Origin of the sequence: Agrobacterium pusense (genome assembly GCF_900102105.1) — a bacterium.
In the GTDB taxonomy this organism is placed as follows: Bacteria; Pseudomonadota; Alphaproteobacteria; order Rhizobiales; family Rhizobiaceae; genus Agrobacterium; species Agrobacterium pusense.
In genome coordinates this window covers 288,358-345,584 of sequence record NZ_FNBB01000004.1, presented here as the reverse complement: position 1 = coordinate 345,584, position 57,227 = coordinate 288,358, and the positions used below count along the sequence as shown (strand labels likewise).

49 protein-coding genes and 1 riboswitch (2 of these 50 only partly in view) are annotated in these 57,227 nt (G+C 60.3%); of the genes, 35 read left to right on the top strand and 14 right to left on the bottom strand.

Translation table 11 applies throughout. The features are described 5' to 3' along the window. A protein-coding gene (locus tag BLU28_RS13410) for a GDSL-type esterase/lipase family protein (RefSeq protein ID WP_077986448.1) crosses the window boundary here: on the bottom strand, positions 1-490 show its 5' portion. 137 nt of this gene lie to the left of the window's left edge; 490 of the gene's 627 nt are visible here — the first part of the coding sequence; it begins with the start codon at positions 488-490; its stop codon lies off the left edge, out of view. A 55-nt stretch (positions 491-545) separates the two neighbouring features. Continuing rightward, positions 546-1,457: a 2-dehydro-3-deoxygalactonokinase gene (locus BLU28_RS13405; protein WP_037090988.1), complete on the bottom strand. Its 912-nt coding sequence runs from the start codon at positions 1,455-1,457 to the stop codon at positions 546-548. A gap of 116 nt (positions 1,458-1,573) precedes the next feature. On the opposite strand from BLU28_RS13405, the gene BLU28_RS13400 reads away from it, so the two are divergent. The 9 genes from BLU28_RS13400 to BLU28_RS13360 all read left to right on the top strand — a co-directional run bounded on the left by BLU28_RS13400 (position 1,574) and on the right by BLU28_RS13360 (position 11,281). Further along, positions 1,574-2,482 (top strand): dihydrodipicolinate synthase family protein, encoded by a 909-nt coding sequence (locus BLU28_RS13400; protein WP_004438166.1) that lies wholly within the window; start codon positions 1,574-1,576, stop codon positions 2,480-2,482. After that, complete coding sequence (locus BLU28_RS13395) at positions 2,479-3,645, top strand: mandelate racemase/muconate lactonizing enzyme family protein (RefSeq protein WP_077986447.1); 1,167 nt, start codon at positions 2,479-2,481, stop codon at positions 3,643-3,645. The genes BLU28_RS13400 and BLU28_RS13395 overlap by 4 nt, the downstream gene beginning before the upstream one ends. Before the next feature lie 24 nt (positions 3,646-3,669). Then, complete coding sequence (locus tag BLU28_RS13390) at positions 3,670-4,941, top strand: ABC transporter substrate-binding protein (RefSeq protein ID WP_077986446.1); 1,272 nt, start codon at positions 3,670-3,672, stop codon at positions 4,939-4,941. 66 nt (positions 4,942-5,007) lie between these two features. Next, entirely contained in the window at positions 5,008-5,934 is a 927-nt protein-coding gene (locus tag BLU28_RS13385) for a carbohydrate ABC transporter permease (RefSeq protein WP_006698684.1), read from the top strand. A gap of 10 nt (positions 5,935-5,944) precedes the next feature. Further along, positions 5,945-6,775 (top strand): carbohydrate ABC transporter permease, encoded by an 831-nt coding sequence (locus tag BLU28_RS13380; protein ID WP_004438176.1) that lies wholly within the window; start codon positions 5,945-5,947, stop codon positions 6,773-6,775. A gap of 2 nt (positions 6,776-6,777) precedes the next feature. Then, positions 6,778-7,860: an ABC transporter ATP-binding protein gene (locus tag BLU28_RS13375; protein WP_022563544.1), complete on the top strand. Its 1,083-nt coding sequence runs from the start codon at positions 6,778-6,780 to the stop codon at positions 7,858-7,860. Then, positions 7,857-8,837 carry an NAD-dependent epimerase/dehydratase family protein gene (locus BLU28_RS13370; RefSeq protein ID WP_022563545.1) on the top strand — a complete coding sequence of 327 codons (981 nt, stop codon included), beginning with the start codon at positions 7,857-7,859 and terminating at the stop codon, positions 8,835-8,837. The genes BLU28_RS13375 and BLU28_RS13370 overlap by 4 nt, the downstream gene beginning before the upstream one ends. Next, a complete protein-coding gene (locus tag BLU28_RS13365; RefSeq protein ID WP_172965675.1) occupies positions 8,765-10,516 on the top strand; it encodes an SMP-30/gluconolactonase/LRE family protein in 1,752 nt (583 codons plus the stop codon). The genes BLU28_RS13370 and BLU28_RS13365 overlap by 73 nt, the downstream gene beginning before the upstream one ends. Positions 10,517-10,519: 3 nt before the next feature. Continuing rightward, positions 10,520-11,281 carry an SDR family NAD(P)-dependent oxidoreductase gene (locus BLU28_RS13360; RefSeq protein WP_004438185.1) on the top strand — a complete coding sequence of 254 codons (762 nt, stop codon included), beginning with the start codon at positions 10,520-10,522 and terminating at the stop codon, positions 11,279-11,281. Positions 11,282-11,374: 93 nt separating this feature from the next. On the opposite strand, the gene BLU28_RS13355 is transcribed toward BLU28_RS13360, so the two are convergent. Further along, positions 11,375-12,601, bottom strand: coding sequence for an MFS transporter (locus BLU28_RS13355; protein WP_077986445.1), 1,227 nt, complete (start codon positions 12,599-12,601; stop codon positions 11,375-11,377). 120 nt (positions 12,602-12,721) lie between these two features. Here BLU28_RS13355 and BLU28_RS13350 point away from each other — a divergent pair, with 120 nt between their 5' ends. Further along, positions 12,722-13,315, top strand: a complete 594-nt coding sequence (locus BLU28_RS13350; protein WP_004438189.1) for a TetR/AcrR family transcriptional regulator — start codon at positions 12,722-12,724, stop codon at positions 13,313-13,315. 39 nt (positions 13,316-13,354) lie between these two features. Here BLU28_RS13350 and BLU28_RS13345 read toward each other — a convergent pair whose 3' ends face one another. After that, positions 13,355-15,463: a sensor histidine kinase gene (locus tag BLU28_RS13345; RefSeq protein WP_077986443.1), complete on the bottom strand. Its 2,109-nt coding sequence runs from the start codon at positions 15,461-15,463 to the stop codon at positions 13,355-13,357. Next, the gene (locus tag BLU28_RS13340) at positions 15,460-16,200 is read right to left on the bottom strand and encodes a response regulator transcription factor (RefSeq protein WP_004438193.1); all 741 of its coding nucleotides are present in this window, start codon (positions 16,198-16,200) and stop codon (positions 15,460-15,462) included. The genes BLU28_RS13345 and BLU28_RS13340 overlap by 4 nt, the downstream gene beginning before the upstream one ends. A gap of 239 nt (positions 16,201-16,439) precedes the next feature. On the opposite strand from BLU28_RS13340, the gene BLU28_RS13335 reads away from it, so the two are divergent. The 12 genes from BLU28_RS13335 (at position 16,440) to BLU28_RS13280 (ending at position 31,360) form a co-directional block, all read left to right on the top strand. Then, complete coding sequence (locus BLU28_RS13335; RefSeq protein WP_168247122.1) at positions 16,440-17,438, top strand: ABC transporter substrate-binding protein; 999 nt, start codon at positions 16,440-16,442, stop codon at positions 17,436-17,438. Between the two features lie 114 nt (positions 17,439-17,552). After that, a complete protein-coding gene (locus BLU28_RS13330; protein WP_003503939.1) occupies positions 17,553-18,578 on the top strand; it encodes an ABC transporter substrate-binding protein in 1,026 nt (341 codons plus the stop codon). An 85-nt stretch (positions 18,579-18,663) separates the two neighbouring features. After that, entirely contained in the window at positions 18,664-20,895 is a 2,232-nt protein-coding gene (locus BLU28_RS13325; protein ID WP_077986442.1) for an ABC transporter permease, read from the top strand. Continuing rightward, positions 20,892-21,953, top strand: coding sequence for an ABC transporter ATP-binding protein (locus BLU28_RS13320; RefSeq protein WP_077986441.1), 1,062 nt, complete (start codon positions 20,892-20,894; stop codon positions 21,951-21,953). The genes BLU28_RS13325 and BLU28_RS13320 overlap by 4 nt, the downstream gene beginning before the upstream one ends. Positions 21,954-22,259: 306 nt before the next feature. Continuing rightward, the gene (locus tag BLU28_RS13315) at positions 22,260-23,297 is read left to right on the top strand and encodes an NAD(P)-dependent alcohol dehydrogenase (protein ID WP_004438202.1); all 1,038 of its coding nucleotides are present in this window, start codon (positions 22,260-22,262) and stop codon (positions 23,295-23,297) included. A 374-nt stretch (positions 23,298-23,671) separates the two neighbouring features. Beyond that, positions 23,672-24,556, top strand: a complete 885-nt coding sequence (locus BLU28_RS13310; RefSeq protein ID WP_004438205.1) for an AraC family transcriptional regulator — start codon at positions 23,672-23,674, stop codon at positions 24,554-24,556. A 97-nt stretch (positions 24,557-24,653) separates the two neighbouring features. Next, complete coding sequence (locus BLU28_RS13305; protein WP_004438208.1) at positions 24,654-25,565, top strand: ABC transporter substrate-binding protein; 912 nt, start codon at positions 24,654-24,656, stop codon at positions 25,563-25,565. A 71-nt stretch (positions 25,566-25,636) separates the two neighbouring features. After that, the gene (locus BLU28_RS13300; RefSeq protein WP_006698672.1) at positions 25,637-27,139 is read left to right on the top strand and encodes a sugar ABC transporter ATP-binding protein; all 1,503 of its coding nucleotides are present in this window, start codon (positions 25,637-25,639) and stop codon (positions 27,137-27,139) included. Then, positions 27,129-28,106 carry an ABC transporter permease gene (locus tag BLU28_RS13295; RefSeq protein ID WP_077986440.1) on the top strand — a complete coding sequence of 326 codons (978 nt, stop codon included), beginning with the start codon at positions 27,129-27,131 and terminating at the stop codon, positions 28,104-28,106. Before BLU28_RS13300 ends, BLU28_RS13295 begins: the two co-directional genes overlap by 11 nt. Before the next feature lie 39 nt (positions 28,107-28,145). Next, positions 28,146-28,877, top strand: coding sequence for an SDR family oxidoreductase (locus BLU28_RS13290; protein WP_004438213.1), 732 nt, complete (start codon positions 28,146-28,148; stop codon positions 28,875-28,877). A gap of 88 nt (positions 28,878-28,965) precedes the next feature. Beyond that, positions 28,966-30,576 (top strand): FGGY-family carbohydrate kinase, encoded by a 1,611-nt coding sequence (locus tag BLU28_RS13285; protein WP_077986439.1) that lies wholly within the window; start codon positions 28,966-28,968, stop codon positions 30,574-30,576. A gap of 58 nt (positions 30,577-30,634) precedes the next feature. Further along, positions 30,635-31,360: an SDR family oxidoreductase gene (locus BLU28_RS13280; protein ID WP_077986499.1), complete on the top strand. Its 726-nt coding sequence runs from the start codon at positions 30,635-30,637 to the stop codon at positions 31,358-31,360. A gap of 104 nt (positions 31,361-31,464) precedes the next feature. On the opposite strand, the gene proP is transcribed toward BLU28_RS13280, so the two are convergent. Both proP and BLU28_RS13270 read right to left on the bottom strand, forming a co-directional pair. Then, positions 31,465-32,985 carry a glycine betaine/L-proline transporter ProP gene (gene proP, locus BLU28_RS13275; protein WP_006698668.1) on the bottom strand — a complete coding sequence of 507 codons (1,521 nt, stop codon included), beginning with the start codon at positions 32,983-32,985 and terminating at the stop codon, positions 31,465-31,467. Between the two features lie 164 nt (positions 32,986-33,149). Then, positions 33,150-33,446 carry a PRC-barrel domain-containing protein gene (locus tag BLU28_RS13270; protein WP_077986438.1) on the bottom strand — a complete coding sequence of 99 codons (297 nt, stop codon included), beginning with the start codon at positions 33,444-33,446 and terminating at the stop codon, positions 33,150-33,152. Positions 33,447-33,678: 232 nt separating this feature from the next. Here BLU28_RS13270 and BLU28_RS13265 point away from each other — a divergent pair, with 232 nt between their 5' ends. The 4 genes from BLU28_RS13265 (at position 33,679) to BLU28_RS13250 (ending at position 38,580) form a co-directional block, all read left to right on the top strand. Continuing rightward, a complete protein-coding gene (locus BLU28_RS13265; protein WP_077986497.1) occupies positions 33,679-34,518 on the top strand; it encodes an inositol monophosphatase family protein in 840 nt (279 codons plus the stop codon). Positions 34,519-34,566: 48 nt separating this feature from the next. After that, on the top strand, positions 34,567-35,175 hold the full coding sequence (locus tag BLU28_RS13260; protein WP_006698666.1) for a dual specificity protein phosphatase family protein: 609 nt from the start codon (positions 34,567-34,569) through the stop codon (positions 35,173-35,175). After that, positions 35,169-36,854 (top strand): metallophosphoesterase family protein, encoded by a 1,686-nt coding sequence (locus BLU28_RS13255; protein WP_077986437.1) that lies wholly within the window; start codon positions 35,169-35,171, stop codon positions 36,852-36,854. Before BLU28_RS13260 ends, BLU28_RS13255 begins: the two co-directional genes overlap by 7 nt. An 82-nt stretch (positions 36,855-36,936) precedes the next feature. Continuing rightward, positions 36,937-38,580 (top strand): Na/Pi cotransporter family protein, encoded by a 1,644-nt coding sequence (locus tag BLU28_RS13250; protein ID WP_077986436.1) that lies wholly within the window; start codon positions 36,937-36,939, stop codon positions 38,578-38,580. Here the strand turns inward: BLU28_RS13250 and BLU28_RS13245 are convergent. Further along, complete coding sequence (locus BLU28_RS13245) at positions 38,577-39,563, bottom strand: LacI family DNA-binding transcriptional regulator (protein WP_044459769.1); 987 nt, start codon at positions 39,561-39,563, stop codon at positions 38,577-38,579. The genes BLU28_RS13250 and BLU28_RS13245 overlap by 4 nt on opposite strands. Positions 39,564-40,067: 504 nt before the next feature. On the opposite strand from BLU28_RS13245, the gene BLU28_RS13240 reads away from it, so the two are divergent. The 7 genes from BLU28_RS13240 (at position 40,068) to BLU28_RS13210 (ending at position 48,198) form a co-directional block, all read left to right on the top strand. After that, positions 40,068-41,921: an ABC transporter permease gene (locus BLU28_RS13240; protein ID WP_077986435.1), complete on the top strand. Its 1,854-nt coding sequence runs from the start codon at positions 40,068-40,070 to the stop codon at positions 41,919-41,921. Next, positions 41,921-43,054: an ABC transporter ATP-binding protein gene (locus BLU28_RS13235; protein WP_064262947.1), complete on the top strand. Its 1,134-nt coding sequence runs from the start codon at positions 41,921-41,923 to the stop codon at positions 43,052-43,054. Before BLU28_RS13240 ends, BLU28_RS13235 begins: the two co-directional genes overlap by 1 nt. 33 nt (positions 43,055-43,087) lie before the next feature. Beyond that, on the top strand, positions 43,088-44,212 hold the full coding sequence (locus tag BLU28_RS13230; protein WP_077986434.1) for an ABC transporter substrate-binding protein: 1,125 nt from the start codon (positions 43,088-43,090) through the stop codon (positions 44,210-44,212). 23 nt (positions 44,213-44,235) lie between these two features. Beyond that, on the top strand, positions 44,236-45,375 hold the full coding sequence (locus BLU28_RS13225) for an ABC transporter substrate-binding protein (RefSeq protein WP_077986496.1): 1,140 nt from the start codon (positions 44,236-44,238) through the stop codon (positions 45,373-45,375). Positions 45,376-45,458: 83 nt separating this feature from the next. Beyond that, on the top strand, positions 45,459-46,547 hold the full coding sequence (locus BLU28_RS13220; RefSeq protein ID WP_175477697.1) for an ABC transporter substrate-binding protein: 1,089 nt from the start codon (positions 45,459-45,461) through the stop codon (positions 46,545-46,547). A 61-nt stretch (positions 46,548-46,608) separates the two neighbouring features. Continuing rightward, positions 46,609-47,523: an inositol monophosphatase family protein gene (locus BLU28_RS13215; protein ID WP_175477695.1), complete on the top strand. Its 915-nt coding sequence runs from the start codon at positions 46,609-46,611 to the stop codon at positions 47,521-47,523. A gap of 48 nt (positions 47,524-47,571) precedes the next feature. Continuing rightward, positions 47,572-48,198, top strand: a complete 627-nt coding sequence (locus BLU28_RS13210; protein WP_022563563.1) for a dual specificity protein phosphatase family protein — start codon at positions 47,572-47,574, stop codon at positions 48,196-48,198. Between the two features lie 115 nt (positions 48,199-48,313). Here BLU28_RS13210 and BLU28_RS13205 read toward each other — a convergent pair whose 3' ends face one another. From BLU28_RS13205 to argE, 6 genes are all read right to left on the bottom strand, one after another. Further along, a complete protein-coding gene (locus tag BLU28_RS13205; protein ID WP_077986495.1) occupies positions 48,314-49,771 on the bottom strand; it encodes an NAD-dependent succinate-semialdehyde dehydrogenase in 1,458 nt (485 codons plus the stop codon). Between the two features lie 15 nt (positions 49,772-49,786). Continuing rightward, a complete protein-coding gene (locus tag BLU28_RS13200) occupies positions 49,787-50,830 on the bottom strand; it encodes a tartrate dehydrogenase (protein ID WP_048902919.1) in 1,044 nt (347 codons plus the stop codon). Between the two features lie 13 nt (positions 50,831-50,843). Further along, positions 50,844-52,307 (bottom strand): aldehyde dehydrogenase family protein, encoded by a 1,464-nt coding sequence (locus BLU28_RS13195; RefSeq protein WP_077986432.1) that lies wholly within the window; start codon positions 52,305-52,307, stop codon positions 50,844-50,846. 192 nt (positions 52,308-52,499) lie between these two features. Next, positions 52,500-52,856 carry a cupin domain-containing protein gene (locus tag BLU28_RS13190; protein ID WP_022563567.1) on the bottom strand — a complete coding sequence of 119 codons (357 nt, stop codon included), beginning with the start codon at positions 52,854-52,856 and terminating at the stop codon, positions 52,500-52,502. 30 nt (positions 52,857-52,886) lie between these two features. Next, the gene (locus BLU28_RS13185) at positions 52,887-53,810 is read right to left on the bottom strand and encodes a 2-hydroxyacid dehydrogenase (RefSeq protein ID WP_022563568.1); all 924 of its coding nucleotides are present in this window, start codon (positions 53,808-53,810) and stop codon (positions 52,887-52,889) included. A gap of 21 nt (positions 53,811-53,831) precedes the next feature. Further along, positions 53,832-54,956 carry an acetylornithine deacetylase gene (gene argE, locus BLU28_RS13180; RefSeq protein WP_022563569.1) on the bottom strand — a complete coding sequence of 375 codons (1,125 nt, stop codon included), beginning with the start codon at positions 54,954-54,956 and terminating at the stop codon, positions 53,832-53,834. Positions 54,957-55,180: 224 nt separating this feature from the next. Here argE and BLU28_RS13175 point away from each other — a divergent pair, with 224 nt between their 5' ends. After that, positions 55,181-56,059 carry a GNAT family N-acetyltransferase gene (locus BLU28_RS13175; protein WP_077986431.1) on the top strand — a complete coding sequence of 293 codons (879 nt, stop codon included), beginning with the start codon at positions 55,181-55,183 and terminating at the stop codon, positions 56,057-56,059. Positions 56,060-56,184: 125 nt separating this feature from the next. Then, positions 56,185-56,418, top strand: a riboswitch (cobalamin riboswitch). A 159-nt stretch (positions 56,419-56,577) separates the two neighbouring features. Beyond that, positions 56,578-57,227, top strand: partial view of an ABC transporter substrate-binding protein gene (locus BLU28_RS13170; RefSeq protein WP_022563572.1) — the 5' portion only. The gene runs 382 nt beyond the window's last position; only the first 650 of its 1,032 coding nucleotides appear in the window; its start codon is at positions 56,578-56,580; the stop codon falls past the right edge of the window.

The window sequence follows — 57,227 nt, the reverse complement described above, 5'->3', positions numbered from 1 at the left end:
CCAGCCAGACGGCGTCGTTGGAGTTTTCGCACCAGTCCTGCGCCATGCGGTTGAAAAGGTCGAATTCGCCACGATAAATCCAGCGCGCGGGGCTGTGCTTGATGGCCAGAACAAAAACCTGCGTCTGCGGCAGCGCCTGCAGGATGCAATGCCTGAGCGCCTGCAGATGTTGCAGCGCCGTGGCCGCCTTTAAGCCATCGCTGGCTATGTCGTTCTCGCCGAAATAGAGCGCCACTCTCCGGGGTCTCAGCGGCAGCAGGAGTTTTTCCATGTAGTGAACGGCCGAGAGGCAGGTGCCGCCGCCAAAGCCGAGATTGACGATGTCGAGCGTGCCCAGATCCTCGACGATGGAGTTCCATATCCGGAAAGATGAGGAGCCATAAAAGGCAATCGGGTCCTCCGGCAGCCCGAGTCGCTGAAGGCGCGTCAGGATGGTGAGGATATCGTTTTCGTGGCGGCTGGTGCCGATGCTGGCCGGGTAATCGTACATGTTGGTCCCTGGTATTGTGAAGGCCGGACACCAGGTGTCCAGCCGGCGTTTCCATTCAGGAAAGCGTCTTCTGCAGAACCGCCAGGGCTCCCTTCGTCAACGCGTCGTCATCGCCCATTGATATTCTGAGGCCGAATTCGCCAGCGGCAATCAGATAGAGATCGTTGAGCCCATCATTGCCCACAATCGCCGCATCGTCTCCCTCTGCGTACCATCCCGCATCGCGGGCCTGCCGAAATTCCTGTCCGATGACCAGCCCACGGACATAAGACCGCAGCTGCTGTGCCGACAGTTTGCCGGCGAGCCCGCCTGTGCGTGCGGAAAACAACAGCGACAGCATGGCTGCGGATTTTTTGGCCTCTTTCAAACCCCACAGGTATGCCTCCGGATCGTCGACCGGCGGCTGTGCGGAACCGCGCGCGATGAAGGAGTGATTGATGAGTAGGTTGAAGATTTCACCGGTCACGAATGTCTGGAAACCATCGATCCGCCCTGCCTTCACCCGTGCCCATTTGCTGTGTGTTCCGGGGATGATGAGGGTGGCGTCTTCCGTAAGGCCGTGGCCGACGATCTGGGTTTCCTCGCCGCGCATGACATCCGGAAACGGCTGGCGGCCGGGGTCATTCAGGCCGGGCAGGAATACAAGGTCGGACCCGTTGGGCAACGTCCTGCGCACCGTGCCGGCGGCAAGTTCCGCCGGTCCCGCCGGGCAGGGCACATAGGCCACCTCGACCCAGCCGTTGCGGCTGGTGATCATGCCGAGCGCGGCCACGGGCAGAGCGCCGTTTTTTGAAAACCAGGGGGCGAGTGCGCTCATGAGGGCAGGCTCATGTTGCCCTTCGGCAAGGCTCGAAATGCCGTCGGCGGTTTCCAGATGTTCAAGTTCCGCCCCGTCGTTACCGACAAGCGCCGCTCGCAATGATGTCGTTCCCCAATCGACGATGATCGATGTCGCCCGTGCTGCCATTTCCCTGAACCTCCTCGTTCATTTCATCTGGGGGCTTGTCATACGGCTCAGGTCTATGTAGTGTCAATTAGTGAATTCAAGGTATCAATATATGATACTTAATTGGGAGGAGTAAGATGGTGGCTGGCCTGAAGGGGATTTTGCCCGTTTTGCCAACGCCTTTTCTGGCGGATGGCGGTATTGACCAAGCGGGTATGGAGCGACTGGTGATCTTCGCGCTCGAAAAAGGCGTGGATGGTGTGGTGTTCCCGGGTTTTGCCAGTGAGGTTGAGACTTTGGATGCTGCAGAGCGTGCGTCGCTGCTGAAGATCGTTGTTGATGCTGTTGCTGGCCGGGTGCCGGTCGTGGCGGGCGCGAGCGCGGCAGACTGGAGAGACGTGGTTGAACATGGCCGCGCCGCATCTGATCTCGGTATTCGCCACCTGATGGTTCAGCCGCCAAAATCGGTCGGGACGGATGCGCCGGCGCTGATCGAGTTTCTGGGTAAGGTTGTCGAGGCGCTGCCCGGGGTTGAAATCATCCTGCAGAACGCGCCTGCGCCGCGCGGGTCTGATCTGTCGCCGGAGGCGATTGTCGAGATCGTCCGGTCTCTGCCGCAGGTCACCTACGTCAAGGAAGAAACGCTGCCGGCCGGTCCCGCCATCAGCCATATCATCGCCCATGCGCCCTCAACATTGAAGGGTATCATCGGCGGCGGCGGCGCCCGTTACATTCTGGATGAATATGCGCGTGGCGCCACCGCTGCCATGCCGGCGCTGGAGATCGTCGAGGAACACGTGGCAATAGATCGCGCTCTCCGCGCAGGCCGTCAGGATGAGGCCCGGAAAATCTATGTCCGCACTCTTCCGCTTCTGGTTCTGCAGGCGGTTTATCGCATGCGGCTGACCAAGTACGTGCTGGCGCGCCGTGGGGTGATCGAGGGTCTCGGTGTCCGCGCGCCCACCCCGGAACTCGACAAGGCGGCGATTGCCGATATCGACGCCAACCTCGTCGAGCTCGGCCTTGTCGCCCCGGAGGCCGCATGAACAGCCCCGTTGCAACAATCGAAGTCTTCACGCTGACCCAGCCACGCAAGGTTCCCTATCTCGGCGCGCTGCGGGAAGGTGAAGTGGTCAACCCCAATGGATACATCGTCAGAAAGGGCAACCGCACGGTCTATCCAACCTTCGACCGCAGCGTGCTTCTGCGAATGACGACGGAAGCCGGCACCGTCGGCTGGGGTGAGACCTATGGCATCGTTGCGCCCGGTGCGGTGGCGGCTCTCATCAACGACCTGCTGGCCGGTTTCGTGATCGGCCGCGATGCATCCGATCCATCGGCGATCTACGACGATCTTTACGATATGATGCGCGTGCGCGGTTATACCGGTGGCTTTTACGTGGATGCGCTTGCTGCAATCGATATCGCCCTCTGGGATATTGCCGGACAGGAAGCCGGAAAATCCATTCGAGACCTGCTGGGTGGCGGCGTGGACAATTTTTCGGCCTATGTTTCCGGCCTGCCGGAGAAGACGCTGAAGGCGCGTGGAGAACTGGCGAAATACTGGCAGGATCGTGGCTTCGACGCCTTTAAATTCGCCACGCCCGTTGCCGATGATGGGCCGGCGGCGGAACTTGCCAATCTCCGGCAGGTGCTCGGCCCGCGGGCGAAGATCGCCGCCGATATGCACTGGAACCAGACACCGGAGCGAGCGCTGGAGCTCATCGCAGAAATGCAGCCATTCGATCCATGGTTCGCCGAGGCGCCCGTCTGGACGGAGGACATTGCCGGGCTGGAAAAGGTTTCGAAGAATACCGACGTGCCGGTCGCGGTGGGCGAGGAATGGCGCACCCATTGGGATATGCGCGCCCGCATCGAACGCTGCCGTATTGCGATCGTGCAGCCGGAAATGGGCCATAAGGGTATCACCAATTTCATCCGTATCGGCGCTCTCGCAGCCGAACACGGCATCGACGTTATACCGCACGCTACCATTGGCGCCGGCATATTCCTTGCCGCCAGCCTGCAGGCATCGTCGACGTTGCCGGCGCTGAAGGGGCACGAATTCCAGCATTCGATCTTCGAGCCGAACCGCCGCCTGCTGGAGGGCGACATGGATTGCCGCGAAGGCAGGTATCACCTGCCGTCGGGTCCGGGACTGGGCGTAAGACCGTCGGAGGCGGCGCTCGCCCTTATTGAACGTATCTGATTTGGTTCTTTGGAGGAGGAAACCATGACCAAAAGAATGAAGAAGCTGGCGCTGGGTACGGCGACCGCCGTTTTGATGACGATGAGCGCCGTTGCCCCTGCCATGGCCGATACCGTCCTGAAATTCATTTCCTGGCAAACGGATGACGCCGGAACGGGTGAATGGTGGCGTTCGGCAATCGCCGCCTTCGAGAAGCAGCATCCCGGCGTGAAGATCGAGTTCACCAAGGCGGAACGCAGCTCCTACGCGGATACGATGACCACGCTTTTCGCTGCCAACCAGCCGCCGCAGATCGTGCATCTCGCATCCTTCGAGTTCCAGATGTTCGCCGACAGCGGCTGGCTGGAGCCGCTCGACCCGTGGCTTAAGAAGGACGGCATCGACATGACCGGCTGGGCCGGTCAGCAGAAATGCGAATGGAACGGTGAGACCGTGTGTATTATGACGAACTACTTCGGCTTCGTCATGGCTTATAACAAGAAGATCCTGGATGAGGCGGGCGTCGCGGTTCCGAAGACCTATGACGAGTTTCTGGCGGCCGCAAAAGCCACCACCAAGGATTTGAACGGTGACGGTATCATCGACCAGTTCGGGACCGGCCACGAGACCAAGGGCGGTCCCGGGCAATATCTGACGGAGATGCTGAACTACATCCTCGACGCCGGCGCCTACTGGACCGACAAGGACGGCAATATCACCATCGATACGCCGCAGATGGTGGAGGGTCTTTCACGCTGGAAAACCGTGATGAAGAGCGGGATCAGCCCGGTCGACATGAGCGCCAGCGACGTGCGCAAGCTTTTTGCCGATGGCAAGATGGCGATGCGTCTCGACGGGCCTTGGCTTTACGGCACCACCGAGAAGGGTTCAGCCAAGGCTGACATCGTTTACGCGGCACCGCCGCTTCATCCGCCGCTGGGTGGATCGTCCAACGTGCTCGCTATGCCGGCCGATATTCCCGACGACCAGAAGGCGCTCGTCTGGGATTTCATCAAGCTGACGATGTCGCCGGAGTTCCAGCGCAGTTATGCCACCCTTGGCGGCAACACCCCGCCAAGCCCCAAGGCCGACGTGTCGGGTGTCGAAAAGACCATCCCGCATTTTCCGGTACTGATCGAGACGATGAAGGCCGCATCCGAGGCGGGTATCGACCGCATTCCGACCGGGCTTGAGCTCTTCTACAATGAATTCAGCAAGATGGTGATGGAAGAAAGCCAGCGGATGATCATTCAGGACCTCGATCCCGCGGAGGTGGCAAAGACCATGCAGGCGAAGGCCGAGGCCATCAAGGGCTGATCCCGTTTTGCCATGGCCCGCCTGGCGGGCCGTGGTTACCATCCGCATCCGGCAGGAGGACCATCCATGACCGCACCCGCTCGGGCCGGGCGCCGCAAGTTCTTTGATCTTGCGCGTCCCAGCCGGCAACATCTCCTCGGCTATATTCTGATCGCACCCGCGGTCCTGATGGTTGCCGCCATCATCGTCTGGCCGCTTGTGCTGGCCATCGACCTGTCTTTCCAGCAGGTCAAGATACCGCGGCTCGGTGGCGCAAGCCGGCCGTTTTCACTCAGCAATTACACCTGGCTTTTCTCATCGCCGGAATTCTGGCTCGCCTGCTGGGTGACGCTGAAGCTGGTTGTCGTCGTCACCGCGGGCAGCGTGGCCGTTGGCCTCAGCACAGCGCTTCTGGCCAATAACCGCTTCAAGGGCCGAACCGTTGCGCGGCTGGGAATGGCGCTGCCCTGGGCAGTGCCGGAAATCATCGCGGTCGTCATCTTCGCGTGGATGTTCGATACGTCCTTCGGGCTGTTCGGATGGCTGGCGATAAAGCTCGGGTTCACCGACCAGATGATCCCGTGGGTGAGCAGTTCGACAGCCGCCTTCTGGGCTGTCGCTATCACCATGGTCTGGAAGGGTTTTCCTTTCGTGTCGATCATGTGCCTCGCTGGTCTGCAATCCATTCCGGCCGATTATTATGCGGCCGCGAAGGTGGATGGCGCGAGCGTCTGGCAGCGTTTCCGCTGGATCACCATGCCGCTTTTGATGCCGGTGCTGGGCGTGACGCTGGTGCTGACGCTTCTGTGGGTGTTCCGCGACTTTTCCATCATCAAGGTTCTGACCGGTGGCGGACCGCTGAGGTCGACCCAGACCCTATCGATCATGACCTATGACCAGGCCTTCCAGTATCACAATTTCGGCCGCGCCGCCGCCGTCGGCGTGCTGACACTGGTGATCTGTATCGTCGCGAGCCTTCTGATGCTCGGCCGGCGTTCGAAATCGATCTATTGAGGAGGCTTTGATGAAACGGACATTTTTACAGAGCCTTGCCCTTTACGCGACTGTCATCTTCACGCTGGTGATGATCCTGTTCCCGGTCTACTGGCTTCTGGTCACGGCGCTCTCCACCACCGATGAACTGTACCGCCTGCCGCCGACCTTCTGGCCGGATGATGCGCAATGGGACATTTTCGCCAGGGTCTGGGCGGCGAAGCCGATCCTGCTATGGCTGTGGAACTCGATGCTTGCGGCCGTCGGCTCGGTGGCGCTGTCGATGCTCGTCTCCGTCAGCGCCGGTTATGCGCTGTCGCGTTATTCCATGCGGGGCGGCGCGACCATGGGTCTCTTTGTGCTGACAGCGAAGATGCTTCCTGCAACGCTGCTCGTCATTCCGCTGTTTTCGATCTTTTCCAGCTTCGGTCTGATCGGTAGCCTCTGGACACTGGTGCTGGCGCATTCGACCATGATCATTCCTTTCGCCACATGGATGCTGAAAGGCTATTTCGACACCATTCCGAAGGAACTGGAGCAGGCCGCGATGGTCGACGGTTGCTCGCCGATCGGTGCAATGGTCCGGGTCGTACTTCCGATCGCCACACCCGGTCTTGCTGCCACGGCACTTTATGCCTTCGTGCTCAGCTGGGCGGATTACGCCTATGCCCGCACCTTCCTCGTCAACTCGCCGGACAACTGGACGGCCAATCTCGGCATCACCACGATGCAGGGCGAATACGTCACCTACTGGAACGACATTTCCGCCGCATCCGTGTTCATCGCGCTGCCGATCATCGCAATCTATCTGTTTCTGGAACGTTATTTGGTCGGCGGACTCACCGCTGGCGCGGAGAAATAAGCATGGCCAATATTTCCATTCGCAATGTCAGCAAGTCCTATGGCGCCCTCAACGTGCTCAGGCCCTTTTCGCTCGAGATCGAAAACGGCGAGTTCGTGGTGCTGGTCGGGCCTTCCGGCTGCGGCAAGTCGACGATGCTGAAAATCCTTGCGGGCCTTGAACCGGCAAGCGAAGGGCAGATCTTCATCGGCGAAAACGAAGTCACGGATCTGGCGCCGGGTGACCGCGACATCGCCATGGTGTTTCAGAATTACGCGCTTTATCCGCACCTGACGGTCCGGCAGAACATCGGCTTCGGCCTGAAGATGCGCGGCACGGACAAGACGGAGATTGATCGCCGGGTGGATGACGCGGCGCGCATTCTTGAGGTAACGCCCTATCTCGATCGCAAGCCAAAGGATCTTTCGGGCGGACAGCGGCAGCGCGTGGCGCTCGGCCGAGCCATCGTGCGTCAGCCGCAGGCCTTTCTGATGGACGAACCGCTGTCCAACCTCGATGCCAAGCTGCGCGTCCACATGCGTGCCGAAATCGGCGCCCTGCACAAGCGTATCGGTGTCACCACCGTTTATGTGACGCATGACCAGGTGGAAGCCATGACCATGGCGGACCGGGTGGTTATCATGCAGGGCGGCATTATCCAGCAGATCGCGGCGCCCGATGAGCTTTTCAACAATCCGGCCAACCTCTTTGTCGCCGGTTTCATCGGATCGCCCGGCATGAATTTCCTCAACGCGGAACTGCGTGACGGCGCACTGACTGTTTTCGGCCAGAAGGTAAACCTGCCGGCGGCATCTGCCAGGCAGGGTAGCGTGATCGTGGGCTTGCGGCCAGAGCATCTCGTTCTGGGCGATGGGCCGGTGACCTTCAGCGTTCGCCCGACGCTGGTGGAAAGTCTGGGATCGGAAAAATACGTCTATTTCGATGCGGAAGGCGCAAGGGTCGCAGATGGCGAGGAGGGCAGGTCCAAGGGGCTGATCGCCCGCGTCTCGCATAGCGGCAACCTTCGGGCTGACGAAGCGCTTCAGCTCGGCTTTGATCCGGCACAGCTTTATCTCTTCGACGCAAAGACCGGAGCACGGCTATGATCCTCGTCACTGGATCGGCAGGCCGTGTGGGTCGTGCTGTCGCCGCTGCCTTGCGCATGGACGCTCGGGCGGTCCGCGGCTTTGACCTTCGTCCGTCGGGTACGGGTGGTGAGGAGGTCGTCGGATCGCTGGAGGACGGGCAGGCGCTGTCCAAAGCCATGGAAGGTGTGAGCGCCGTTCTGCATCTCGGGGCCTTTATGTCATGGGCGCCGGAGGACCGGGACCGCATGTTTGCGGTCAATGTCGAAGGCACGCGCCGTCTTCTGGATGCGGCCGCAGCCGCAGGCGTGCAGCGGTTCGTCTTCGCCTCTTCAGGAGAAGTCTATCCGGAAAACCGCCCCGAATTCCTGCCGGTCACCGAAGATCATCCGCTTCGCCCCAGTTCGCCCTATGGCCTGACCAAGCTTCTGGGCGAGGAACTGGTTCGCTTTCACCAGCGGACTGGCAGCATGGAAACCGTGATCCTGCGCTTTTCTCATACGCAGGATGCGGCTGAGCTGCTGGATGAAGACAGCTTCTTCTCCGGCCCGCGTTTTTTCCTGCGGCCGCGCATTCGACAGCAGCAGAATTTCGGGAACGTTGCGATTGCCGAACTGCTACAGTCCCGGGATATCGGCGAAGCGTCGCATATATTGGCGCGCAATGAAAACGGCCGGCCATACCGCATGCACATAACCGATACACGCGATATGGTGGCGGGGATCCTGCTCGCCCTCGATCACCCTGATGCGGCGGGCTGCATCTTCAATCTCGGCGCGGATGAGCCGTCCGATTTCGCCGAGCTTCTGCCGAAAATGGCCGCGGTGACCAGCCTCCCCATCGTGACTGTCGATTTTCCCGGCGACGGCGTTTATTACCATACGTCCAACGAGCGGATCAAAAACACCCTGGGGTTTGAGGCACAATGGACGATGGACCGGATGCTGGAAGAGGCGGCCGCCGCAAGGCGGCAGCGTCTCGCGAAGGAGACGCGATGAAACCCGAGACCCCGGGCGGCACCGCTGCGCTGGCGAAGGGGTTGACCCTGCTGGACATGGTGGCCGATGCGCCGGAGCCGCCGCGTTTTGCTGAACTGTTGCGCGCCTCCGGCCTGCCCAAGCCGACTTTCGCCCGCATCCTGCGCACCCTCATAGCCTATGGGCTCGTCCGTCAGGATGAGGCGCGTGGAACCTATGTTCTGGGCCAGCGCTTTCTCGAAATGTCCCACAAAGTCTGGGAGAGCTTCGATCTGGTATCGGCCGCGACACCCGAACTCGAGAGGTTGGCTGCCGAACTGGGCGAGACCGTAGCGCTCTGCCGGCTGGACGGCATCATGACGCAATATCTCGCGGAACGTTCTCCAAACGGTCTCTCCGTGCGGGTAGAAGTGGGACGCCGGGTTCCTTTGCATTGTACCGCGCCGGGCAAGGCGCTGCTTGCCTTTCAGGACCCTGCTGTCGGCCGTTCCCTGCTCGATCGGCTGACGCTGGATGCGCAGACGCCGCGGACGATTACCACGCTCGATGCACTTCAGGCCGATCTGACGCTGACGCGGGCGAGGGGTTACTCGATCTCCTATGAGGAGCACCTGCCAGGGGTGAATTCCGTTGCCGCACCCGTCATGGGCCGTGACAATACGCCGATGGGTGTGCTTGTCGCGCTCGGGCCGTCGTCGCGGCTCGATGCGTCCAACATTCATCCTGCCGGGCGTGAACTGATTGCCGCTGCACGCCGGATTACCGGCGCCGCCGGGGCTGTCGCCATCAGCTCGCGGCCACGACCGCGTTCGGCAACAGGACGCCCCAGCGCCGAACTCAGCTGCATTCTTCCCTGGGGGGCGCAGCTTGGGGAAAGCCCGGTCTGGCATGAAGGCGAAAACGCGCTCTACTGGGTGGATATTCTGCACCCCGCCGTCCATCGTTTCGATCCCGCCACCGGCCGTAACGAAACCTGCGAGACAGGTAAGCTGGTCAGTGCCGTCATTCCAGTCTCCGGAGGGCGATTGCTGGTGGCGTCGCAGGATGGCGTCGAATGGCTGGACTTCACTTCGGGCCGGCTGACACCCTTCGTCAGCCCGGAGGCTGGCATTGGCGATAACCGCTTGAACGATGCCAAATGCGGGCCGGACGGTGCCATCTGGGTCGGGTCGATGCGCATCGATGCCTCCAAGCCCACCGGCGCGCTTTATCGGATCAATGCCGATGGGGCATTCGAACGCAAGGAAGGCGGCATCGTCGTCTCCAACGGTCTCGGCTGGAGCCCCGATGGCAGGACCTTCTATTTCGTCGATACGGTGCCCGGCCTTATCCATGCCTATGATTGTGATCCGACGACGGGCGCCCTGTCGCAGCGCCGCGAATTTGCCCGTATTCCCGTGGCCGACGGCCGTCCGGACGGCCTCGCCGTGGATGCGGAAGGCGGGGTGTGGTGTGCGATCTGGGACGGCTGGTGCGTGCGCCGCTATCTTCCGAACGGCAAGCTGGATCAGGTGATCGAGATGCCGGTGCCGCGCCCGTCGAGTGTGGCCTTCGGCGGGCCGGACCTGTCGACGCTCTTCATCACCAGTGCCCGCACGCGCCTGCCGGCATCCACGCTCGCCGACGCCCCGCTGTCTGGTGGCCTGTTCTCCTGCCGCCCCGGAATTGCCGGCGCGCGCATTTCACTGTTCGAAGGATAAATCATGCGTCTTGAAAGCGTCTTTGGTTTGAAAGGCCGCACGGCGCTCGTCACCGGTTCCAGCCGCGGCATAGGGGCAGCCATAGCGGAAGGGCTGGCGGGGGCCGGCGCGCATGTCATCCTGCATGGCGTGAAGCCGGGTGCGACAACCGCCGTGCGGCAACGCATTGCGGACGGCGGTGGCTTGGCCCAAGAGCTGGCGGGTGATCTCTCCGAACCGGGCGCCGGGCGCGATCTTGTCGAGCGCGCTGAGACGGTCGCACCGGTTGATATTCTCGTCATCAACGCGAGCGCCCAGATCAATGCGGTACTGTCGGAGCTGAAGCCCGATGATCTGGCGTTTCAGCTGGCTGTCAATCTCGGGTCGACAGTGGACATGCTGCAGACGATCCTGCCGCGCATGGCGTCGCGAAAATGGGGAAGGGTGGTTTCCATCGGCTCGGTCAACCAGTTGCGGCCGAAGGGCATCGTCACCGCCTATGCCGCCACCAAGGCTGCGCAGCATAATCTGATCCAGAGTCAGGCGCGCGACTATGCGAAGGACAATGTTCTCCTCAACACTCTAGCGCCCGGTCTGGTCGATACGGATCGCAATGCCCATCGCCGGGACGAAGACCCCGAAGGCTGGGCTGAATATGTCCGGACCCTGAACTGGATGGGACGAGCCGGTCAGCCGGAGGAAATGGTGGGCGCCGCCATCTTCCTGTCTTCGCAGGCCTGCAGCTTTATGACTGGCGAGAGTATTTTCCTGACGGGCGGTTACTGACTTCTCCGCATATCCTGCGCGGAGAAGCGTTTTTGAAGCGTCTACTCTTGAGAAGCGGTGCGGTCCGTCCGTTTCAGTGTCCGCCAGCCCGGATCATTCGGCGGGCTGCGCTGCCGGAGACCCACCCGGATGCCTTCGCTCCGCCGAGAGGCTGCGCTGACCAAGCCCAATGATCGTCACCGTTGAAAGGCTTGCGGCGACCGACACCCAGAAGCCATTGTCCGGGCCGAAATTGTCGATCACCCATCCCGAGACGAAAGCGCCCAGTGCCATGCCGATACCGATACCGGTCATGACCCAGGTCACGCCTTCCGTCAGCATCGATTCCGGCACCCGGCGTTCAATCAGGCCGAAAGCGGTGATGAAAATGGGAGAGATTGCCACACCGCTGAGGAACACGGCAAAGGCAAGCAGGGCGACACTGGATGCCGCGACGAGGAGCGGCAGCGCCGTCAGGGCAAGAACGCTGACAGCGATCAGCAATTGCCGGTGCAGCGGCGTTTTCGGGTTGAGCGCACCAAGAAGCAGGCCGACGACGAAGGAGCCAATGGCATAGACGCCGATGACGAGGCTGGCTGCTTCCGGCTGGCCGAGTTCCTTGGTGATGGCGACGGCGCTCACCTCGGCGGTGGCCAAAGTCGAGCCGACGAAGATGAGTGCGACCGTGATGATCTGTACAGGACGCAGCCATATTGCAGAACGCTGCCGACGGCCGCCCTCGACCGGACGCACTTTGGGTTCTGTGGATCGCTGCAGAAGAAAGGCAAATGTTCCGACCGCCAGAAATGCCGTGCTGATCATCATGCCCGCTTCTGGAAAAAGCGAAACCGCAAGCCCGACGGAAAGCGATGCACCCGCAATGTAGACAAGTTCGTCAGCCGCGGATTCGAAGGCAAAGGCCGTATTCAGTTCCGGCCGGTCCCGAAATAGTTCCGTCCAGCGGGCCCGCATCATGGCGGGGATGCTTGGCATGGCGGCGGCGAGGAAAGCGGAAAGAAACAGCGTCCACGCCGGCCATCGCTGATTGGTGGCGATGATCAACGCCGCAAAGGCGAGGACGGATAGAATGGTCGCGGGGATGAGAACGCTGCTTTGGCCCCGGCGGTCCACCAGCCGCGAGATTTGCGGCGCGACGGCGGCATTGGTCAGCGCGAAGGTTGCCGATACGGCGCCTGCCAGCCAATATTCGCCATGCGTTTGCGACAACATGGCCACGATGCCGATCGGCGCCATGGCGATGGGGAGGCGGGCAAAGAAACCTGCAGCTGAAAAGCCTTTGGCGCCTGGAACCCGGAAAATTTCTCTGTATGGATTAGACATCGGATGCACCTTGTTTAGGGAGTATCCACCACACACATACGTGGCGTATGTGAATGAAATAATTGCATACGCGGCGTATGTCAACTAATATACGCGACGTATGTAGATGCTGGAGCAAAAATGCGCAAACCTCGCAGTGAAATGATTGCTGAAACGCGGGCAAAGCTGCTGGCTGCCGGACGCAGGGCGTTTGGCAGTATTGGTTATGCTGAGGCCTCCATGGATGATTTTACCGCCGAGGCAGGGCTGACCCGTGGTGCGCTCTATCATCATTTCGGTGACAAAAAGGGTTTGTTGCTGGCGGTGGTGGCCGAGATCGACGCGGAGATGACAAAAAGGCTTTGCGAGATTTCTTCGAGAGCCTCGACGCGTTGGGAAGGGTTTGTCGAGGAGAATGTCGGCTATGTCCGTATGGCGCTTGAACCGGAAATCCAGAGGATCATGTTTCGCGATGGACCGGCCGTCCTTGGCGATCCATCCCGCTGGCCAAATGCCAATGGCTGTATTTCCGCTGTTTCGCGCAGTCTCGATGCGCTCAAGCAGGAGGGAACGATCGCCGATATCGATTCCGAGGCGTGTGCCCGTTTCATCAATGCGGCAAGCAGCAGCGCAGCCCAGTGGATTGCCAATTCTGACGATCCGGAAACAACGTCGGAACGGGCCGTAAGGAGTTTCCGGACCTTTCTGGATGGATTGCGCATCAGCAAGGGCTGATCCCCGGGCGGCAGCGCCCCGACACCCGATCCTGCAATGTTATCTCGCCTGCCCGGCATGACTCGGGAAAAGCAGCTGTACCCTTGCGCCCTCACCGGGCTTTGAATGGATGTGGGCTTCGCCACCGCTCTGGCGCACGAAACCATAGACCATGGCAAGTCCCAGGCCTGCGCCTCCATGGTCCCCCCGGGTGGTGAAATAGGGTTCGAAGGCCTTGTCCACGGCCTCCGGCGTCATGCCGATGCCCTCGTCCGAGACGGTTATCGCCAGAGTATCCTTCTCGCAGGCCGCCTCGATTGAAATCAGGCCGCCGTCCGGCATGGCGGCCGCGGCGTTGAGGCAGAGATTGAGGATGGATTGCTCGAAGAGGGCGGGGTCGAGCGGGATAGCGGGAAGATCATCATCGAAATCGAGTGCAATACGGCATTTGGGGCCAACCGCGATCTCGAGAATATCGGCCATGCCGCGCAGGAGATTGGCCACGTTAATGCAGCTTGGATGGATGGGCTGCTGGCTTCCGATGGTCAGCATGCTGCTGGCCAGGGAGCGGCCGCGATCAGCTGCCTTGCGAATGCGGGCAATATGCCGGTTCTGGCGGTCATTGAAACCGGCCTCTCGCTCCAGAAGGCCGAGGCTGCCGGTGATGATGCCGATCATGTTGCCCACCTCGTGACTGACCTGGTGGGTCATGCGCATGATGCCGTCCAGCCGCTGGGCCTTGACTGCTTCCGCCTCCTGCCGGTCTAGCGCGGTCACATCGCGGGCAAGCAGCACGATGCCGCCATCCGGCTGGCGCGACATCGATATTTCTATAACCCGCTGGTCGGCAGTTCGATGCCGCACCACGGCGCGCTCCAACAGGTTCCCATGCCCACCATCGAAGGGCAGCAGCGTCGAATCGATTTCGGGAATGGGCTCGACGAACCGGCGGATCGGCAGCTTTCGGGACGAGCCGGAGCGCCCGACAAGTTCGATGATGCGGCGGTTCATGGTGATAGGCCGCCCGGCCGGATCGAACAGCGCTATTCCCTCATTCATGTTGCGGAATGTGGAGCGGATGGTGCGCGCTGCGGCTTCGGCCGTACGCCTGAGGCGAGAGACACGGTCGACGCTGTCGTGGAAGGCGCGAAACGCGTCGAGCAGGCGGATGAGCTCCGTCTCGGGACCCGTATAGGAGGGCGGCCCGACATCCGTTTCCCCCTTGGCGAGGGCATTCATGCCGTTGGAGAGCGTCACGATCCCGCGCGAGACACGCATCACCGACCGGATCGAAAAAATCGCCACGATGAGAACCAACAGCGAGGCAACGGCGACAATGATCAGCAGCCGGTTGAGAGCATCGGAGGTGGAGATAAGATCTTCGTTCAGACTGCGCGCGACCGCGTCGCCCTGCGTTTCGGTCACATGCGAAAGATCGCGCGAGACGGTGTGAAGGCGCGATACCGAGGCGCGGATCGCGAACATCTCCAGAAGGTAACGGCTCTGGGCCTCGAAAACCCGCTCATAGGGCTGAAGCTCGGCAATGGGCAGGCGCTCGCCCGGATAACCCTGCTGACGCGCCGTTGTTTCCGCCACATAGCGGCGGCGCAGTTCGCCAAGTTGAAAAAGACTGTCGGACGCGGACGCGGCCTGTACGATGCCATTCATCCGCCGGCGCAGCTCCGGATCGAGGATACCCTGACCGGTGGCGATTTCGCCGAGCGCGGCTGCCGCCTCCGCCTTGTGGCCCTGCGCGGCATCGGCATCCTTAGCGAGATCGAGTGTCTGCGCTCGGATACGCTGCAGCAGTTCAACGATACGCTCACTCGCAAAGCCGCGTGCTGCCCGCTCGCCGCTGCCCGGCTCTGTCATCTGCAGAAGCAGATCGACCTGCTGGACAACGGAGCGGCTTTCGCTGGAAACGCGATAGGGCGAGGCGGCATTCATCAGGAAAGGTGCACTGGAGACGAGATCGGAGACCTGCCGCGAGACCAGCGAGGCCTTGGCGAGACTGGAGAAGGCCTGCAATCCATAGGCCGCCATTTCATCGCGGGCGCGCTGCAATCCGTAAATCGCGATGGCGGACAGGCTGAAGACGAGGACGCAGGTAAAGACGATCGCAAAGGGCAGGCGAAAGGCGATGGAGGAAAGGAAGGAGCGGCTGATCACGGGTAGGGCTCGCCCTCATCGGTGTGGAGCACGTAACCCTTGCCGCGCCGGGTCTTGATATGGCGCGGCAGATCGGGGTTTATCTCGATCTTGCGCCTCAGCCGCAGCACCAGCACGTCGACGTTTCTGTCGATATAACGGTCGCTCTCCGAACCCAGCCTGTCGAGAATCTGGGAACGGCTGACGGGCTGGTTGGGCGTCTCGGCAAGAATTTCCAGAAGCGCGAATTCGGCGCTCGTCAGTGTCCGGCTGCGGTCCGCGAGGCAGACAGCGCGGCGTGCATCAAGATCGATCGCCCAGTCGCCAAGCCGCAGCGCCGCGCGCCCGTGGTCACGCTCGCTGTCCTTCTCCTGTTTTAGCGAGGGAATTGTCCGGCGCAAGACGGCCTTGATCCGCGCCGTGAGCTCGATTGGTTCGAAGGGTTTGACCACGTAGTCGTCGGCGGCGGTTTCCAGGCCGAGCACCCGGTCGGCGGCACTTCCGGCGGCGGTGACCATGACGATGCCGATGTCGATCTGGCTGCGCAGCCGCTGGGCGAAGGTGCGCCCGGACGTGCCAGGCAGATTGTGATCGACGAGGACGAGCTGCATCCTGTCCTTTGCCAATATCTCGTCGGCCTCCTCTGCGGAGCGCGCACAGGTGGGCAGCCAGCCCTCGGCCTCGACGAGATCCGAGATAAGCTCGGCCATATCCGGATCGTCCTCGACGATCAGAATGCGAACCTTCTGATTAAGCACTGCAACTTCCTCCCGCCACCATCATAGGCATGGTGGCGGCTATCTTCAAAGGCTCGCTGGTTATCTCTCCTGTCATAATTGTAATATCTGTAATCTTGTTCGGCAGTGCGGTGAAAGATTGGTAACCATTCTTCGATTGCGGTGCGGACAGGATGTGACATGCTGTTGATGGAGACTGGAACGGGGAGGTTCCAGGCAGGGAGGCTTAATTGAAAGCATTGACCGCACTTGCGGCGAGCATGGTCCTTTGGCTGTGCGGCGCAGGGCATGGCATGGCCGAACCGAAGTTGAACGTCCTGTGCGGCGTCGATGAGGCCTGGTGCGTGACCATGCAGCGGGCATTCGAAGCCAAGACCGGACTTGAAATTTCGATGGTTCGCAAAAGCACCGGCGAAATTCTCGACCAGATTCGCGCCGAGCGATCCCATCCGACAGTCGACGTGTGGTGGGGCGGCACCGGCGATACACATTTGCAGGCAGGTTCCGAAGACCTGCTGGACGAATATCGGCCCGCCAATCAACAGGATCTGTTGCCCTGGGCGCAGAACTTCAATGCGATGTCCGGGTCGAAATCGGCTGGAATTTATGCTGGCGCGCTTGGTTTTGCCTATAATTCGGAACTGCTTGCCAAAAACAGCTTACCCGCTCCCACCTGCTGGAAGGATTTGGCCAAGGACGTCTATCGCGGCCATATCCTGACCGGCAATCCGAACTATTCCGGCACGGCCTTCACCATGCTCGCCACGCTTGTGCAGCTGTTCGGCGAGGAAGAAGCCTTTGGTTTCATGACGAAGCTGAACCTCAATGTCGTGGGTTATACCAAGGTCGGTTCGGCACCCGTCAAGGCAGCGGCGCGGGGTGAGGTTCTTATCGGGATTTCGTTCATGCATGATGCCGTGACCCAGAAGATCGAGGGTTTCCCGCTGGTCATCGTCGCGCCCTGCGAGGGCACCGGCTACGAGATCGGAGCGGTCAGCATTGTCAAGGGCAACCACAATACGGCGCTTGCGCAGACCTTCGTGGAATTTGCGCTGAGCCCTGAAGGACAGGAAACCGGCGCCACAGCCGGCCAGAACCAGGTGCCGTCCAACGCCCGGGCGACATTGCCGCTGACAGCACCTGATATATCGATGATCAAGATGGTGGATTACGACTTTGCCACCTTCGGCCAGCCGGAAGAGCGAAGTCGATTATTGAGCCGCTTCGACAGCGAGATTCACCCGAGCCAGACCCAGTAGGGCCAAATATCAAAAATCCCGAAAAGACAGCACGCGCGCCACAAGGTGCCGCGACCGGCAGCGCCATGTCTGCACGTGACCCAAAATTCAGACGCAAGCTACAGGAGGATAACCATGCGACTGACGATACTTTCCACTCTGCTTTTTGCCGGTACGGCACTGAGCGCCGTTTCCGCGCAGGCGGCCGGCGAACTGAACCTGATCTGCTCGGCCGATGTCGTCATCTGCGAACAGATGAAGGGCGATTTTGAAAAATCTCATGACATCAAGGTCAATATGGTGCGCCTGTCTTCGGGCGAGACCTATGCCAAGGTGCGCGCGGAAGCCCGCAACCCGAAAACCGATATCTGGTGGGCCGGCACGGGCGACCCGCACATGCAGGCAGCCTCGGAAAACCTGACGCTCGAATACAAGTCGCCGATGCTGGACCAGTTGCAGGACTGGGCGGTCAAGCAGGCGGAGAGCACGGGTTACCGGACTGTCGGCGTTTATGCCGGTGCGCTGGGCTGGGGCTACAACACCGAGATATTCAAGTCCAAGGGTTACAAGGAGCCAAAGTGCTGGGCCGACCTTCTGGCGCCGGAACTCAAAGGCGAAATCCAGATCGCCAATCCGAACTCTTCGGGTACCGCCTATACCGCGCTTGCCTCACTTGTGCAGATCATGGGCGAGGATCAGGCCATCGATTACCTGAAGAAGCTCAACGCCAATATCTCGCAATATACCAAGTCCGGCTCGGCACCGGTCAAGGCGGCCGCGCGCGGCGAGACGGCGCTCGGCATCGTCTTCATGCATGATGCGGTGGCCCAGACTGCGGAAGGTTTCCCGGTCAAGTCAATCGCTCCGTGCGAGGGCACGGGTTACGAGATCGGCTCCATGTCGATCATCAAGGGCGCCCGCAACCTCGACAATGCCAAGACCTGGTACGACTGGGCGCTGAAGCCGGAGGTCCAGTCGCGCATGAAGGACGCCAAGTCCTTCCAGCTGCCGTCCAACAAAACGGCGGAAGTGCCGAAAGAGGCACCGAAGTTCGAGGACATCAAGCTCATCGACTACGACTTCAAGACCTATGGCGATCCTGCCAAGCGCAAGGCGCTGCTGGAACGCTGGGATCGCGAAGTTGGTGCGGTCGCCAACTGATCTGAACTTCGGCGATCGGCATCCCGGCTTTTGAAGCCGGGGTGTCCGCCACTCTTTCATCGGCATGAAACAAGCGAGGTCGGCCATGACACGTGGCAATCGCAGGCTGGACATCGTCCTGGCGTTCGGGGCTTTCGCCCTCATTCTTCTTCCCTGGTATCGCATCGAAGGCGGCTTTTACAGCTTCCGCTGGCTGTCCGGGTTTTTCTCCTCCGTCAGCAATGCACCCGGTGTGTTGCAGATACTGTCTTATGGAAAACCATGGCTGGTCGGCATTGTCATTTTCTTCCTTGCCGCATGCCTTGTCCGGCCGATCCGTGATCCGATGCGCCGGGGCGGTTTGCTTGCATTCATTGGCGCTGCTGGTCTCGTCTTCCTTGCCTTGCAAGGGCTGGCCATCGGCTTTACCGGCTGGACCTGGACAATCAGCGAAAATCTCTTCGGCATGCTCGCCGATGGCCAGCCGTCCATGGGGGCGGGGGCCGTCGTCATGTCGTTCGTCTTCGTGCTTCTTTTTGCCTTCGGGCTTGCCGAACGTGGTGTCATGAAGGGCGATGCCTTTGTCGTCGGCGCCATTTCCGTTCTGGTTTTCCTCGTTACGGTTTTTGTCTTCTATCCGATCGGCAGTATGCTGGTTGCGTCCGTTCAGGATTTCGACGGCTCCTTTAATGCCGATGGATTCATTCGCAATATCAAGGATCCCGGCATATGGAGCCTTGGCTGCGTCGTGGGTGAGGAGCGCTGCGGTGTTGCCTGGCGCACGCTCTTCCTCGCGCTGATGACCGCCTTCGGTTCGACCGTGCTCGGCCTTGGCTTTGCCCTGATCGCCACCCGCACGCGCTTTCCCTTCAAGAAGGGACTGCGGCTCCTGACGGTGCTGCCGATCATAACGCCGCCTTTCGTTATCGGTCTTGCCCTGACGCTGCTCTTCGGCCGCGCCGGCGTCGTCACCGAATGGCTTTCCTATCTCTTCGGCATTGAGCCGGGTCGCTGGCTTTATGGCATGACCGGCATCTGGATCGCGCAGGTTCTTTCGTTCACGCCCATCTCGTTTCTGGTGCTGATCGGTGTAGTCGAAGGGGTAAGCCCCTCCATGGAAGAAGCCTCCCAGACGCTGCGCGCCGACCGCTGGCGCACTTTCTGGCGGGTTTCCCTGCCGCTGATGAAGCCCGGTCTCGCCAATGCCTTTCTCATCGGCTTCATCGAAAGCATGGCGGATTTCGGCAACCCGCTGGTGCTTGGCGGCACACACGGCGTCCTGTCGACGGAAATCTTCTTTGCTGTCGTTGGTTCGCAGAACGATCCGTCGCGCGCCGCGGTCCTGGCGATCATCCTGCTGTGTTTCACGCTTTCGGCCTTCCTTGCCCAACGCTTCTGGCTGGCAGGCAAGAATTTCGCCACGGTGACGGGAAAGGGCGACAGCGGCGCGCATATCGCGCTTCCGCGTGGCCTGTCCATCGGCGTTCATGCCGTTGTCGTGCCGTGGATGGTCTTCACAATCGTCGTTTATGGCATGATCCTTGTGGGCGGTTTCGTGAAGACCTGGGGTCTCGACAATTCCCTCACCTTCGACCATTACCTCCGCGCATTTTCCGTGAGTTTCTCCAACGGCTCCATCGCGTGGACCGGCGTTGCCTGGAACTCGTTCTGGACGACCATGAAGATCGCGCTGATTTCCGCTCCGCTCACCGCCGCAGTCGGTCTCTTGACGGCCTATATCATCGTGCGGCAGAAATTTGCCGGGCGGAACCTGTTTGAATTTGCGCTGATGATGAGCTTTGCCATTCCCGGCACAGTCATAGGCGTCAGCTACATCATGGCCTTCAACCTGCCACCGGTGGAAATGACCGGCTCGGCGCTGATCCTGATCGCCTGCTTTGTGTTCCGCAACATGCCGGTCGGCGTGCGCGGCGGCATTGCGGCGATGAGCCAGCTGGACAAGAGCCTCGACGAGGCCTCGCTGACGCTGCGGGCCAACAGTTTCCGCACCATTCGCAAGGTCATCCTGCCGCTCCTGAGGCCCGCGATCACGGCCGCACTGGTCTATTCCTTCGTGCGCGCCATCACCTCCATCAGCGCCGTCATCTTCCTCGTCAGCGCCGAATACAACATGGCGACGTCCTACATCGTCGGCCTCGTCGAAAACGGCGAATATGGGGTTGCGATTGCCTATTCCTCCATGCTGATCGTGGTGATGATCACCGTCATTGCCGGCTTCCAGTTCCTCGTTGGCGAGCGTCGGCTGCGGCGCGAAAACCGCGTCGCTGGCCTACCATCCGCTTCCCCCGTTCCTCTTGCCCAGGAGAAAACCGCATGATTTCCGTTAAGCCCGGCTCCGTTACCTTCAAGAATGTCCGCAAGACCTTCGGTGCTTTCACCGCCATACCGGACCTGTCGCTCACCATCGAACCAGGCACGCTGGTAACTCTGCTCGGCCCCTCCGGCTGCGGCAAGACGACGACGTTGCGCATGCTGGCGGGCCTCGAACACCCGACGTCCGGCCGCATTCTCATCGGCGATCAGGATGTCACGATGCTGCCAGCCAACGAGCGCGATGTCTCGATGGTCTTCCAGTCGTATGCGCTGTTCCCGCACATGACGGCGCTCGACAATGTTGCCTATGGCCTGCAATCCTCCGGGCTACGCAAGGCGGAAGCGCGGGAAAAGGCGGAAGAGGGGCTGAAGCTTGTCGGCCTTTCCGGCATGGGGCATCGCCTGCCTGCCGAACTTTCCGGTGGGCAGCAGCAGCGTGTCGCGGTTGCCCGTGCTCTGGTGCTGGAGCCGCAGGTGCTGCTGCTGGACGAACCTCTTTCGAACCTCGATGCCCGCCTTCGCCGCCGGGTCCGCACCGAAATCCGTGAATTGCAGCAAAGACTTGGTTTCACTGCGGTTTACGTGACGCATGATCAGGATGAGGCGCTTGCCGTCTCCGACCGCATCATCGTGATGAAGGATGGAGAGATCGCCCAGTCTGGCGCCCCGCGCGAGCTGTATGAGGCTCCAGCCTCCGCCTTCATTGCCGATTTCATGGGTGAGGCGAATGTTGTTGGCTGCGAAGTGATAAGGCTGGATGGACCGGACGCAATGGTCCGCGTTGGGGGCATCGATTATCGGCTTTCCGCAGGCAACGCCAGGCTGGGGCCGGCGAAGCTTGCGGTTCGCCCGGGCTCGATTTCAATCGGTCAGCCCGGCGGGCAGGGGGTTGCCGGGCGGGTGCTGCACTGCGCGTATCTGGGCGGCCACGTGGAATACGAGGTGGAAACCGAGATCGGCACGCTTTTCATCATCGATCATATGGCGGAAACCGGCCTGCCGCCGGCAAGCGACGTCACACTCGGCTTCAGGAACCGCGGGATCGCTTTGATCCAGGCCTGATCCCCAAGCAAGCCAGATGCGGTTCCGGCCCGCTTCTGGCTGTCGACGCGCGGTCAGCACGCGGCATTCCAGATCGCCGCCGTGCCGGGCGAATAGCTCCGGCAGACGAATCAGTCCTCATGTCCGGCGCCGGAAAGGACACGACATCGCGCCAGTGATGAGAAATTGCAGGCTCCTCGATACAGTTTTTCCTGTGTGAAGAAAAACCGGTTGTTCCGGCGGATTTCTGTTTACTTTTGCCGAGGTTGCGCGCCATCACGCTGACTGAATTCGCTGCCAGGCGTATCGTAAACCATGGAGGATGAGATGAAGGCACTGGTGCTGGAAGAAAAAGGGAAGCTCGCGCTCAGGGACTTTGACATTCCCGGTAAACTCGGACCGAAGGATGTGCGTATCCGCACCCACACGGTCGGCATTTGCGGCTCCGACGTCCATTATTATACACATGGCAAAATCGGACATTTCGTCGTCAACGCCCCAATGGTGCTCGGGCACGAAGCCTCTGGAACGGTGATCGAAACCGGCGCCGAGGTAACGCATCTCAAGGCTGGCGACCGTGTTTGCATGGAGCCGGGTATTCCCGACGCAACGTCGCGCGCGTCGAAGCTCGGCATCTACAATGTGGATCCGGCCGTCCGTTTCTGGGCGACGCCCCCTGTGCATGGTTGCCTGACGCCGGAGGTCATTCATCCCGCTGCTTTCACGTACAAGCTGCCGGACAATGTGTCCTTTGCGGAAGGCGCCATGGTGGAGCCCTTTGCCATCGGCATGCAGGCGGCGCTGCGTGCCCGCATCCAGCCGGGCGATGTCGCCGTGGTAACAGGCGCCGGTCCGATCGGCATGATGGTGGCGCTTGCCGCGCTCGCGGGCGGCTGCGCGAAAGTCATCGTCGCCGATCTTGCCCAGCCCAAGCTCGATATCATCGCCTCTTACGATGGCATCGAGACCGTCAATATCCGCGAGCGCAACCTCGCTGAAGCGATCGCTGAGGCGACGGACGGCTGGGGCTGCGATATCGTCTTTGAATGCTCGGGCGCTGCCCCCGCCATTCTTGGCGTTGCCGCCCTCGCACGACCGGGCGGCGCGATCGTGCTCGTCGGTATGCCGGTCGATCCGGTTCCGGTCGATATTGTCGGCCTTCAGGCCAAGGAACTTCGGGTCGAAACGGTTTTCCGCTACGCCAATGTCTATGATCGCGCCGTAGCGCTCATCGCATCCGGCAAGGTCGATCTGAAGCCGCTGATTTCTGCGACCATTCCCTTCGAAGACAGTATTGCCGGTTTCGACCGTGCGGTGGAAGCGCGGGAAACGGACGTCAAACTGCAGATAGTGATGCCGCAATAAGTGCCAGACATTCGCTCGCTGATGCATAAGCGGCGAAAGGTGCGCGGAAAAGTATAAGTAGGGCCTGCCTGTGGTAGGCAGGCCCTACTCCAAAAATTCATCACAGATCGCCTCCTGATGAGAATTGTTTGGGCGCATCACGGCAAATTGAGCAAAAAAAACAGGCTCTCCGCAACGTTGACTGTCAATCACGTTGAGGCACTATTCAATTTCTGGCAAAAAAAAGTCAAAAAAGTATCGGTAATTTCTCCGGCGTGATGTGGATGTTTAGCCGCGGCCCGCCCTATGCTCCTCATCAACGCCTGGGACGAGCCATAAAGAGGAATGGCTTCGCTTCGCAAATGCGGCGGACGTGACTGATGGGAGGAACCATGATGCAGCCCGATCTGGAACTGGTGCACATCCGCAAGGGCGAATCTTTCGCTGCCTGGCGGCATGGCTATCCGTTCCGTACCGTGCGTTGGCATTATCATCCCGAATATGAAATTCATCTGGTCGTCGCGACGTCAGGCACCTTCTATATCGGTGATTTCGTCGGCCGTTTCGGCCCCGGCCAGCTCATCATGACCGGCCCCAATCTCCCCCAGAACTGGATCAGCGAGATCGAGCCGGACGAAATCGTGCCGACGCGTTCCCTCGTGATCCAGTTTCCGGAGAGTTTTATCGAGGATGCCTGCGCCTCCATGTCCGAGATGGAAGTGGTGCGCGGCCTGCTGGATCGCAGCCGTCGCGGTATTCTCTTTGACGACGAGACGAGCGATCGGGTCCGCCCGCTAATTCTTCGACTTATCGAGGCGCAGGGCCTGACGCGGCTGGCACTTTTCTGGGAAATTCTCGATCTCTTGGTCAATGCGCCGACATCCGAGGTGCTGGCAAGCCTCAGCTACGAACTGGATCTGACCGGGATTGGCGACAGCGGCATCAATCGCGCCCTCTCTCATCTGCGCGAGCATCTGACCGAACAGGTGGAGGAAATCGATCTCGCCGACATGGTGGGCCAGAGCCCGAGCGCCTTCTCCCGGGCCTTCAAGCGCCATACCGGCACGACGCTGGTGCGCTATCGCAATCAGTTAAGGATCGATCTTGCCTGCCAGATGTTGCTGGCGGATCAGGATGTGAAGGTGGCCGAGGTCTGCTACGATGTTGGCTTTTCCAATCTTTCCAATTTCAACCGGCATTTCCTGAAACTCAAGGGAATGTCACCGTCGAGGTTCCGAACCATTTTTGCGGCCCAGAAGGCAGCTGTTATGGCGGAGTAAACCAGCGACACATCGCCGATTTTTACCAATTCGGGCAGAGGTCTGTCCGGAAACGGGCACTTGTTGCCCCAACTTTCCTAATGGGAGGAAGAGTGAGATGAAAATGAAATCCAAGTTTCTGATGGCGACAGCCGCAATTGCGATGATGGCCGCTCCGGCGCTGGCGCAGGAAAAGCTGAAGATCGGCATGACCTTCCAGGAGCTGAACAACCCCTATTTCGTGTCGATGCAGGAAGCGCTGAAGGAAGCTGCGGCAAGCATCGGCGCTGACGTTGTCGTGACCGATGCCGGCCACGATGTGGCAAAGCAGATTTCCGACGTTGAAGATATGCTTCAGCAGAAGATCGACATCCTACTTCTCAACCCAACCGATAGCGCCGGCATCGAAGCCGCCGTGCACGCTGCCAAGGCTGCCGGCGCAATCGTCGTTGCGGTTGACGCCAACGCCAATGGCCCGGTCGATACCTTCGTCGGCTCGAAGAACCGTGACGCGGGCTACAAGTCGTGCAAGCATCTCGGTGACGCGCTCGGCGGCAAGGGTGAAGTCGCGATCCTCGACGGTATCCCGGTCGTGCCGATCCTTCAGCGCGTCGAAGGTTGCAAGGCCGCACTCGCCGAATTCCCCGAGATCAAGCTGGTCGATACACAGAACGGCCGTCAGGACCGCTCCGTCGCTCTGGGCGTCGTTGAAAACATGATCCAGTCGCGTCCGAACCTCGCCGGCATCTTCTCGGTGAATGATGGCGGTGCGATGGGCGCTCTGGCTGCTATTCAGGGTTCCGGCAAGGACATCAAGCTGACCTCGGTCGACGGTGCTCCGGAAGCTGTGAAGGCGATTGCCGAGGGTGGTCCTTTCATCGAAACCACCGCGCAGTTCCCGCGTGACCAGGTGCGTGTCGGCCTCGCCATGGCGCTCGCCCAGAAGTGGGGCGCTCGCGTCGTGCCGAAGGAAGTCCCGATCGACGTTATGGTCGTCGACAGCAAGAACGCCGGCGAGTTCAGCTGGTAAGAACTCCTCCCAGGCTCCGTCCCCGCTTTATGCGGGGGCGGGGTTAAATCCCGACCATTGAGGAGGGTGAAATGCTGGAACTGAATGGAATAAGAAAAAGCTTTGGCAAGATCGAAGTCCTGCGCGGCGTCGACCTTGAGGCGCGCGCCGGCGAGGTGCATGCGCTTCTGGGCGAAAACGGCGCCGGCAAATCGACTCTTATGAAGATCCTGAGCGGCATCCTGCAGCCCTCGGAAGGAACGATCCGCATTGACGGCATGGATCGCCGCTTCGCCAATTACGATGAGGCGATTGCCGCCGGTGTCGGCATCGTGTTTCAGGAATTCAGCCTGATCCCTTATCTCAACGCCGTTGAAAACATGTTCCTTGCCCGCGAAATCCGCGGGCCGCTGCGCCTTCTGAACAAGGGCGCGATGCGCAAGCGCGCAGCCGAAATCATGGGCCGGCTCGCCGTGGATGTTCCGCTCGACGTGCCGGTGCACCGCCTTTCCGTCGCCCAGCAGCAATTTGTCGAAATCGCCAAGGCCTTGTCACTGGATGCCCGCATTCTCGTGCTCGACGAGCCGACCGCCACGTTGACGCCTTCCGAGACCGAACATCTGTTCAAGGTCATGCGCGAACTGCGACGTCAGGGTGTCGCGATCATCTTCATTTCGCACCACCTCGAGGAAATATTCGAGATCTGCGACCGCATCACCGTCCTGCGCGATGGAGAACTGATCGGCTCCTGCCTGACCTCCGAAGTCGATAACGATCGCCTGGTGGAGATGATGGTCGGCCGGCGCATCGAGGCCAGCTTCCCGCCCAAGCCGCAACTCGATCCTTCCGCCGCGAAGGTGATCGAAGTCGAGGAGCTGCAACTGAAGAAGGGCGGCCCTGTCTCGCGTTTCGCGCTGCGCAAGGGCGAAATTCTTGGTTTTGCCGGGCTCGTTGGCTCAGGCCGCACGGAAACAGTTCTCGCCATGCTCGGCGCGCATTCCGCGACGCGCCGCAAGATCAAGCTCGATGGTGTGGAGACGCGTTTTTCCGGCCCCGATGATGCGCTGATGCGCGGCATTGGCCTGCTGCCGGAAAGCCGCAAGGAAGAGGGCCTGATCACCAGCTTCTCCATCCTGCAGAATATCTCGCTCAACAATTACGGCAAATACCGCAAGGCGCACTGGTTCCTCGATCTCAAGAAGGAACTGGAGTACACGACAAAGGCCATGGCGCAGGTGCAGGTGAAGGCACAAGGGCCTTACGCCCGCGTCGACACGCTGTCCGGCGGCAACCAGCAGAAGATCGTTATCGCGCGCTGGCTGAACCACGACATGCGCGTGCTGATCTTCGATGAACCGACACGTGGCATCGATGTCGGAGCGAAGGCAGAAATCTATTCGCTGATGCGCGAATTTGCTGCCAGGGGCCATTCGATCATCATGATCTCCTCGGAACTGCCGGAAGTCATCGGCATGTCCGACAGGGTCTGCGTCTTCCGGTCCGGCGGCATCGTTGCCACGGTCGAGGGAGACGACATCAATTCAGAAACAATAATGACAAACGCCACCACCGGGAGAGTTGAACATGTCGCTTGATGCAAACACCGGCGTTGCCGCGAAAACGGGCGGTTTCAGTCTCAGTGCCATGCTGCGCTCGCCGCTCGCCCTGCCGCTGGCGGGTCTGATTGTCGTATCCATCCTGATGGGGCTTGCGAGCGACAATTTCTTCAGCCTCAACAACATCATGAACGTGTTGCGGCAGGTTTCCGTCGTTGGCATTCTGGCCGTCGGCATGACTTTCGTCATTCTGACCGGCGGTATCGACCTGTCGGTCGGCGCTGTCATGGCGCTTATCGGAACGCTTTCCGCTGGCCTGATGGTGAACACCGGCTTCTCGCCTGCAATAGCCCTGCCGGCCGGCCTGTTCATCGGTCTCGGCATCGGCATCTTCAACGGGGCGCTTGTCGCCTGGGGCAAGATGCCCGCCATCATCGTCACGCTCGCCACCATGGGCATGGCCCGTGGCCTTGGCCTTATCTATTCCGGCGGCTACCCCGTCAGCGGTATTCCGAGCTGGATTTCCTGGTTCGGTGTCGGCCGTATCGGTGTGGTTCCCGTCCCAGTCGTCATCATGGTGGTGATCTACGCCATCGCCTGGGTGCTGTTGCAGCGCACCGCTTTCGGCCGCCACGTCTATGCGCTCGGCGGAAACGAGCTGGCAGCCCGTCTTTCGGGCGTGAAGACCCAGCGCGTCAAGCTTGCCGTCTATGGCATCTCGGGCGTCACGGCAGCATTTGCGGCACTGATCCTCACCGGTCGCCTGATGAGCGGTCAGCCCAATGCCGGTGTCGGCTTCGAACTCGATGCCATCGCGGCCGTTGTTCTTGGCGGCACGGCGATTGCAGGCGGCAGGGGCCTCATTCTCGGCACGCTCATCGGCGCGGTGCTGCTCGGCATTCTCAATAACGGCCTCAACCTCATGGGCATCAACCCTTATCTGCAGGATGTCATCAAGGGCGGCATCATCCTGCTGGCCATCTATATCGGACGGGAATGGCGCTAAGCCGGCCCGGAAATATCTTCATAAACGCAGGAGAATTAAATGTCTGAATCGCTGCAAGGCAAGATTGCGGTCATCACCGGCGCCGCATCCGGCATCGGGCTTGCCACCACAGAAGCGCTGTTGGAACAGGGCGCGACCGTGGTCATGGTGGACTGGAACGAGAAGGCCCTGAACGATCTGGTTGCCAAGCTTGGCGACCGCGCCATCCCGCAGGTCACCAATCTGCTCGATGCCGACAGCTGCAACGCGATGATCCCTGAGATCCTCAAGAAGGTCGATCATATCGACATTCTCTATTGCAACGCCGGCACCTATATCGGCGGCGATCTCACCGAAACGACCCCTGAAGCCATCGACAAGATGCTCAATCTCAACGTCAACGCCGTCATGAAGAATGTTCATGCCGTCGTGCCGCACATGTCGGAGCGCAAGACGGGCGACATCATCGTCACCTGCTCGATCGCTGGCCACTTCCCGACCTATTGGGAGCCGGTCTATTCCGGCTCGAAATGGGCGATCACCAGCTTCGTGCAGGGCATGCGCCGCCAGATGATCCCGCACGGCGTGCGCGTTGCCCAGGTCTCCCCCGGCCCTGTCGTTTCCGCACTGCTGGCCGATTGGCCGGAGGAAAACCTCCGAAAGGCCAAGGAATCGGGCAGCCTCATCGATGCGAGCGAAGTGGCCGATGCCGTTGTCTACATGCTGACACGCAAGCGCACCGTCACCATTCGCGATATGCTGGTTTTGCCGACCAACTTCGACCGCGTTTAAAAAGTCCCTGGGCGGCGGAAAGACCGGACACGGTCCCGCCGCTCAACCCTTTCCAGCATCGGATGATCCCCTCCGAGGAGTATCGCAAATGGCTTCCTATCTTGTTGGCGTCGATGTCGGGACCGGCTCGGCGCGGGCCGGTGTTTTCGACGTCTCGGGCAAGCTTCTCGCCACCGCCAAGCGTCCGATCAGCATGCATCGCGAAGATGGCGGCATTGCCGAGCAATCGAGCGCGGAAGTGTGGCAGGCGGTTTGCGACAGCGTCCGGGAGAGCGTCTCACGCGCTGGTATCGATCCTGTCGATGTTGCCGGCATCGGTTTCGATGCCACCTGCTCACTCGTCGTTCGCGGGCCGGACGATGAGACCCTGCCGGTTGGCGCTGCCGATCATCCCGAACGCGATATCATCGTCTGGATGGATCACCGTGCCGTTGAACAGGCAGAGCGCATCAATGCCGGAGAACATGCGGTTCTCAAATATGTCGGTGGCCGCATCTCTCCCGAAATGCAGACGCCGAAGCTTTTGTGGCTTCGGGAAAATCGACCGGATGTCTATGCCCGCGCCGAGCACTTCTTCGATCTTACGGATTTTTTGACATGGAAGGCATCCGGCGCGCTTGATCGCTCTGCCTGCACTGTTACCTGCAAGTGGACCTATCTCGCCCACGAAAACCGCTGGGATTCGGAATATTTCAACAATATTGGCCTTGGCGATCTGGCGGAACAGGGCTTCCGCCGCATCGGTGAAAGCGTCGTCCATCCCGGTACGGCGCTGGGCGCTGGGCTAACCGAAGATGCGGCAAAGGCTATGGGGCTGGTTGCTGGTACCGCCGTTGCGGCGGGCCTCATCGATGCCCATGCCGGTGGTGTCGGTACGGTTGCTGCGGGTGGCGATGCTTCGAAATGCCTTGGTTATGTTTTCGGGACCTCGTCCTGTACCATGACGACCACTGCCGAACCCGCTTTCGTGCCGGGTGTCTGGGGTCCTTATTACTCCGCGATGGTTCCCGGCGCATGGCTGAATGAGGGCGGTCAGTCCGCTGCCGGTGCGGCCATCGATTATCTGGTTCAGCTACATCCGGCAGTCCCCGAAGCGAAAGTGCTTGCCGAGAAGGATGGCAAAGCCTTACCGGTCTGGCTTGCCGACCGCGCCCTCGGCCTCGCCGAATCCGCTTCCGCCGCAGCAAAGCTTGCAGAGGATTTTCATGTGGTGCCGGAATTTCTCGGCAACCGCGCACCCTTCGCCGATCCCCATGCCCGCGCGGTCGTTGCCGGATATGGCATGGAAACCGGCGTGGATTCCCTTGTCGCGCTTTATGTGGCCGGGCTTCTCGGCCTTGGTTACGGGCTTCGTCAGATCATCGAAACGCAGGCCCGCAACGGCGCGCCGGTGGAAACCATCAGCGTCAGCGGCGGTGCGGGTGCCCACCCGCTTGCACGGCAGTTGCTGGCCGATGCGACCGGGCTTCCCGTCGAATTAACCGAATGCGAGGAGCCGGTGCTGCTTGGTTCGGCCATGCTGGGCGCCGTCGCCGCCGGAACCTATCCGGACCTGATGGCGGCGATGCCGGCGATGTCGCGTATTGGCAGCAGTGCAACGCCCGATCCTGGTTTTCAGAGGGTTCACCAAGCACGTTACGACGCGTTTCTGACGCTGCAGAATGCGGCCCGCGCCATTCGTTCCGCTAGCCATTCCTGAGCGCCGTCAAAAAAACTTAGATCATCCGGCCGCATTGGCCGCAAATAACGAGGATTCCATGCAGTTTTGCGGAAAATCCGTCATCATCACCGGCGCAGGCAAAGGCATTGGCCGCGCCTGCGCGCAGCTGATGGCCGCACGTGGTGCGGAGGTCGTGGCGATCAGCCGCACGCAGTCCGATCTCGACAGCCTGAGAAGCGAAATCGGCGGCCGCTCGATCCGTGCCGATCTTGCCGACGTCGCCGCCACCCGCGCCGCCATGGCCGAAGCCGGCACCTGCGATTTCCTGATCAACAGCGCCGGCATCAACGTGCTGGAAAGTGTGCTTGACATGAGCGATGCAGGCTACGAGGCCGTGCTGGGCATCAATCTGCGCGCAGCCATCGTCACCTGCCAGGAATTCGCCCGCGCGCGTGTTGCAAGGGGCGGCGGCGGCGCCATCGTCAACATCACCTCGATTGCGGGGCATCGCGGCTTTCAGGATCACCTGTGTTATGCGGCGTCCAAGGCCGGGCTTGAGGGCGCAACCCGCGTGCTTGCCAAGGAACTTGGCCCGCATGGTATTCGCGTCAATGCCGTCGCGCCCACCATCACGCTCACTGAACTGGCTGCGGAAGCGTGGAACGATCCGGTCAAAAGCCAGCCTATGATGGTGCGTCATCCGCTCAACCGCTTCGCAGAAGCCGAAGAGGTGGCGCAGAGCATCGCGCTGCTGCTTTCCGATGACAGCAAGATGATTTCAGGCGCCGTATTGCCGGTGGACGGCGGCTTCCTCGCCGTTTGAGCGAAACAACAGCTGCTCTCGGCGCAGGCCGATTGAAACCTGAAAAAATCGATGCGCGGGGTGCGATACGCATTGCCCGCGCATTTCATCTATGGCGGATGGAGTTAGTTCAGGTCCGGGTGCCGGCCGACGAGCTGACTGCGTTTCGCCTGCAGAATTTCTTTCTGCTGTTCCAGTTTGAGAAGCTCCTCGTCAATCTCTTCAACGCTTTTTTCGATGTGCAGATATTGCGCGGCGAGAAGCGATTTCGCCTCCTTGCGGCTGGAGGCGTTGGGCGTATCGCCATAGAGAGGCCGGTTCGCCGTCTCTTTCAGGAAGAAAGTGGTGACAATGCCGAAGACAGCGGCGACCATGAGGTAATAGGCCGGCATATAGATGTTGTCGGTCGCTTCCACCAGCCAGGCCGTGGCCGTTGGAGTCAGGCCGGCGACGATGATCGAGATGTTGAACGCGATCGCCAGGGCGCTATAGCGTATGCGCGCCGGGAACAGGGCGGGCAAGGTCGAGGCCATGATTCCGATCAGGCAGTTCAGCGCGACGGCAAGAATAAGCAAGCCGAAGAAAATCTGGACCACCTGCCCGCTGGCGATGAGATGGAAAGCCGGTAGCGAGAGAAAAAAGATCGCCGTGCTGCCGACAGCGAGGAAAGGTTTGCGGCCTATCCGGTCGCTCAAAAGCCCGATGGCCGGCTGGACGAACAGCATACCCACCATGACGGCGATGATGATGAGGACGCCGTGATCCTCGCTGTAATTCAGCGTCTTTGACAGATATGTGGGCATGTAAGTCAGCAGCATGTAGTAGGTGACATTGGTGACGAGAACCATGCCGATGCAGATTGCCAGCGAACGGAGATGTTTGCTGGTGATCTCCGCGATGGGGACCATGGGCCGTTCCTTCAGCGACTGACGGTCCTCCTCTTCAGCGCGGTGAAGGCGTTCGGTGAAAGCCGGCGTCTCCTCCGCGGCGTGCCGAAGATAAAGGCCGATCAGTCCGAGCGGAGCGGCAAGGAAGAACGGAATGCGCCAGCCCCAGTCAAGAAATTTCGCCTCGCCCAGAGCGGTGCTGAGCAGCACTACCAGTCCTGCGCCAAGCACGAAACCGGCAATCGAGCCGAAATCGAGCCAGCTGCCGAGATAACCGCGTTTGCGGTCGGGCGCATATTCCGCCACGAAGATGGCCGCACCGGTATATTCTCCGCCCACGGAAAAGCCCTGAACGAGCTTGCAGAGCAGCAAAAGGATAGGGGCCCAGATGCCGATGGTCGCATAACCCGGAATGAGGCCGATGCAGAAGGTGCTGGCCGCCATGATGATAATGGTGAGAGAGAGGACTTTCTGCCGCCCGAACCTGTCGCCCATCGCCCCGAAGAAAACGCCACCTAGCGGACGAATGAGAAACGGCACCGAAAATGTCGCAAGTGCCGCCACTGTCTGCACGGCGGGGGCAGCCTCCGGAAAGAAGACCTTGCCGACGGCGTAAGCGACAAAGCCGTAAACACCGAAGTCGAACCACTCCATGGCATTTCCGAGTGCGGCTGCCGTCACGGCTTTTTTGACCTTCTCGTCATCGATGACGGTCACGTCGTCAATGCTCAGCGGGCTGGCCTGAATCTGACTGTTCAATTGTTGTCCCCTTGAATGCCTTGCAACCATTTATTGCGCGACGTGAAAATGCGTGACATGCGCATGTGTTCCATTTGCAGGCGGAAGCGGTGCGGGGCGGGGTGTGCCCCAATAAACGAACGCCCGGCAATGGCCGGGCGCTTCTGAAATCTGGTGGGATGCATTCAGTGACGATGCTCGGGCATGTCCTTCAACTGATCCTTCGTCCATGAGGTCACTGCGTGGACATCGCCGTCCTCATCGCGCATGAAGTCAAGGTCGCTGAGCGGAACTGAGACGGGCTTTGCGCCGATGCCGAGAAAGCCGCCGACATCGATGATCGCCGTGCTGCCGGCGCCGACGCCGTGTACGTGGTCAACCTTCCCGACCTTGTGGTCATCGGCGCCATAGACGGTCGCGCCTTCTAGAACCGACGGCGTCAGTTCGGTTTCAACCAGACGTACGTGATTGCTATGATCCATTTTTTCCTCCTGTCGTGGTTTACAGGAACGAAACTCCCGCGGTGCAAAACCGTTCCATTGGCTGTTGGTCGCAGTCATTGCGCTGCCTTGCGAACAGACCTGCAAGCTTCCGGAATGAACATGCCGATACTTTGTCATTCGATAGTCATGTTTGACCGAGAAAACCCTCTTGAAATTAATGAACGCGTGTGCAATATGAACACGCGTTCACTCAAAAGAAATGGTTTTGCGCATGGACTCGATGCCCTATCCGGATACATTGGCAGCTCGCGCTGAACTGTGCCGCAGCGTTATTTTATCCGCCGGCGAACTGGTGCTCAAAGGTTTTCAGGGTGAGGCGACACGAAGCTTCTCCATGAAGGGGCCGCAGGATTTTCTGACTGTGACCGATGCGGCTTCCGAGGCGCATATTCGCGGGGCGATCTCGGCTTGTTTCCCAGACGATAGTTTCTTTGGTGAAGAAGGCGGCGGTGAGATCGGCGATCGGGTGTGGGTCGTCGATCCCGTTGACGGTACCGCGAATTTCGCGCGTGGCATCCCGCATTTCTGCATCTCCATTGCTTATGTCGAGAAGGGGCGAACGGAAATCGGCGCGATCTATAATCCTGCGCTTGACGAGCTTTATTTCGCGCGTCGCGGTGAAGGAGCAATGCGCAACGGGCAGCCGATTCAAACCGCGGAAACGACGCGCTTTGATGCGTCATCGATCGAGATGGGCTGGTCGACCCGGGTCGCGAATTCCACATATCTCGATATCGTCAGGAACCTGCTCGATATGGGCAGCAATGTTCGTCGTGCAGGCTCTGGAGCGCTGGCGCTTGCCTATGTGGCCGACGGTCGTTCCGACGCCTATCTCGAATTACATATGAATTCATGGGATTGTCTTGCAGGCTTGCTACTCGTCAGCGAAGCTGGCGGCGATGTCTGCCCATTTCTGGAGATTGGCAGTCTTCGGGATGGCGGGCCTGTTCTGGCTGCGGCCCGCGGTGTCGCCAGAGGCGTTAGCCAGGCAGCGGATATACCCCTTGCCGAAAGGACGCCGTCGGACCGGCAGCGCGCCGCCTCGGCCTGATTTCAGGCGAACACCTGTTCGGGGTGTTCGCGCATGTGGAGGAATGAAATGGATGGACCCGTTTATGCCCGCCCGGCAATCAGCCTGATTGCGGAAGGGCTCGGTCCGCATAATGCCGCCCTTTACATCGGCGGCAGCGATGGTGCTGGCGACCGGGAGCTTCTGCGCCGGCACGGCATTACGACCGTCGTTAATTGCGCCGTCAATCTTGATATCAATCTCGTGCAGACGATGGCCGAAGAAGGCGACCGGCGGGCTGTGGGTTATGGTGACATCCGCTATTACAAGCTTGGCCTGATCGACGGCGATGGCAGCCCTGACACCATGATGCTGGGCGCTTATTACATACTCGATGGCGCACTTCGCCAGACCATGCCGAAGCGGGAGACTTATCCCTTTGTCGATGGCGGCAATGTGCTTGTCAACTGCCGCAGCGGCCGCAGCCGTTCCGTCTCGCTGGTGGCGCTTTTCCTGCACAAGCAGCAGCCCGACCTTTATCCGACACTCGACGATGCGCTGGCCGTGATCCGCACGAAACGGGAATTGCGGCCTGACGAATGGTTCGAGACGCCGAAACCGATGCTTTATGCCGCCGCCCGCCGTGCTTCCGAATGGATCGACTTGGTTGAGGGCAGAAAGATCGCGCAATCATGCTGACACATATGCTGCCTTCCGTTGCCGTCATTGCCGATGCGCATTTTCATGATACTTCAGCGGATTTCGGGTTTCCCGGCATCGAAATCGAAGGCGAGCGCATCACCATGCGTAGCTGGTCGGAAACGCGTGAATCCACCCGGGTTTTCAACGAGAGCGCGGATGCATTGCATGCGGCGCTGGAAGAGGTGCGCCAGCGTGGCATTCGCCATGTGGTGCTGCTCGGCGATTATACCGATGACGGCCAGCGGGTGACGACTGAAACGCTGAAGGGCATTCTGGAACGCCATCGCGATACCCATGGCACCGCTTTTTATGCGCTGCCCGGGAACCATGACATTTTCGGCCCTTGCGGCCGAAATCACACCAAGGAATTCCTGACGGAGAACGGCAAAGGCGTCCTGGTTTCCAGCGATGCGCGCCGCACCGGGGAAGGGGTCGTCATAACCGACCGCATGTACTGCGAAGGTTATCCCGCCGGCCTCGATCCGATGGGGGCTTTCGGTTATTTCCGCCAGCCGGATTATCTGCATTGGGAGACGCCCTTCGGCGCGTCCGACGCGCCGGAAGACCGGCTCTACGAAGTGCGCTCTCCCGATGGGCGGAATGTCTATAGGTTGATGGACGCCTCCTATCTTGTCGAGCCGGAAGAGGGCCTCTGGCTCCTGATGATCGATGCGAATATTTTCGAGCCGCTGGACGGTGTCTTTCAGCGAGGTGAGGAAGCCGCCTTTACCGACAGCACTTCGGGTGGCTGGAACGCGCTCCTGCGTTGCAAGCCCTTCATCATTGACTGGATTGCCGACGTGCGCCACAGGGCGGAGCTGCTCGGCAAGACCTTGCTGGGCTTTTCCCATTATCCGGTGCTCGATCCCTTCGACGGAGCAAGCCGTGCCGAAGGTGCCCTGTTCGGTGAAACCAATGTCGTGCGCCGTACGCCACGCAAAGCGGTGGAAGACGCGCTGGTACGGGCTGGGTTAACCGTCCATTTCAGCGGGCACCTGCATGTCGAGGGCGTGACGCAGGGTGGGAAGGGTGATAGGTCGCTCACCAATATTGCCGTCCCTTCGCTCGTCGCCTTTCCTCCCGGATTCAAGGTCATCCATCCAGCCCGGCAGGACATCAGCGTGGAAACGGTGGAAATGACCGCTCTGCCGGTCAATGACCGTATTTGCCAGGGTTACGCGCAGGAGACGGTACTGGCAGGTGAAGAGGACGACCCGTCTTTTGCAGCCGGTGATTATGGTGGGTTCCTGCTTGGCCACAAGCGGGCGCTGATCAGACATCGCTATTTCAGCAAGGAATGGCCGGCAGAGATCGTTGCGGCAATCTCCGACAAAACCGTGCAGGAGGTTCTCCTCCTGCTTGGGCAGGATGGCCACGAACTGTCTGATGGACTTGCGCTGTCATTCGAATTGCCCATGTTCGAGCTGATTGCCGACTGGTATTGCCTGCGACAGGCGGCGGGTCTAGCCCTGCCGCATATCCCGCATGAGCGGCTCTGTCTCTATCGGAAATTGGCGCAGCGTTTCGGCCGCGCGCCGGATCGTCACGACCGGTCCGTCAGGAGTTTTATCGAAATCTTCCTCGGAGCGCTCGGCCTGTTTCTTGAGCGTGCAGAAAGCAGCCCGCGTGACATTACGCTTCGGCTCGGGTCGCAGCGTGACCGCGTTGCAGTTTGATCCGACGATTTGCGGAAGGGGCGGTCTATCATGGCTGGGTTGATTGCTGTCCGACCACCGGGACGGCAGGCGGGGTGATTGAATGGAATCGGTCGTTGTCGGCATCAACCTGTTCGGCGCCGTGGCTTTGCTGCTTTTCGGGCTTGCGCAGATAAAGGATGGCATGTCACGCGCCTTTGGTGCGAGGCTCCGCATCGGTCTGGCCGCCGGCACGCGCGGCCAGTATCGCTCCTTCTTCGCTGGTCTCGTGGCGACAATCGCCTTGCAGAGTTCCACTGCCACCGCGCTGATGGTCGCCTCTTTCGTCGAGAAGGACCTCATCGCGCCGGCCATGGCGCAGATCGTCCTGCTCGGCGCCAATGTCGGAACTGCGATGACGGCGTGGATTGTCGCTCTCGGGCTTGGCTGGCTGTCACCGTTGCTCATCCTTGCCGGTGTCATCCTGTCGCGTGGCAAATCGGTGCAGCGGCAGGGAGGCGGGGCGGCGGTGGCAGGTGTCGGTCTCATGCTGCTGTCCCTTCATCTTCTCTCGGCTGCAACTGATCCCATCAGGCAGTCGCCAGCACTGGGTCTCTTTATCGGCATGCTCGGTGATGCCTGGCCTGTGGCGCTGATCTTCTCCGCCGTCCTTGCTGTTCTTGCCTCCTCCAGTCTCGCCATCGTCGTTCTGATCCTGTCACTTGCCGCCAGCGGCGGCATGGAAACGAGCCTCGTGATCGTTCTGGTGCTCGGCGCCAATCTCGGTGGCGCGGTGCCGCCGGTACTGGCGACGCTGAAAGCCCCGATCGCGGCACGCCGGGTGACGGTGGGAAATCTCGTCGTCAGGGCCATCGGCTGCCTCGCTGCGCTGCCGCTCGCCGGATATGCCGCGGCCCTGCTGGACATGTCACCCTTTTCGCATGCGAATCTTGCTGTGGATGCGCATCTCGCCTTCAATTTTGCTGTTGCCGCCTTCGCGTGGCCGCTCTCGCCAGTGCTTCTGCGAGTAACGACGATGCTGCTGCCAGACAGAGAGAGCACCGAAAACAATCACAGCTATCTCGACAGTCACGATCTCGATCAACCGGTTGCGGCGCTTGCCGGCGCAAGCCGCGAGGTGCTGCTGGTCGGCGACCTGATCGAGCTTATGCTGCGGCAGGCGAGTGAGGCCATGCGGGACAGCGATGCCGCAAAACTCAACGATATCAGTAGCCTGGAGGGCCGGGTCGACCGCCTGCAGCATGAAATCAAGGTTTATGTCTCGAAGGTCGGACAGAATGGCCTGGCCCGCAAGGACCAGCGCCGTGCGATGGATATTGTCGAATATGCCATCAATCTCGAACATATCGGCGATATCATCGAAAAAGGCATCCGTCCGGAGATTGCCAAGAAGATCGATCTCGGCCTCCGCTTTTCCGATGATGGGAAAAGTGAACTTGAGCGTCTTTTTGCCGTCACGCTCGATAATATCCGCATGGCACAGTCCGTTTTCGCCACTCGCAACGCCGATCTTGCCCGTCGGTTGGTGGAAGTGAAGGAAGATGTGCGGCGGCTGGAAAAACAATCGTCAGAAAGCCATCTCCAGCGCCTGCGCGACGGCCGGGTTGACAGCATTCAGACCAGTTCGGTGCATCTGGACATGTTGCGCGATCTCAAGCGCATCAACGCCCATCTTGCAGCCGTCGCCCACCCGATCCTCGATGAGAGCGGGCTGCTGATCGAAAGCCGGATCCGGCAGGCGGGTTAGCGTGCGGTAATGCGCTCCACCATGGAAACGGGCACGACCTGGAGCCGCGTTTCCGGCTCGTCGCTGTCAAGAGCGGTCAGGACCTTCTCCGTCAACGCGTCGAAGGACTGGGCAACGGTCGTCAGCTGGTAGCTTTTCCAGCCCGCCTGCGGAATGTCGTCGAAGCCGACGATCGAGATGTCTTCCGGCACCCGGCGGCCCATTTCAAGACGCGCGGCGTCCATGAAGCCGAGCGCGAGCAGATCGGTCACGCAGAAAGCGCCATCGATGGACTTGTCCGCCAGCAATTCGCAGCCGGCCTGATAGCCGCTGTCATAGCTGGTCGGACCACCGGACCAAGGCACGACCTCGATACCTTCAACCGTCATGCGCTGGGTGAAGGCACCGGCGCGGCGCAGCTGAGCCGGCGTCTGGCTACCGCTGGAAACGACCGCGACTTTCCTGCATTTCGCCGCCACAAGCCGCATGGCGGCAAGATCGGCGCCATGGGAATCGTCGCTCAACACCATATTCGTGTCGGTGCGATCAAGACGCTGATTTATGAGAATGAGGCGCACGCCATTGGCGATGCATTCATCGACGATCGAAGCCGGCGGTTCGCCGGAAAGGACCACGATGGCCTGCGCGCGGAATTCGAAGAGAAGCTCGATCAGCGGCGCAATGTCCTTGCGGGCATCTGCCGCATTCAGCAACAGGCATTGCAAGCCCCGGCGCAGGAGGCCGATGCTGAGGAGATCGAGCTGTTTTGAAATAAATGGGGAGCTGAGATTGGCACCGACGACCCCGATGAGATTGGAGCGGTCGTTGTTGAGACCCTGCGCCAGACGGTTGACGCGGTAGCCGAGTTCCTGTGCGGCTTTCAGCACCTTGCGCCGGACGGCCTTCGATACGCTGCCGCCGGGTGTGAAGGTACGAGAGACGGCGGAGCGTGAAACCCCGGCCTTTTTCGCCACCTCTTCGGCCGTCACGAACCCTCTTGCCATCCGACTCCCCCGGTTCCGAAATCCAATGCCTGATATCACAGGCTACGGGATGTCGGCTATTCCAATTTCGCCAGCACCCCGTCACCCTTGAGAAAAGCTCTCTGGCGTTTCAGGAAATATCCAATCCGTTCCACAGGCGTCGGGACAGGAAAAAAATTTCCTGCCCGGCGCCGTTCAAAAATTACAGTTTTGTGACAAAAACACGTTTGAAAACAGATAAATAACTTAATGATCACGTGTGCATTTTTTCATTGACAAAATGTCTTTTAAGACGGATCATGCATTCCAAGGTAGAGTGAGATATGGAATTTTTATTCCATAATCGCTTTGCCGGCGATGTTTTCGGGAGGAGCTGGGATCATCGTTGTGAGTGGGTGAATCGCCCGCTTCTGAAGCACTGATGCATTGCTGAAGGTTACGCACGCGCCGCCTGTTCGACGGGTCGCGCGAAGGCAGGTTTTTGCCGGCGCGTGAGGGCAAAGCGTGGCCATATGGGGAGAGAGAATGGCTCTTTTAAGCGAATCGACGAAGGCGGAGGCGCTGGGAAGTCCCCCGACGACCGCGCCTTCGGCATGGCAGGCCTGGCGGTATCGTCTCAGGGTCGCACTCAGGGAGCCGACGACGCTGATCGGCGTTCTGACGGCTCTGCTTTTCACCTATCTGATCGTCGTTCCGATCATTTCGATCATTCTCGATGCCGTCCGCGTCCAGTTCGGCCACGAACGGCGCCTCGGCAAGGATGTCGGCGATCTCACGCTTTATTATCTCGACAGGGCGTTTTTTTCGCCCGTCGCATCGGATCTTTTCTGGCGTCCGCTCTTCAATACGTTGACCGTCGCATTCGGGGCGATTGCACTTTCGCTCGTCATCGGCACCGTTCTTGCCTGGCTTATCAGCAGAACGGACATGTTCGGCCGCCGCTGGTTCGCCACGGCCTTGATCGTGCCCTATATGCTGCCGGCCTGGACCTTCGCGCTCGCCTGGACGACGTTGTTTAAAAATCGCACCGTTGGCGGCCAGCCCGGCTGGTTCGAGGCGATAGGCCTCACGCCGCCGGATTGGGTGGCTTACGGGCGCTTCCCGATCACCATAATCCTTGCCCTGCATTACACGCCTTTCGTCATCCTGCTGTTCGGCTCGGCGCTTCGCCGCTTCGACTCGCAGCTTGAAGATTCCGCCCGCATTCTCGGTGCCCATCGTTATCAGGTCGCCTTGCAGGTTATCCTGCCGCTGATGCGCCCGGCGCTATTGTCCTCGATGGTGCTGATCTTTGCGAAATGCCTTGGCGAGTTCGGCGTGCCCTATGTTCTCGGGCTGCCCGTGAAGTTCGAGGTTCTCTCCACATCGCTGTTCCGCAGCATTGCGTCGCGCCAGACGGGCGTTGCCGGTGTCGTCGCGGCCTCGATAATGCTCATCGGCATCATCACGCTCATGATCGACGCCCGCCTCGTTCGCGAAGCCCGCCGTTTCGTGACCATTGGTTCGAAAGGCTCGATGAACAGGCAGAGCCGTCTCGGCAAGATGCGGCTTCCGGCGACGGGCTTCGCGGCTGCCATCTTCGTTCTCAGTGTCGGCCTGCCGCTTCTGACCCTGGCGCTCTCGACGGTCATGAAAATGCCGGCCCGCTTCACGTTCGACAACTTCACCCTCGATTACTGGATTGGCAGCAACCTCAACACCGTCGCCTTGCAGACCGGCGTGCTCCTGAGCCCCGACCTATGGGCTGCCGCAAAAAACACGATGATGATCGTCGGGCTTGCCTCGCTCACATCGGGCATTCTTGGCCTGCTCGTTGGTTATGTCGTCATCCGCACGCCGGTGCGTGCCCTGTCCGTCTACCTGCGACAGGTGACGTTCCTGCCCTATCTCGTGCCCGGCATTGCCTTTGCCGCCGCCTATCTGTCGCTCTTTGCCGTTCCGCGTGGGCCGATGCCGGCGCTCTATGGCACGGTGACGATCCTCATCCTGGCGCTGATCGCTGACCAGATGCCCTACGCTTCGCGAGCCGGCATTTCCGCCATGACGCAGCTTGGAAAGGACCCGGAAGAGGCTGCCCAGATCGCCGGTGCAGGCTGGTTCCGCCGCATGATCTCGATCGTCATCCCGATCCAGAAAGGGTCGCTGGTGACCGGGGTTCTCCTGCCCTTCATTTCGGGCATCAAGGGTCTCAGCCTCTTCGTTATCCTCGCCGTGCCGAGCACGGACGTTCTGACCACCTATTCGCTGCGGCTGGTCGACTACCACTACACGCAGGCTGCCAACGCCGTGGTGCTGATCATCGCCGCCATTGCCTATTTCGGCACGCTGTTGGCCCAGAAGCTGACCCGCACAAATCTTGCAGAAGGACTTGGAAGCTGATGCCTACCATCAACCTGCGCGGTGCGCAGAAAAACTACGGCGTGAATTCCGCGAATGCGGTTTCCGATCTCGATCTCGAAATCCGCGACGGCGAGTTCATGTGCCTGCTCGGGCCTTCCGGCTGCGGCAAGACCACCACGCTTCGCATGATAGCTGGCCTCGAAAACCTCTCGGGCGGAGAGATCCGCGTCGGCGACCGGGTGATCGACTCCGTGACCGAAGGCATTTTCGTGCCGCCGGAAAAACGTGAAATGGGCCTTGTTTTCCAGAGCTACGCGCTATGGCCGCATCTGACCATCGAGCGCAATACCGATTTCGGCCTGCGCCTGCGCAAGCTGCCGAAGGCCGAGCGTGAAGCCCGTGTCGAGCGCGTCATGCAGGCGCTCGACATCGCCAAATATCGCGACCGCTATCCGTCGCAGCTTTCCGGTGGTCAGCAGCAGCGTGTGGCGCTTGCCCGCATGCTCGCCGTCAATCCGGGCGTTCTGCTTCTCGATGAGCCGCTCTCCAATCTGGATGCCCGGCTGCGGCTTGAAATGCGCGCCGAGCTGAAGCGGCTGCACAAGGAATTCAAGACGACCATCGTCTTCGTGACGCATGACCAGTGGGAAGCCATGACACTTGCCACCACCATTGCCGTCATGAACGAAGGCACGCTGCAGCAGATGGGCACGCCGAACGATATCTACGACCGTCCGGCCAATCGTTTCGTCGCCGAATTCGTCGGCAGCCCGCCGATCAACATACTGACTTTCGGCCAGCCCGGGGTGTCGGACATAGCGGACAGGGCGGAAGCCTATTTCGCAACCCGTTATCCGCAACTGCGCGGCATTGCCTCGATCGGCATGCGGCCGGAAGCCATGGGTTATGTGATGAAGTCCGAGGATGTGCCGCAAGGCAGCTTCGCCGGCGAGATGACGGTGACCGGCGTGCTGCCGACCGGCGGCAGCTGGATTCTCGAACTCAGAAGCGAGAACCACACGCTGTTCCTGACCACCCACTCCCTGCCGCGTATCGACAGCGGCGACCGCGTGTCCTTTCACGTGCCGCCTGAAGCCCTTCACGCCTTCGATGCCAGGGGGCAGAGGATCACCGAGGCGGACGCCGTTCTGCGCCACAGCACCTACAACTGAAAACGCCGCCGAGACGGCTGAAGGAGAAGCAGGATGAAGCGGACAACAGCGGGCCTGAGCCGGCTCTTATGCGCAACGGCGATTGCCGCAACGCTTGGCGGCGTGGCGAAAGCGGGAGAGCCTTTCGACCTCAATGCCCTGATCGAGGTGGCGAAAAAGGAAAAACCGATCACCGTCTATGACAGCACGGGAAAGATCGTTGAAATGGCGAAGAACTTCGCCGCGAAATACGGTGTCGGCGCTGAGGGCGCGAAGGTGAAGGCCTCCGCCCAGCTGGAGATGATCATCCGCGAGGCGCGCGCCAACAATATTCAGGGTGACGTCTCGATCATCAGCGATGCGCCGGCCGCGATGGCGCAGCTTATTCCGCTCGGTTTTGTCGAAAGCTGGCTGCCGCCGGATATGGCCGGCAATATTCCGCCGGAGTATCAGGACCCGCTGACCGTCGTCACCAGCGCCAATGTCTGGGCTTATAATAGCGAACTCTTCGACAAATGCCCCGTTTCCAATATCTGGGAACTGACCGACCCGAAGTGGAAGGGGAAGGTGGCGATGCAGGATCCGCTCGGCAAGGCATCCTATGTCGACTGGTTCAACCAGATGGCCAGCCACGGCGATGGTGAAGTGAAAGCGGCCTATAAGGCGCTTTACGGCAAGGACCTCGAAACCGGGGAAAAGAGCGCGACGGCAGCCTGGGTGAAGGCGCTTGCCGCCAATGCTCCGCTTCTGACCGACGCCGATGCGGCTGCTGCCGAAGCCGTTGGTGCTCCCGGTCAGAAAGAACCCTTCATGGGCCTCATCAGCTCGGCCAAGTTCCGTGACAATGCCGAGAAGGGCACGAAACTCGGCCTCTGCAAGGAGCTGAAACCCTGGTTCGGCTGGCTCTATCCGGGCGTCGGGCTGATCACCAAGGGCACGAACAGCCCGAATGCGGCGAAGCTTTTCATTCACTACATCATGACTGCCGAAGGCATCGCGCCGCAGGCGATCGACGGCAAAATGTCGACCAACAGGGAGGTAAGTCTGCCCGCTGACGAGCCATCGGGTATTGGCGCCGTCCTCGATAACATTCTGCCCTACAGCATGGCGACCAGTCTTGAAGACTGGGATGCGCGTGAAACCTGGCAGGACTTCTGGCGTGTGAACTACAAAAAATAATGGGGGATCAACTCGTGACGATCATGGCTAGCAATAATAATGGCAACGAGCGCAGGCGGCGGGGGACCGCCTCCGCACTTTGCCTCGGCGTCTCGCTGGCACTTGGCGGGGCCGCGCATGCGCAGGAAGCCTTCAATCTCGATGAGCTCATCGCTGCCGCGAAGAAGGAAATGCCGATTACGGTTTATGCGGTGACCGGTAAGATCGTGGATACCGCGCAGGCGTTTACGGCCAAGTATGGCGTGCAGGCCAGCGGCAAGAAGGTGAACGAGGCGACGCAGGTCGAGTTGATGATCCGCGAACATCGGGCTGGCAATGTCGTCGGCGATGTGAGCGTGGCCACGGATGTTGCCTCCGCCATGGGCGAGCTTCTGCCGGCAGGTATCGCTACCAGCTGGACGCCGCCTGATATCGAAGGCGATATTCCGCAGAAGCTGCGGGATCCGCTCGTGGTCGTCTCAGACCCGCATGTCTGGACCTACAATACCGAGAAATACGACACATGCCCGGTCACCAACATCTGGCAGCTAACGGAGCCGCGTTGGAAGGGCAAGCTTGCCATGCTCGATCTATTCGACAAACCGCTTTATGCCGACTGGTTCAACCAAATCGAAACCCACCACGATGCCGATGTCGCCAAAGCCTACGAGGAACTCTACGGCAAGAAGCTGGAAACGGGCGAAAAAAGCGCAACGGCTGCCTGGGTGAAAGCCTTTGCCGAAAATGCGCCGCTCTTGACGGATTCCAGTTCGGTGGCGGACGCTGCCGGTGCTCCGGGACAGACCGATCCTTTCTTCGTCATCACCTCGGTCGCGAAGTATCGTGACAATGAAGCCAAGGGGCTGAAGCTCGGTCTTTGCAGCGGTGTAAAGCCATTTTCCGGATTCCTCTATCCCGGTTTCGGCCTGATTGCCGGGCAAACGAAAAGCCCGAATGCCGCGAAACTCTTCCTGCATTATCTGATGACGGAAGAAGGCATCGCGCCTCAGACCGCTGACGGCAAGCTTTCCGGCAATATGAAAATCGCCCTGCCGGCGGATGAGCCTTCGAGGGTCGCCGATCATCTCGATGAGCTGATGGCTTTCGACGCTGCAACGGCGGCCGACGATCTCGACAAGCGCGAAGGCTGGCAGGATTTCTGGCGTGTGAACTACAAAAAATAAACGGAAGGCGGGGTGCAAACCCGCCTGCCTTTTCCTTGGGAGGGGAAACGATGCGAAAAATGAAATTGAGGGCTGCCTCGGCCATGGCCGCAGGTGCAATGATTATAGGCGCTTCTGCTCTGGCCGCCACGGCTGAAGAGCCATTCGATCTCGATGCCGTCCTTGCGGCGGCAAAGCAGGAGAAGCCGATCAACATCTATGACAGCACCGGCAAGATCGTTGAGATGGCGGATAAATTCAGCGCCAAATACGGGCTGAAGGCGACGGGCGTAAAGGTCTCCGCCAATAGCCAGCTGGAGATGATCATCCGCGAAAGCCAGTCGAACAATGTGCAGGGGGATGTGGTGTTGATTACCGATGCGCCCTCTGCACTTGCCCAGCTTCTGCCGGCGGGTTTTGTGGAAAATTACCTGCCGGGCGACATGACCTCGAAAATTCCGGCGCAGTTTCAAAACCCACTGGCCATTTCCACCAACGCCAACGTCTGGGCGTATAATACCGAAGCCTATGACAAATGCCCCGTGACGAATATCTGGGAACTGACCGAGCCGAAATGGAAAGGCAAGGTCGCCATGGTCGATCCGCTCAGCAAGAGCACCTATACCGACTGGTTCAACCAGCTTGAAGCCCACGGTAATGAAAAGATAGCGGCGGCCTATAAGGCTCATTTCGGCAGGGAGACGGAGGAAAAGAGTGCGGCAGCTGCGTGGATAAAGGCGCTGGCTGCGAATGGCCCGCTCGCCACCGATGGCGACGACCCTGTTGCGGAAGCGGTCGGCGCGCCCGGCCAGAACCAGCCCTTCTTCGGCCTGCTAAGTTCAGCCAAATTTCGCGACAATGCCGACAAGGGCTACAAGCTCGGCCTCTGCACCGACCTCGATCCCTGGGTCGGCTGGACCTATATCAAGCTCGGCCTGATGGCCTCCAAGACCAAAAGCCCGAACACGGCCAAGCTCTTTATCCACTATATCCTGACGGAAGAGGGCATCGCCCCGCAGATGAAGGACGGTAAGCTGCCGACCAATACCGACATCAAGATGCCGGATGATGAGCCTTCGGGGCTGATGAAGGTTGCCGACCGGCTGATGGGATACAATTCTGCTACGGGTCTCGATGATTTCGATCGGCGCGAGGAGTGGCAGGATTTCTGGCGCGTCAACTACACGAAGTAATCCCGGCTGGCGCGGTCCTGGCCGCGCCGCCTCCTCCTTTTTGCGAATGAACGGAATGGACATGCCGATGCAGACCTCATTGAGCGAACGAAATCCTGGAGATGAGGGCGCTTTTTCCCGCTCCGTGCGGTTGATGAAGATCGCCGAAACAGCGGCGCGTGCCGTGCGCGATCCCCTGCTTGCGGCATTCCGATCGGATATGACGGTGGACTACAAGGTCGATCTCCACGATATCGTGACTATCCACGACAAGCGCGCAGAGGCCGCCATTCGCACCATCATTCTCGAACGGGAACCCAACTCGGCCATCATGGGTGAGGAGGGCGGCCAGATCGGTAGCGGTGAGGTGCAATGGTATGTCGACCCCATCGACGGCACGGCAAATTTCGCCCGCGGCCTTGCCTTCTGGTGCGTGTCCATTGCCGCTGTTATCGACGGGAAGGTTGTTGCCGGCGTGGTTTATGACCCTGTCGCGGAGCAGATGTTTTCGGCCGATGTCCAGGCGTCTTATCTGAACGGCGAAAGGCTGCGCTCGCGCAGCGTCTCGGACGAGACACGGGCGACGCTCATCACCGGCTATCCCGTCTCGCGCGATTTCCGGCTGGATGGGCGGGAAGCGGCGCTCGCCAATTTCGGTACTCTTACTGAGACCTTTTCTACATTGCGCCGGCCCGGCAGTGCTGCGCTCAGCATTGCTCACGTCGCGGCGGGCTGGACGGATGCGGCCGCTGGTTTCGGCGTCAACGCCTGGGATGTGGCAGCCGCCATCCTCATTCTCAAAAATGCCGGCGGCACCTATGAACCTCTCACTCTTGGAAAGGTGGCGGAAGGCGCCGCCGAATTCCTTTGCCCGGGTTATATAGCCACGGGTGAGGGGGCCAACTATCCGACATTGCAGCGGGTGGCACGAGCCATATCCGCAAGCCGCAGCGCCAAGACGTCGGTGCAACACGGGCCAACCGCCGCAGAAAACTGAAAAAGCAAAGATATGATGGCTGCCGTACCGGTGCCGGGGAGACATGACATGCCGCAACCGCAACAGACCATAGCCCGAGAGCAGGAGAGCGGCGAACTGCCGAAGCTCAGCCGCATCTATGAACGGCATCCGCTTTATGGTGTCGATCTCTTCATTTCGGGTAAAGAGGGTGCGAGCGACCTCAATCTTCTGCGTCAGAACGGCATTACGACCGTCGTCAATTGCGCCGTCAATCTGGACTTCAATTTCGTGGAACAGTCCGATGTGGTTTCAGATCATGAAGGCAGCGTCTATGGGCCGGGCGAAATCCGATATTACAAGATCGGTCTGATCGACGGGGCCGGAAATCCTGATACCCAGATGGTGGCAGCCCATTATATTCTGCGGGCGGCGCTGGAGCAGATTCTGCCGGAAAAACCATCTTACCCCCGCCGGGAGCGCGGCAATGTGCTCATCAATTGCCGGGGCGGTCGTTCCCGCTCTGTCGCCGTCGTCGCGCTCTTCCTCCATCTTACACTGCCAGCGGAGTTTCCGGCCCTGGGCGACGCGATAAGCTTCGTTCGTCTGAAACGAGAACTGCCGGAAAATGAGTGGTATAAGGCTCCGAAACCCGTCCTGGCCGAAGCCGCCCGCCGGGCTGCCGGCTGGATCGCGATGATCGACGCGGCCCACTGAAGAAGGCGCTCATTCGGGCCGCGCTTCCCATTCCGCACAGGCATCTCGTTTTTTGTCGATCTGCAAAAAAGAAGGGTCGCTGGGCGACCCTTTAGTCGGGGATGGGAAAGAAGTATCAGGCAAGTCCGCCGATATGGAACGTCTTTATTTCCAGATATTCTTCGATGCCGACCTGCGCGCCTTCGCGGCCAAGGCCGGATTGCTTGACGCCGCCAAAAGGGGCGACCTCAGTGGAAATCGCGCCGGTGTTGAGGCCCACCATTCCGAATTCCAGCGCTTCACCCACGCGCCAGGCGCGTCTGAGGCTTTCAGTGTAGAAGTAGGCCGCAAGCCCAAACGGGGTGCCGTTGGCGATGGCGATCGCCTCTTCTTCCGTCTCAAAACGGAAGAGGGGAGCGACCGGGCCGAAGGTCTCTTCGCTTGCCAGACGCATGCCGGTCGTTGCGCCGGTCAGCACAATGGGGGCGGTGTATTGCGGACCTTCCGGTAGAGGGCGGGGTCTGGTGATGATCTTCGCACCTTTGGCCACGGCATCTTCCACATGGGCGCGGATCTTCGCTATGGCCGGCTCATTGATCATTGGGCCGATGGACACACCGGCCTCCGTGCCGGGACCGACCCGCATGGCATCAACGCGATCCGCCAGTTTTTTTGCAAAGGCGTCATAAACGCCTGCCTGAACGAGAATGCGGTTGGCGCAGACGCAGGTCTGCCCACCATTGCGGAACTTCGAAACGAGCGCGCCTTCCACGGCCAGATCGAGATCGGCATCGTCGAAAACGATAAAGGGCGCGTTGCCGCCCAGTTCCAGCGAGAGCCGCTTTACACTGTCGGCAGCGCCTCGCATCAGGAGTGAGCCAACGCGGGTTGAGCCCGTGAAGGAAATTTTCCGCACCGTCTCATTCGCCATGATTTCGTTGCCGATATCGGTCGGCATGCCGGTCACGATGTTGATGACACCAGCGGGAATACCGGCCCGTTCGGCGAGAACACCGAGCGCCAGTGCCGAATAGGGCGTGAATTCAGAAGGCTTGATGACGACGGTGCAGCCGGCGGCAAGTGCGGGTGCAACCTTGCGCGTGATCATCGCGTTCGGAAAGTTCCACGGGGTGACGATGCCGCAGACGCCGACCGGTTCTTTCAGCACCACAATGCGCCGGTCCGGTGTCGGTGAAGGGATGGTGCTGCCGCCAATACGGCGAGCTTCTTCCGCGAACCATTTGACGAAGGATGCGCCATAGCGGATTTCTCCCTTCGCCTCCTCAAGCGGCTTGCCCTGTTCCGTGGTCAGGATCAGCGCAAGATCGTCCATATGCTCGATCATCAGGGCGAACCATTTTTCGAGAAGGGCCGCCCGCTCGGCATGGGTCTTTTTTCTCCAGGGGCCGAAGGCCGCATCGGCGGCCTCCACCGCCGCCCGGGTTTCCCCTCCGCCCATATCCGGCACGCTGCCGATGACTGCCTGCGTTGCCGGGTCGATCACGTCGACCGCCTTGCCCGATGCCGCTGCCTTCCATGCGCCGCCGATCAGGCCGGCCTGGCGAAAGAAATCCCTATCCTTCAAACCTTGCATCATCTGTCTCCGAAATCAGTCGAGCGCTGCGAGAACTGCAGCCGTTATGGCGTCCGTCTCATCCCTGCCCGGCACGGTGCCGATACCCCGGCCGGTCGTCGTTTCCAGTGCGGCCATAATCCGAGCCGCGGCATTCTTTTCCTCGAGATGCTCGAGCATCATCGCCCCCGACCAGATGGCGGCGATTGGGTTCGCGATGCCGAGATGGGCGATGTCAGGCGCTGAACCGTGCACCGGCTCGAACATGGAGGGCGCGCTGCGGTCGGGATTGATATTGGCGGAGGCGGCAAATCCGAGACCGCCCTGAATGGCCGCGCCCAGATCGGTCAGAATATCGCCGAAGAGATTGGAGGCGACGACGACATCGAGGCTTTCCGGCGCCATCACCATGCGCGCCGCCATGGCGTCGATGTGGTAGCTGGAAACCTCGACACCGGGATATTCGGCGGCGAGCCTGTGCGTTACCTCATCCCAGAACACCATCGAATATTTCTGGGCATTCGACTTGGTGATGGAGGCCAGCTTGCCGCGACGTTTCTGCGCCTGTTCGAAGCCGAAACGCAGGATGCGCTCCACGCCCGTCCGGGTGAAGATCGAGGTTTCCACGGCCACCTCATCATCCGTGCCCTGATGCACCCGGCCACCGGCGCCGGAATATTCGCCCTCGGTATTTTCGCGAATGCAGAGGATATCGAATCCATCGGCTTTCAACGGACCTTCGACACCGGGAAGCAATCGGTGCGGTCGGATATTGGCATATTGCACGAAGGCCTTGCGGATCGGCAGCAGCAGGCCGTGCAGAGATACCGAATCCGGAACTTCGGCCGGCCAGCCTACGGCCCCGAGGAGTATGGCGTCGAAACCGCGCAGGGTCTCAATACCGTCCTTGGGCATCATCGCGCCGGTTTCCTGATAGAAGGCGCATGACCAGGGGAACTCCGTTCCTTCAAGCGCAAAACCGGAGGTTCTGGCGGCGGCATTGAGTACCTGCCATGCGGCATGAGTGACGCTCTTGCCGATGCCGTCGCCGGGAATGAGTGCGATGCGATGCGTTTTCAAGAAATTTCCCCTGTCACAGTCCAATCAGGACGCTCTTGCTCTTGCGGTTGGCGAGATAGGCTTCCCGTCCGAGATCCTTGCCAATGCCGGAACGTTTGTAGCCGCCGGTAGGCAGAATGTGGTCGCGCGAGCGGCCGTAACGGTTGACCCAGATCGTACCCGCCTGGATGGCGCGGGACAGGCGCATGACGCGTGAGACGTCACGGCTGAAAAGACCCGCCGCCAGACCGTAGGTCGGATGATCGGAAAGCGAAAGAGCCTCCTCTTCCGTGCGGAAGGTCTGCAGCGTCAGCACCGGCCCGAAGATTTCCTCGGTCACGGCGGGGGAGGTCTGGTCGACGTTTGCGATCAGTGTCGGCTGGTAGAAATAGCCGGGGCCGTCCATGATCGCGCCGCCGGTGAGGCATTGGCCGCCATGGGAGACCGCCGCCTGCACGATACCGTCGATGCGCTTGCGCTGCACCTCGGAGATAATAGGCGAATATTGCGTTGTCTCGTCCCAGGTGGGCCCGGGCTTCACCGCCTTCATGCGGGCGATGATTGCGGCGGAGAGGGCATCTGCCGCACTGTCCTCCACGAGGATGCGCGAGCCGGCCACACAGGCCTGCCCGGCATTGGAGAGAATATTGCCGGCGATGGCCGTCGCCGCTTTTTCGATATCCGCATCGGCGAAGACAATCTGTGGGCTCTTGCCACCAAGTTCCAGCGTCATGGGCTTGATCCCTGTACGGGCGATATTGGCCATGATGGCGGCTCCCGCGGCGGTGGAGCCGGTGAAGCTCACCTTGGAAATCTCGGGATGGCCGGTGATGGCGTTGCCCGTGACGGGACCGTCGCCCAGTACGATGTTGATGAGGCCGGCCGGTAACCCGGCCTTGATCGCCAGCTGCGCCATGAAAATACTGGAAAAGGGCGTCATCTCCGAAGGTTTCAGCACCACGGCATTGCCTGCCGCAAGCGCCGGGCCGAGCTTCCAGCCAGCCATGGACACCGGAAAATTCCACGGTGTAATCGCACCCACCACGCCATAGGGCTCCGTCATGATCATGCCGAGGCTCGTGTCGTCGGTCGGCACCAGATCGCCGCCTTCCTTGTCGGCGAATTCGGCGAAGAAGCGGATTTGCTCGGCGGTCACGGCGATATCGCCGGCGATCAGTTGGCCCACCGGCCGGGTCGAGGACAGCGCCTCGATCTTTGCCAGCGTCTCGGCTTCCTGCTCTATCAGGTCAGCCCAGCGTTGCAGGACCCGGGTGCGCTCGCGCGGGCGCACCCCGCCCCAGTTGCTGTTTTTCAGTGCGGCCTTGGCAGTTTGCACCGCTTCATCCACCAGGGCTGCATCCGCCTTGGGGCACCCGGCATATGGGGCCCCGTCCGATGGGCGGTGCATGTCGATACCGTTTTCAGCGGTGACGAGCCGGTTGCCGATGAAGTGGCCGATTGGCAGGGACAGGCTGTCTGGATCGAAGCTGAGCGTCATGGGAAATCCCCTTTGAATATGCCCTCAAAGCTAATTCCTGTCGGCAAGCGAAATCGACCGACTGCAGCCGTGGCAGTGAACGAAAATCTCGTTTTAACGTTGCCAGACAGCGCAATCTTTGGTGCGTGCTGTCTGCGGCCTCTCGCCGGTTCCCGTCATCGCCGGCAACCTGGAAAACCGGCGAGATACGCCTCATCCGTTCACTGTGACGTAGATTTTGCGCACCGTCTCAATGGTCCTCCAGACGCCGACGAAACCGGGTTTCATTACGAAACTGTCGCCCGCCGTATAACGCTGCGGTTCGCCGCCATCAGGGGTGATTTCGATGACGCCGGCCAGAATATGGCAGAACTCGAAGGTCTCACCTTTGATGGAACGGCTTTCCCCCGGTGTCGCTTCCCAAATGCCTGTCTTCACGGTTCCGTCGCGAGCTTCGTCAAGCGCCCAGGTCTTGAACGACGGGTCGCCTGCAATGAGGCGTTCTGGCAGCGCCTTGGAGGCCTTGGGCTCGAAATCGGGGTTGGTATCGATGGGCTTGAGAAGCGGCATGGATTTTCCTTTCTGAAACAGGCGTGATGATCAATATCCGCGGCGGCGGTCGACAAGGCCGAGCGGTTGAAGACCGGACTCGTGGCGTTTGATGTTTTCGACAACGGTGCGTGCCGCGGAATGGGGCTGAGTGACGCTGGCGATATGCGGCGTCAGGAGAATTTTGGGGTGGGTCCAGAAAGGATGGTCTTCGGGCAACGGTTCGGGATCCGTAACGTCGACCACTGCACCCGAGAGCCGGCCTTTATCGAGCGCATCGAGGAGTGCGCCGTGATCGAGCTGTCTGCCACGTCCGGCGTGAACAAGTCCCGCGCCATCGGGTAAAAGGCTCAGGCGCTGGGCGTTGAGAAGTCCGGTGGTCTCGTCCGTCAGCGGCAGCAGGCAGATGAGGATGTCGCTGGTGGAGAGCATGGCTTTCAGCCCGTCATCGCCATGGTGACAGGTGACGCCATCGATCTCGCGCGGCGACCGGCTCCAGCCGGCGAGCGGAAAGCCGAAAGTTCTTAACCGCTCTAGCGCTGCGACGCCCAGCATGCCGAGGCCAAGAACGCCAATCCGGCATTCTTCTGCCTGCCGTTGCGGCAGCGCCTTCCACAACTGCTGCCGCTGCTGTTTCAGATAGGCGGGGAGATTGCGGTGAAGGGCGAGCACGCCGAGGCAGATATATTCCTGCATCATGCGGATGATCCCCTCATCCACCATGCGTACGACTTTCACCGTCTGCGGGACCGTATCGATGTGAAACTGGTCCACACCGGCCCCGATCGAAAAGAGGATTTCGAGGTTACGATAACGCGCTATATCTTCCGGCACCGTCCAGGTGATGAGGTAACGGACTGCATCGGGATCGACCTTGGAGGCATCCATTGCGAAGGGCAGATCCGGCAATTCGTCAGCCAGGGCCTGCCGGAAGATTTCGCCGCGTCTGGCGTCGGAGTTAAAGAGAAATGTCATCTGATCCGTGGTCTCGAGGGTTCAAGCCGTGCAGCGCCGGCCGAGCATTTCCAGCATCGACTGGCAGGCGGAAAGTTCGCCCGCTGTTATAAATTCGTCCGGTTTATGGGCGCGGCCGATATCGCCGGGGCCGCAGATGATGGCGTCGATGCCCGCAGCCTGAAAGAGCCCGGCCTCCGTGCCATAGCTGACGGCCGCGAGACCGGGAGTGCCGGTCAGTTCCTCCAAAAGCGAGGCAAGCGGGGCCTCGGCGGGAAGCGACAGCGCCGGGTAGGCGCTCATCGGCAGCCATTCGATATCGGCACCTGTCGCGGTGAGCGCCTCCACGCTACGTCGTACCGGCTCCAGCAGGTCGATTGGCGAGACACCTGAAATAGCCCTTGCCTCCAGTTCTATGGCGCAATGATCGGGAATGATGTTGATCGCCTGTCCGCCGTTGACGGTACCGATCTGTAGGGACGAGTAGGGCGGCTCGAAGGTCTTCTCTAAAGGACCCCGGGTCAACGCGTCTGCCGCCTCCACCGCCGTCGCGATGATGCCTGCCATCAGATGAATGGCGTTCACTCCCTGATCGGGCCGTGAAGAATGGCCTGACCTGCCACGGATGCTGACCCGCGCCGCGGCTTTTCCCTTGTGGGCACGCACGGAACGCAAATTGCTGGGCTCGCCGATAATGGCGCCCGCCGGTGGCGCGCACAGTTCCGGCAGGCGCGCGATGAGATGGGGAACACCGCGGCAACCTGCCTCCTCGTCGTAGGAAAAGGCGATATGCACGGGGCGCTGAAGCGTCATGCGCGAATAGGCAGGGGCTGCGGCGAGGACGGTTGCCAGAAAACCTTTCATGTCGGTCGTCCCGCGTCCGTAAAGCCTGTCGTTTTCCGTTCTCAGCCGGAATGGATCGGAGGACCATTCCGGTTCTCCGGCGGGTACCACATCCATGTGGCCGGACAGAATGTAACCGGCCCGATCGGCCGGTCCGAAGGTGGCGAAGAGATTGGCACGGTCTCCCTCCGGCCCCGGAATCACGGATACTCTTGCGCCATGGCTTTCCAAATATTCGGCAATCCATCCGGCAATGTCGCCATTGGCCGTTCCCACCACGGACGGAAAGGTGACGAGACGCTCAAGGATTTCGATTGCGTTCATGGTCGTCCCCGTTGGCCCGTTATGATGGCCGCATTGCTCATTGCAAAAGCTTAGAACGGCCGAAGGCGTTTATCTGCTGAAAAGCGAGGTATTTCGGTAGATTGTTGTGTCCTTCCAGTGCTTTCAGAAAATTCGTGCTGGCATGGCTCGTTATCCTCGGACGTCATGGCTTGGACGCCGGGAACGCTGGTTCCCCGCGCTGGAGGGAGTGAGAGCCGTTTGCGATGGAGCTGCTCAAAGTCGATAGTTTCGAGTTGCGGACCGTGGATATTGCCGATGTGGAGGCAGATCGTCTGCACGCCCTCTCCATGGCGGTCGGATGGCGCAATCACGCCAATGAATGGTGTTTCCTGAGGCAATGCGGTGTCGGTCTCGCTGCGCTGGACGAGATCGACCGTGTTGTCGCGACAGCGATGCTCTTTCCCTATGATCAGGGTTTCGCGACGCTCGGCATGGTCATCGTATCGCCACGTCTGCAGGGGCGTGGCGTGGCGCCCTGGCTGGTGCGGCAGCTTCTGGCAAAATACCCGTCAACCGTTTTGCGGCTGAACGCCACCGACGTTTCACGTCGTCTTTTTGCAGGGCTAGGCTTTTCCGGAGATGCGGAAAAGGTGCAGCTGTTCAGGGGCAGGGCGCGCTCCCCCGTGCAGACACCGGGGCTTGGCAGAAAGCAACGGATCGAGCCCCTCTCGGAAGATCATTTGTCGGCGGTCGTGACGATTGACCGGGTGGCTTTGGGCGTATCGAGGCGGGGCGTGCTGCAACGCCTTCTGCGCGACAATACTGGCTATGGCCTTTTCGAGGTCGATCGTCTGGTGGCTTTCGCGCTGCGCCGGGCGGCCGGGCGAGGTCACATCGTCGGTCCGGTCGTCGCAGTTGAGGAGAAAGATGCGGTCGCGCTGGTGAGCCGGCATTTTGCCGATCTGGACGATCAGCTCGTCCGTCTGGATGCCGTGCAAGACCAGGGCGTATTGACCGATTTTCTGACTCAATCCGGCCTGGTCGTGATCGAAACTCTTACCACCATGTCGAAACAGGCGCCGCAGCCTGCGGGTTCGGGTCCGGCGAGGATTTTCGCACTTGCGGGTCCATCGCTGTGCTGAAGCGCAGTTTTGAACCGCCTCAATTCGACTGATTATGTGGTGGTCCTGTTTCGGGCGTCGCTCGACGCGATGCGTTCCGCTGCGCTAGAAACATGCTTTGATGATTGACGCACTGCCCCTTGACCCTTATGTGAGAAAGCGACGGTTCCTGCAGCCGAAAGGCGAAGGGATTAATAGGGAACACGGTGCGGGTGATGATTATCGCCCAATGCCGTGGCTGCCCCCGCAACTGTAAGCGGATTGCCGCTCATCCTCGTGACGCCGATGGCGTCATGCCACTGCATTCTCCGGAATGCGGGAAGGCAGATGAAAGGCGCAAATCCGTGAGTCAGGAGACCTGCCGTCAAAATATAAACCATCGTTACGGGCGGGGAAGCCCGGAAGAGGAGATTGTAATGTTATTTCATAACATTTGGTTTGCGTCCTGTTACCGTTCTCCGTACAAGACGTTCCGTGGTTGCTGCGCGTTCTGACGCCGCTGCTCTGGAACAAGCGATTTCATTTCGATTGGAGAACACATGTTTCATTCTGGACGCCTGCCGGTCCGCGCCGGCTTTCTCGCTGCTGCGCTTGCAGTTCTGCCCGCCGCCACCGCCAATGCCGCGGAAACCGTATATCCCTTGACAATCAAAAGCTGCGGTCACGACATCACCTTCAAGCAGCCGCCCGCCCGCGCCGTCTCCGTCGGCCAGAGCACGACTGAGGTTCTTTATCTGCTCGGACTGGCCGACAAGGTCGTTGGCACGGCCCTGTGGATCGGCCCGGTCCTTGCGGACTATGAGGAGGCCAATTCCAGGGTGGAGCGGCTGGCCGACAATGATCCTAGCTTCGAGGCCGTCGTTGGAAAGAGGCCGGACCTAGTCACAACGCAGTTCCAGTGGCAGATCGGCCCCGAGGGCGTTGTCGGTACGCCGGCGCAATTCGCCGAACTCGGCATTCCTGTTTACACCTCGCCGGCAGATTGCGTGGGCAAGGACAATTCCGGGGGCGGCGACGGCGTGCGCAAGACCGGCTTCACAATGGATTTGATCTATCAGGAAATCCGCGACCTTGCGCAGATTTTCAACGTCCAGGATCGCGGCGAAGAAGTGGTCAATGATCTCAAGAAACGGGAAGAGGCTGCCCGCGCAAAGATTGCTTCCGCAAACGGCAAGCTTTCCGCCGTCTT

Excerpts from the sequence above, each read along its gene's own strand:
- BLU28_RS13405 (WP_037090988.1), bottom strand. The coding sequence starts at position 1,457 with ATGGCAGCACGGGCGACATCGATCATCGTCGATTGGGGAACGACATCA.
- BLU28_RS13400 (WP_004438166.1), top strand. The coding sequence starts at position 1,574 with ATGGTGGCTGGCCTGAAGGGGATTTTGCCCGTTTTGCCAACGCCTTTT.
- BLU28_RS13395 (WP_077986447.1), top strand. The coding sequence starts at position 2,479 with ATGAACAGCCCCGTTGCAACAATCGAAGTCTTCACGCTGACCCAGCCA.
- BLU28_RS13390 (WP_077986446.1), top strand. The coding sequence starts at position 3,670 with ATGACCAAAAGAATGAAGAAGCTGGCGCTGGGTACGGCGACCGCCGTT.
- BLU28_RS13385 (WP_006698684.1), top strand. The coding sequence starts at position 5,008 with ATGACCGCACCCGCTCGGGCCGGGCGCCGCAAGTTCTTTGATCTTGCG.
- BLU28_RS13380 (WP_004438176.1), top strand. The coding sequence starts at position 5,945 with ATGAAACGGACATTTTTACAGAGCCTTGCCCTTTACGCGACTGTCATC.
- BLU28_RS13375 (WP_022563544.1), top strand. The coding sequence starts at position 6,778 with ATGGCCAATATTTCCATTCGCAATGTCAGCAAGTCCTATGGCGCCCTC.
- BLU28_RS13370 (WP_022563545.1), top strand. The coding sequence starts at position 7,857 with ATGATCCTCGTCACTGGATCGGCAGGCCGTGTGGGTCGTGCTGTCGCC.
- BLU28_RS13365 (WP_172965675.1), top strand. The coding sequence starts at position 8,765 with ATGGACGATGGACCGGATGCTGGAAGAGGCGGCCGCCGCAAGGCGGCA.
- BLU28_RS13360 (WP_004438185.1), top strand. The coding sequence starts at position 10,520 with ATGCGTCTTGAAAGCGTCTTTGGTTTGAAAGGCCGCACGGCGCTCGTC.
- BLU28_RS13355 (WP_077986445.1), bottom strand. The coding sequence starts at position 12,601 with ATGTCTAATCCATACAGAGAAATTTTCCGGGTTCCAGGCGCCAAAGGC.
- BLU28_RS13350 (WP_004438189.1), top strand. The coding sequence starts at position 12,722 with ATGCGCAAACCTCGCAGTGAAATGATTGCTGAAACGCGGGCAAAGCTG.
- BLU28_RS13335 (WP_168247122.1), top strand. The coding sequence starts at position 16,440 with ATGGTCCTTTGGCTGTGCGGCGCAGGGCATGGCATGGCCGAACCGAAG.
- BLU28_RS13330 (WP_003503939.1), top strand. The coding sequence starts at position 17,553 with ATGCGACTGACGATACTTTCCACTCTGCTTTTTGCCGGTACGGCACTG.
- BLU28_RS13325 (WP_077986442.1), top strand. The coding sequence starts at position 18,664 with ATGACACGTGGCAATCGCAGGCTGGACATCGTCCTGGCGTTCGGGGCT.
- BLU28_RS13320 (WP_077986441.1), top strand. The coding sequence starts at position 20,892 with ATGATTTCCGTTAAGCCCGGCTCCGTTACCTTCAAGAATGTCCGCAAG.
- BLU28_RS13315 (WP_004438202.1), top strand. The coding sequence starts at position 22,260 with ATGAAGGCACTGGTGCTGGAAGAAAAAGGGAAGCTCGCGCTCAGGGAC.
- BLU28_RS13310 (WP_004438205.1), top strand. The coding sequence starts at position 23,672 with ATGCAGCCCGATCTGGAACTGGTGCACATCCGCAAGGGCGAATCTTTC.
- BLU28_RS13305 (WP_004438208.1), top strand. The coding sequence starts at position 24,654 with ATGAAAATGAAATCCAAGTTTCTGATGGCGACAGCCGCAATTGCGATG.
- BLU28_RS13300 (WP_006698672.1), top strand. The coding sequence starts at position 25,637 with ATGCTGGAACTGAATGGAATAAGAAAAAGCTTTGGCAAGATCGAAGTC.
- BLU28_RS13295 (WP_077986440.1), top strand. The coding sequence starts at position 27,129 with ATGTCGCTTGATGCAAACACCGGCGTTGCCGCGAAAACGGGCGGTTTC.
- BLU28_RS13290 (WP_004438213.1), top strand. The coding sequence starts at position 28,146 with ATGTCTGAATCGCTGCAAGGCAAGATTGCGGTCATCACCGGCGCCGCA.
- BLU28_RS13285 (WP_077986439.1), top strand. The coding sequence starts at position 28,966 with ATGGCTTCCTATCTTGTTGGCGTCGATGTCGGGACCGGCTCGGCGCGG.
- BLU28_RS13280 (WP_077986499.1), top strand. The coding sequence starts at position 30,635 with ATGCAGTTTTGCGGAAAATCCGTCATCATCACCGGCGCAGGCAAAGGC.
- BLU28_RS13270 (WP_077986438.1), bottom strand. The coding sequence starts at position 33,446 with ATGGATCATAGCAATCACGTACGTCTGGTTGAAACCGAACTGACGCCG.
- BLU28_RS13265 (WP_077986497.1), top strand. The coding sequence starts at position 33,679 with ATGGACTCGATGCCCTATCCGGATACATTGGCAGCTCGCGCTGAACTG.
- BLU28_RS13260 (WP_006698666.1), top strand. The coding sequence starts at position 34,567 with ATGGATGGACCCGTTTATGCCCGCCCGGCAATCAGCCTGATTGCGGAA.
- BLU28_RS13255 (WP_077986437.1), top strand. The coding sequence starts at position 35,169 with ATGCTGACACATATGCTGCCTTCCGTTGCCGTCATTGCCGATGCGCAT.
- BLU28_RS13250 (WP_077986436.1), top strand. The coding sequence starts at position 36,937 with ATGGAATCGGTCGTTGTCGGCATCAACCTGTTCGGCGCCGTGGCTTTG.
- BLU28_RS13245 (WP_044459769.1), bottom strand. The coding sequence starts at position 39,563 with ATGGCAAGAGGGTTCGTGACGGCCGAAGAGGTGGCGAAAAAGGCCGGG.
- BLU28_RS13240 (WP_077986435.1), top strand. The coding sequence starts at position 40,068 with ATGGCTCTTTTAAGCGAATCGACGAAGGCGGAGGCGCTGGGAAGTCCC.
- BLU28_RS13235 (WP_064262947.1), top strand. The coding sequence starts at position 41,921 with ATGCCTACCATCAACCTGCGCGGTGCGCAGAAAAACTACGGCGTGAAT.
- BLU28_RS13230 (WP_077986434.1), top strand. The coding sequence starts at position 43,088 with ATGAAGCGGACAACAGCGGGCCTGAGCCGGCTCTTATGCGCAACGGCG.
- BLU28_RS13225 (WP_077986496.1), top strand. The coding sequence starts at position 44,236 with ATGGCTAGCAATAATAATGGCAACGAGCGCAGGCGGCGGGGGACCGCC.
- BLU28_RS13220 (WP_175477697.1), top strand. The coding sequence starts at position 45,459 with ATGGCCGCAGGTGCAATGATTATAGGCGCTTCTGCTCTGGCCGCCACG.
- BLU28_RS13215 (WP_175477695.1), top strand. The coding sequence starts at position 46,609 with ATGCCGATGCAGACCTCATTGAGCGAACGAAATCCTGGAGATGAGGGC.
- BLU28_RS13210 (WP_022563563.1), top strand. The coding sequence starts at position 47,572 with ATGCCGCAACCGCAACAGACCATAGCCCGAGAGCAGGAGAGCGGCGAA.
- BLU28_RS13205 (WP_077986495.1), bottom strand. The coding sequence starts at position 49,771 with ATGCAAGGTTTGAAGGATAGGGATTTCTTTCGCCAGGCCGGCCTGATC.
- BLU28_RS13195 (WP_077986432.1), bottom strand. The coding sequence starts at position 52,307 with ATGACGCTCAGCTTCGATCCAGACAGCCTGTCCCTGCCAATCGGCCAC.
- BLU28_RS13190 (WP_022563567.1), bottom strand. The coding sequence starts at position 52,856 with ATGCCGCTTCTCAAGCCCATCGATACCAACCCCGATTTCGAGCCCAAG.
- BLU28_RS13185 (WP_022563568.1), bottom strand. The coding sequence starts at position 53,810 with ATGACATTTCTCTTTAACTCCGACGCCAGACGCGGCGAAATCTTCCGG.
- argE (WP_022563569.1), bottom strand. The coding sequence starts at position 54,956 with ATGAACGCAATCGAAATCCTTGAGCGTCTCGTCACCTTTCCGTCCGTG.
- BLU28_RS13175 (WP_077986431.1), top strand. The coding sequence starts at position 55,181 with ATGGAGCTGCTCAAAGTCGATAGTTTCGAGTTGCGGACCGTGGATATT.